Consider the following 47,152-nt stretch of genomic DNA (forward strand, 5'->3'; position numbering starts at 1 on the left):
TGAAACGCTTTCTCTTCATCAGTCCGTCCTTCAATCAAGGGCCGGACTCTAATCTCAGATGGAGGAAAAACTCAGTGGCAGGTCACCGTCAGCAAAGTCGTCGTAGCACTCAGGCTCAATAAGCTGGATCATCAAAGGCCTCCAATGGCGGGAAACATTTCCTAGCCATTGGAGACGATCCTTCGCGAAAGCGCAGCCTGTGCAGTTCCGGAGGTCAAGCCGACTCATCAGGAAGCGAAAAGCCTGAAGCCGCCAGACGCGTAATCGCCTGTCGGGTGGTTGTCACGCCAAGCTTCTTGCGGACGTTTGCCAGATGGAACTCAGCCGTGTGCCGCGAGATCTCCAGGATGCCGCCTGTATCTCGGGCGGATTTGCCGCGCGCCGCCCACTGGAGGCACTCGTATTCACGCGGCGTCAACAACACCCCGCAAACTCTTCGATCCCCCGACAGTCTGCAGCGGACGAACGTATGAAAACAGCTCGCGAAAAACGGAAGACCTTGCTCGTAGCGATCGGCCACGCGAAAGTATGCAGGATCGGGCTTGTCAGCGGCAAAGGTCATAGCCGCAAAATTGCCGCGGCCATCAATGATCGGGATCGTCACGCCGCAGCGGATGCCGAACTGCGCTGCTTCCTCGAAAAACCTAAGCTGAGGCACGGACAGATCAAAACTCTTTAGGTCAAATCCCCATCGAAATGTGGATTCGCCATAGCTTGCACGTAAAATGACCGGGTCGACATTCTGATACCGGTTCTCAAGATAGCGCGCTGTCCAGAGCGCCGGATAATTCGAGATCAGCATGGGCTTGCCATTAGACCACGGCGGTAAGGAGAAGTAGGCAAAGGTGAATAGATCCAGACTTGAGGCGACATCGGCCAAGGCTCCGCGAAAATCACCCTCGTCGACACTTACCGACAACTTTTCCAGGAATGTCTCGAAGACAATTCGCATGTCCTTCCTCATTGTTCTTCCTCATTGTCCTGACTCACTCCCTTCGTCTCTTTGCTGTGCGCCACCCGGCCTGTAGACCCCATCGTAAGCCGACCTCTCAACTGGCCGGCCTGACCTTCTTACAAATGCGGCGACGGTCGCGCATATTATTAGCTCGCCAGCGGTAGCTACGCGGCGATCTCGGACGTTTTTGTTCGAAATGCTACGGCAGCCTCCCAACACAAGAAGGTGCTAATGGAGCAGTTCGAGAGTGCGAAGCGCATTGGTGGAGAGCAGCGGGCGGGCCGAAATTGGGTCACCGAACCCCACAAAAAGACGGGCCGTGCGAGTGTTGGTCTTTGACAATTTCGACCGGTGATCGGCAACGCGACCATTGTATTCCTATTCAGCTATACCGACGTCATCACGTCGGAAATCGTCAGGCGTGTTGGTAGCAGTGCTTGGGCGACTTATGCCAGGTGGGTAGAAGCTGTTGCTCCGGTTTGACAGACCGAGCGGCGATTCCGTCGAGTTCGTAGTTCGTCCAGCCTTTCGAACGGCTCTGACAAAGCGACCACGCCGAAATGGCTGTTCGCTAATCCCTGATCGATCCGCCCGAGGCTGTTACAGATCCGCAGCTCGAATCCGTCAGACCAGACTGCGAGTCCATCATTCAGCGCCAGTGGACGGACGACATCATCCTTATCTTTCGGAAGCATGGGAGATGAACACCTCGTACTGGCGATTCCCGTCTGTGGATTTTCCCGGCGGCAGACGGAACAGAACACAGAGCTTCGCGCAATTCGGGTAGAGGCCCGGGCAATTTCCTGATGCTGAAACAAGTGCTGCCTTCAAGCCCCTGCATATTGACGGCTACATGCCAATGCACCGACTTGGGAACCTGCAGTAGGACTGTCTGCTTCGCAAGCCGGCCATACTGAGGTCGTTCTCCGCGCCCGTAATTGCTGCAGCTCGTCAAATCCAGCAACCTTAGGTTGGCTCCCGACGTGAACGTGATCTCGGCCCTCTGACCGCGAGAACACTGCCCCAAATCGCAATGCGTAAAATTCATCTCCCCCTCATCCTGTGTCGGCCAGAATTTTGATTAAGCTCTTATGATCTCCTCGCCTGTTTCAGAAGAGGGACTCGTGTAGGCTTCGATAGTCGCTTCTCTCTCATCCAGGAATTCAAAGAGAAATAATTTGGTCCGCAGTTGGCAGAACCAAGAGTGCAAAGACCACTCACCCGGTTTGCCGCACATGAGCATCATGACGGGCCTTTGATTTCGCGCCGTTGGGGTTTTTATGATCGTTTTCAGGCATACTCGATCCGTCCAGCTCAGGCGGTTCGAAACGGCATCGGGGTGGGTGTGCCAGTCCCCGAGATACGTGTCCAACCTCCCGGAACGCTCATAGTGCTTCGCAATCTCCGCCTGTTGCCAGCATTGATCAGGGAGAAAGCTGCTTCGCTCGTGAGATGCTCGGGGCCCGGCCGGGATCATTGCTGTTACGACGGCAACGTTGCTTTCGGCCCAGTATCCCATGAAGGTCCCACCCGTTTCCCGATCATACCAGAGGTCGGCATCGATCTGCATGTCCTGCATTATCGCCCGAGGCACCCACACTATGGGTTGCATCCGCATTCTTTCATGGGAGGCAACCCATCCACCCGCCAAGACGGCGGCACCCGCTTGATGCCGTCATGCAATGTGAGGGTGTGAACCAAGGATTCCTTGAAATCGGCTGGCTGCGAGAGAATGTCCACGGTCAACCGGACAGCTTCCAGCGATAATTCATGTAGATCGAATGAAGCCCCAGTGAAGGTCAACTCGGCGCATCCAGCCGGCTGATTTAGCGCGGAGATTTCTCCTGACCCAGGAGCTTTCTCGATCAAACCTTTCGCATAGGCGAATTCGCGGCAGGTTGGACAGCCGGATTTCGGCTGATAGGCAGCAACGACGCCCCCCTTCAATGAGAGCGTCCCGAAAAGAGAGATCATCGGTTTGCCGGCGGACTTGCAGTGATCGGCCAGCAAACGTGAGATTCCGGAAGAGGCCGTTGCATCGATGACGATGTCCGCCTTCCCAAAAATCGGCGGTAGAACTGAATGGTCTCTTCCGTTCCCGTCGGCCGCCGCGGCTATGCCTACGGCGTGATGGATCGCCTCGACCTCGACGCTTGGGTATTCGGATTCCACGTGTTGCTTGACGGCGGTCGCCTTTCGCATTCCCCAGGCCGTCGCACCAAGCGGCCATCGGATCGAGTTTCCTGGTTCGACGATGTCATGGTCGATGACGGTGAGATGGGAACAGCCGTTGCGGGCAAGCTCGATCGCAACTGGGGCACCAATAGCTCCCATCCCGAAGATGGCAATCACCTTATCCTTCAAGATGCCGACCGATGGAACTCGGGCGCCGATGTCTGTGGCCCCGGCGCGGAGCGTGGGAACTATGATCATGGACGGGCCGGTCCCTCTCTGTCCTTGCTTCACAGCCCGGAACGACTTTGCTGGTCCGTAACGCAGTGGAAATAGCCAGGTGTCGCCGTCAACGCAGTGGCTGAGTTCCGTCGACTGGACCGTGACGGACATCGAAATAGCGGGCGAGCCACTATTGATCACGTGGCCTCCAAAGGTAAGCTGGCCCTGCGCTTTCCGCCAACCCTCGGGCGATGGCGGCGCGAAACGACCTACGCGCCTCCACGGAAATATGCCCGTGACCTTCTTCAATTGAAGTCCGGGAGGAAGCGGAAATTTCCGGGCAGCTAGAACGGACCCGTCCTTCGCCTTGATTTCCTCGACCACACCCTGGAATCTAATTTTGTCGTCCATCTTTTGAAGGGAGTAAGACGCCCGCAAGGTGCCCTCTGTTTCAGCTCCTACATTCCAGGCAGTGTCGATCAACATATAGCTGCCGTCGACATAGCCATCGAATGCCGGGGCGAAGGCGTTCCACCAGAATTCCATCGGTTCGCCCTGTGGATCCTCCATGCCCGTACCATTCAGAGCGTTGGCGAGTTGCTTCTCCAGAAGTTTCGCCAACGTCCACTCGATGGACCACAGTCCTGTGTCACGGCCCAACAGGCAAAGGTTGCCGTCGGTCGGTGAGCAATGCTTGTGCGGAAAAGTTTCCGGGTTTCCTCGAAGGGCGACTTGCGGGCGCACGAAGGGATAGCTGTCGGGGAAAACTGCGCGAAGCTGGCAGACTTCCCCGGATGCCAGCGGCCATTCAAACTCGATGCTGAGCACCCCCTGTTTCAGTTGGTCTTCGTCGATTCGCAGCGAGTCTCGGGCGAAGAATGCCAGGTCACGGAGTTCGAAATCCAGTCGTCCAACGCAGGTATGCTCCCAGTGGGGGAGCATACCTGTTTTCAGATGGCCATAGCCTATCCAGGTCATCCTACTGGACGATCCGGCAGCTGAGGTGGGTCCTTGGGGCCAGGCGGAACGCCGGGCGGACGACCCGGAACGCCATCTGGCGGGCCTGGCACCCAGTCGGGGGGGCCCGGCGGGGTGTGGCCTGGATTGCCGGGGATTGGGGGCCGTGCCATGTCGATTCTCCTTTGTGATTGGTCGAAGATACAGATTTTCACATCGCGGCGTTCTCAGCTAAGCTGAGAATACGATTGCTTTATTCCCGTTGAGCATAATCCGCCTCTCCAGATGCAGCTTGACGGCCCGTGCAAGGACCCGGCTTTCGATGTCGCCCCGGTCGCCACGAAATCCTCCGCGCTCATCGCATGCGTTACGCGCTCAGTCTCCTGATCTCTGATTGGACCTTCGTCGAGGTCGGGCGTCACGTAATGCGCGGTCGCTCCGATAAGTTTCACTCCGCGCTCATACGCCTGATGATAGGGCTTTGCGCCCTTGAAGGAGGGCAGAAAGGAATGATGAATGTTGATCATCTTGCCGAAGAGGCGAGTTGACAGGTCATCAGACAGGACTTGCATGTATCGGGCCAGGATTACGAGATCCGCGCCAGTTTCATGTACGAGACCTAGCAGCCTTTGTTTCTGCTCGGTCTTGTTGTCCTTGCATACCGGACAGTAATGATAGGCGAGGCCCTCCCGCTCGGCGACCCCACGGCTGTCTTCGTGGTTAGAGACGATCGCGACCACGTCCGCGTTCAGCCAACCGACCTTGATTTGGTAAAGCAGATGAAGCATTGCATGGTCGAATTTCGACACCATTATGATGATCTTCGGCCTACGGCGCGCATCGACGGTGTGAACACACAAACCGAAGCGGTCGATTGCCCCTTTGAGCGCACGCTCGATTGAAGCGATCGAAAGCGAATCGTCTCCTTCAACGGCCAGACGCATGAAGAAGCGATTGCTGGTGTGGCTGCTCTCAGCAAGGTTGGCACCGAGCACAGCCAGTTCGGTTGCGACGGCCGCGACGATGCCGGGACGGTCTTCGCAGGTTAGAGTGAGAATCTGAAGTTGAGACATTGTACCTTCGGGTCAAATCGATCTGGAGAGCTCGGGCAGGATAACGAAAAGATCGCCGACGAGGCCGTAGTCGGCGACCAGGAAGATCGGCGCTTCCTCATCCTTGTTGATGGCGACAATGACCTTCGAATCCTTCATGCCGGCGAGGTGCTGGATGGCGCCAGAGATGCCGAGGGCAATGTAGAGATCAGGGGCCACGACCTTGCCGGTCTGGCCGACCTGCCAGCCGTTCGGCGCATGCCGGCATCGAACGCTGCACAGGAAGCGCCGACGGCGGCACCGAGCTTGTCGGCGACGGGCTGGATGACCTCCTGGAATTTCTCCGAGGAGCCCAGCGCGCGTCCACCGGAGATGATGATCTTGGCCGAGGTCAACTCCGGAGGGTCAGTTTCGGAGAGCTCATTTTCAATGAAAATGGAGAGACGCGGGTCGGCTGCCGCCGAGATATTCTCGACGGCAGCCGCATTGCCTTGGGAGGCGCTTGGAAACGAAGCGGTGCGCACGGTGATCACCTTCTTGGCGTCGGTCGACTGCACCGTCTGGATGGCGTTGCCGGCATAGTTCGGCCGCTCGAAGGTGTCGGGAGAGATGACTTCGATGATCTCGGAGACCTGCGCGACATCGAGTAGTGCGGCCACGCGCGGCGCGACATTCTTGCCCGACGAGGTCGCCGGCGCAATGACGTGTCATAGGCGCCGGCTATGCTGACGACTAGCGTCGCCAGTGGTTCGGCAAGGCGTTCGGTCAGTTCGTCGGCTTCGGCGAGCAGCACCTTGCTGACGCCCCTGGGCATGGCGGCGGCATAGGCAGCTCCCTTGGCGCCCTTGCCGGCAACCAGCGCATGCACGTCCGAACCGATCTGCAGCGCCGCCGAAAGCGCCTTCGCGGTCTGGTCGGAAAGCGTCGCGTTGTCGTGTTCGGCAATCAGAAGAATAGCCATGTTCTTGTCTCCGTTGCCATCTTCCAGCACGCCGGCTGTTCTCCCGTTGAGATACGGCCCACTCATGGCGTCGCGAAGCGAAGTCAGCCTTCAGAGGACCTATTCGCGTCCCGCGCGCCATTCTCTGAATTTTAGGTTCAATCGTGCGCCCACGTCGGTGAACGGTCGCGGGGGCAATGCTTGGGGCTTCTCAAACGAGCGGAATATTTCGCCGAGTTTGGACCGATGCCCAACCAAGAGTTCGGCCGTCGCGATGCCCGCGGCGGTGGACTTGGTCCCGCCTATGCCGTTGCACGCGCATGCCGCGAAGATGCCGTCTGCCACTTGGCCGAACAGCGGCACCGAATTCCGCGTGAGCGCCATTGCGCCGGCCCAGCGATACTGCATCTTCAAGTGACGATGATCAGGAAAGCGGTCCGCGAACTTGCGGTCATGGAGGTCGCCCGCACTCTTGATCGAGGCGGCGCCGACTTCGATCTTCGGGTGGTAGGTGTAGCGGGAGCGTATAAGAATTCGGTCACCATCGGCCCCATTGATACGCCGTACAGTCGTGCCCATCGGCGCGGCCGGTGTCGCTCCCCATTTGCGGTATCCGCCCAGCGCGGAGGAAGTGAACGGCTCGGTGAGCGACGCGTAAGTGAAGACGTGGAGAAGTTCACCGCTTCCAAACCCGAAGCTCTCCGCGTGGCCGTTTGTCGCCAGGATCACCCGCCCTGCCCTGACTTCCCCCTTGGGAGTCTTCACAGTGCAGCCGCTTGACGAGGCTTGTATGGACAGCGCGGCCGTCCGCTCAAACAGCCTGACGGGCTCCTGAAACAAATCTGCAATGGCCCTCACCAGCGCTGTAGGTTGCACCATGACCGCACCGGGCGTGAAGAGCCCGGACTTGAAGCATCGCGTGCCCGTGACTTCCGCGATGTCCGTAGCACCTAGAACCTGGTTCGGTTCGCCCAACGACTTGAGCGTCAAGGAGTATGCTGCAAGGTGCTCGGTGCCGGCATCGGTCATGGCCACGCTGTATTTGCCGCTCGGATCGAAGACGTCCTCGTCCCAGCCATGCTCTTCCGCCAGGCGGGCGTAATGTTGGATGGCCGTCCGCGCTACCAGGATATCGTTGTGGCTTTTGGCAACAGCGTTCACCCCGAAATTGCCCGACGAGATGTCATGGGGCAAATCAATGAGGAAGCCGGAGTTCCGACCACTGGCCCCGTTTCCGACCACGTCGGCATCAATGACGGCGACGGAAAGGTTCCGGTCGAGATCGGCCAGCCGAACAGCGGCGGCCAACCCTGCGAAGCCCGCGCCGATGACGACGACATCGACGGTGATGGCCTGATCCAGCTCGGGCGTTGGCGTCCTCGAAGGGAGCAACGCCGCCCAGCCGGACTCCACGCCATGGGCGGGAAGGCGACGCGCACGAAAGTTCTTACTGGTCATCATACCGCTTCTTGTTCAACCAGTGCGCCTAGCGCCGTCCGAAGCGCCGCAATGCGGTCCGTCGAAAGGGGACGGAACGGTTTTCTCGCGTTGCCGCAGCCATATCCTATGAGTCCAGCGGCTGCATACACGCTTGGAACATAGTCGCCGTCCCAAAGGAGGGACATGATTGGCTCCAGCAGCAGCCAGAGCGACTGCACATCGTCCCATCTCTTTTCCCGAGCGGCCCTGACGATCGCCACGCTGGTGCGTGGCGCAATGTTCGCGCCGCCCCAGATCAGACCAGAACAACCCGCGAACAGGGAAAACGGAACGAGCGGGTCGGCCCCGTTGATGACATCCAGGCCGGTGCCGATCAGCCTGACCTGCGCGACCAAGTCTCCACTGCTGTCCTTGACGGCGCGGAACTCGGGCAGTTGGCAGAGTCTGCGGAGCAGGTCCGGCGTTATGCGTACACCGACCGCCTGGGGCACATTGTAGCCAATGATGGGCAATCCGACCTTGGCAACTTCGGCGTAGAAGTCGAAGACGCTGTTGTCGTCCGACGGACCTTCGAAGAAGGGCGGAAGGATCATGACACCGTCCGCACCGGAGTCCTTCGCAAACTGCGTCCTTTCGACGACGTCGGCCGTGAGCAATGCCGAGGCCTGGGCGATCACCTTGGCCCGTCCGGCGACGATGCGCGCGCCACGTTCGATGAGGGACCTCGATTCATCAGGCGACAGATAAACATGCATGCCCGTGCCGGAGCTGAACACGATACCGTCGACGCCCGCGGCCAGATACCGCTCGATGAGTTCCTGGAAGCGATCAAAATCAATACGCCCGCTCGAGTCGAACGGAGCCGTGATTGCGAGATTGAGACCGGAGAAAGCAAATGATGACATTTCAGAAACCTTCGTTTGAGCTGCTCAGGTCGATCCAAAGGGTTTTGGTTTGGCAATATTGATCATGCGCGTGGAAAGCCTTGTCCCGCCCGCCGAAGCCCGATTGCTTGTAACCGCCAAACGGAGTGGCGGCGTCCCCCTCCCCGTAGCAGTTCACGGTGACGGTCCCGGCCCGGAGCGCCCGTGCGGCCCGGAGCGCCCGTGTGCCGTCGGCGGAAAAAACGGAAGCCGCCAGGCCATATTCGGTCTCGTTGGCGAGCGAGACCGCTTCCGCGAGGGAGTCCACCCCAATCACAGACACAATCGGCCCGAAAATCTCTTCCCGGACGTGCTTGCTGTCGTGGCGGTCGAATTCCATGATCGTGGGCTCGATCGTGGTCCCGTTGAAGACCTTTCCGCCAGCCACCAACTTGCCATCGCCTTCCAGATAGCTGCTGACCTTCTCGAAATGCGTGGCCGAGATAAGCGGACCGATGCGGGTCTCCGGATCAAGCGGGTCGCCCACGGTCCAGGTCTTGGCCACTTGCGTCAGTTTTTCGAGAAGGCGGTCCTTCACGTCCTTGTGGACCAAGACACGTGAGATGGCCGAGCAGTTCTGGCCCATGTTCCAGAACGCGCCGTTGCCGATGTGGGAGGCCACGGCGTCAAGATCGGGAACGTCGTCCATCACGATGCAAGGATTTTTGCCGCCCATCTCAAGGACCACTTCCTTCAAATTGCTCTCGGAGGAGTACTTCAGGAAGCGACGGCCAGTGTCGGTGGAGCCTGTGAAGGAAATCGCGTCGATGTCGGGATGGCGACCGATCGGTTCGCCGACGTCCGGACCATCACCGGTCACGACGTTGAAAACCCCAGGCGGCAGCCCGGCATCGAGAGCGAGCTCTGCGACCCGCAAGGTGGTGAGCGACGTCTCTTCAGCGGGTTTGACGACGATCGTGCACCCTGCTGCCAGGGCAGGGCCGATCTTCCACGCGAGCATCAGAAGAGGGAAGTTCCAGGGGAGCACGATGCCGACGACGCCGATGGGCTCGCGCACGATCAGGCCGAGAGAGGCGTCGTTCGGAGGTGACACCTGGTCATATATCTTGTCGACTGCTTCGGCATGCCACCTGAGGCTGTTGATAGTCTCGGGCACATCGATGTTGATGCAGTCGCTGATGGTCTTGCCGCTATCCAAGCTCTCCATCAGCGCCAGCTCGAGCGCGTTTTCCTCGATGACTGACGCCAGCCTGAGAAGGACTTTCTTCCGGTTCGCCGGGGCCAGCTTGGACCACCGACCGTCCTCAAACGCCTGCCGGGCGACAGCGACGGCCTTGTCGACATCGGCCGCCGAACCAGCGGGCAGCTCCGCCAGAACCTTACCAGTAGCCGGGTTAAGGGTTGCAAAGGTTCTGCCCGATAGGGCCGCAATCTGCACCCCATCCACGATCATCCTGTTCGGCAGTTTGAGTGCACTCGCCTGCGTTTTGTAGTCGACTTTGTTGAGCATTTCTGTTCTCCTTGGTGTCCCAAGTGACACCGACAACGACTACCCGTCGAGTTCGCCCTGCATGCCGTTGGGCACGGCGTAGAGCGCCACGTCGCTTCGGAAAACTTCGAGATGGGCGCGCACCAGTTCGCCCGCCCGCTCAGCATCGCGGGCTTCGATGGCCTCGATCATCTGATCGTGCTGCCGCGCAGCGGTTTCCTGGTCCTTCTGGATCCGAGGGCCGCCGTTTTGGCGATAGAAGATCTTCCCGATCCGGGCGTGATCGATGAGAAGCTTCTTGAGACTGGGAAGCAGATACTGGTTGTGCGCCATCTTGCCGATGTTCAGATGGAACTGGTGATTGAAGATCACCCTGTTTTCGACGTGGCCGTCGGCAATGGACTGCCGGAACTTCTGTTGAGTCTGCTTGAGGATTTCGAGGTCCCCAGCCTTGTGGTTGACAGCTGCGAGCTTCGTCGTTCCGACATAGATCATCGGAGCGACGATCAGGAAATCGCGAAGCGTCTGGTAGGACATGATGGACACGCGCGCCGCCCGGTTGGTCTCAAGATCGACGTAGCCCTCGCCCGCCATCTGTCGCATGAGTTCGCGGACCGGCGGACGGGACAGGCCGAATTCCTCGCTGAGAGCGACTTCGTCGAGGACCGCCCCCGGCTCAAGCTGCATCGTGAGGATGCGATGCACCAGTGTTTGAGCAAGAATGCCCTTTCGGTCCGTCGACGCAGCAGGTTCATTCAGGATCATTGCGGTTCCTCAATTTACGAGATAGACATATTGTAGACAAACATCATGAGTCAAGATAGGTAAACGATATTACCACGGTGCGGCGGCTTTGGGGACGGCAACTCCCGGGTCTCCACCGGACTGGAGGCATGATCGTGTTTCACTCACCACCACGGCGCAGACAGGCCCGGACGGTTCGGCTGAAGGTCGGGTTCATCCTGGCCCGCTCCTTCACGTTGACCGCCTTCGCCATGTTTATCGACACGCTTAGACTTGCCAGCGATGAAACCGACAGATCGGGACGGATCAACGCTGACTGGGAGGTACTGTCGAACAACCGGCATCTTGTCACGTCGAGCTGCGGCGTCCAGGTCTCGCCGACGTCGTTATTCCTCGACCCGATGGAGTTTGACTACATCGTCGTTGTCGGGGACGGTTAACCAACGGTCAGGCAGTCGACAACGAAACCCTGCGGTATCTTCGGGATGCTGCATTCAAAGGGGCGCGATTGATCGGTATCTGCACCGGGACGTTCATTTTGGCTGAGGCAGGTCTTATGGCGGCGCACGAGACCTGCGTCAGCTGGCTTCACTACGTCGACTTCCGGGAGCGCTTTCCCGATCTGCGGGTTCGGGCGGACAGAATCTATAACCTGGATACCACGCGGGGATCATGCGCGGGCGGCAGCAGCACTGCCGATCTGGCGGCGGAACTGGTGCGACGGCACATCGGGAACGCAGCCGAGCGGAACGCGCTCGAAGTGCTGCAGATCGACAAGGTGCGGAACGCCGAGTGGGTACAACCGCGTCGGCCGCTGACGGTAGAGACGCACGACCCAAGGCTCCGCGCTGCGCTGATCCTGATGGAGCAGAACGTCGAGAACACACTGTCGGTTTGCAGGCTGGCCGCAGCATTGGGGGTTTCCCGACGACAACTCGAGCGCCTGTTTTTCAAGGAGGCGAACAGCTCTCCCGCGCTTGTCTACCGACGCGTGCGGCTTGAGCGCGCAAAGCAACTTCTCAGGAAAGTCGACACTCCTTTGATCGAGGTCGCTATTGGGGTCGGCTTCGAGAACGCCTCTCATTTCGCGAGGGTCTTCCGAAGGACTTACGGTCAATCACCGTCTGCCTGGAGGCGTTCGGAGTTTACTTCGCAAAGTGTCGAGCAATGAGCTTTGCAGCATACGGGCCCTCTCGGGCCGACACGGTTGATGAACTCGGTGAAGACGGCATGACGCTCATCGGCGATTACGGGTTGCGGCGGTGCTAGGGAAGAGACATATTGTAGACAAAACTCTTTGTTAGGCTCTAGGCTGGTGTTGGGCCTGACGAATAGCTTGTCGCGCTTACTTGCGCTTTCGCCATGGGCGTTTACGAAGACGATTTTTCCGAAATACACGGGTGGGTTCGGCCAAACGATCCGGGTGCGCCACTGGTTTTACTTTCTTCTCAGGGCTGGAGTAACGGTGACTCATGTCAAATTATCGACGGCTTCCGTTGAGCGCGCTACGCGCATTTGAAGCTGCCGCACGGCATTTGAGTTTTACCAAGGCTGCCAATGAGCTTTCGGTCACTCAAGCGGCAGTGAGCCGCCATATCTTGACGCTGGAGGACCACCTCGACACCCAGCTCTTCAACCGCGGAAACCAGAAGGTGTCATTGTCTCCCGCCGGCGAGGAGTTATTTGAAGCTGCGACCCTCAGCCTGGCGCATATTGCAGCGGCTTTTGACAGCGTGAAGAGAGGGCAGAAAGCCCGACGGTTGACCGTCGGCATGCCGATGTCGTTCGCAACGCTGTTTATGAGCCATCGGATTGGAGATTTCGTTGCAAACAACCCAGAGGTCGACCTGCACTTGGTCTCCCTCGAACGTAGCCCGGCGCCGGCGACGGACGGTTTTGATGTGTCCGTGGTCATGGGGTATCTGGCGCGCCCAGGGTTCACAGCCACCGAGCTCTTCGGCGAGGAAGTCTTCCCGGTTTGCAGTAAATCATATCAGACACACTCCCCGGGTATTCTCACTCCGGAGGACCTGGTAAACGAGGTCCTCTTGGATATGGACGATCAGCATTGGTCCGCCTATCCTTGGTCACCCTTCAATTGGGCCCACTGGCTTGGACAGTTCGGCGTTTCGTCCGACTTCAAACGCGCCATCACGTTCACTAGTTACCCAACGATGATCCAGTCAGTGATCAAGGGCTACGGCATCGGGCTGGGCTTCCGTCATTTGGTAAGTGATTACCTCAATGAAGGCACCTTGATAAGGCCTATGGGTGAAAGCTATCTAACCGGCCGAAAACATCATTTGGTCATTCCGGATACCGCAATTGAGCGAGACGACGTCCAGATCTTCCGCAATTGGCTGATTACACAGGTCGCAGATCTCAATCCGGTCCCTCCAACGCCAGCTGCGGAAAATATCAAGTCAGCACTAGTTGAACACAGCGAGATATCACCCGCCATCCAGGCCTGACATCCGCCTGATAACATTTAGTCCCGCGCTGCATCACTTTTTATACGGTTGTTTTGCAGCCCCCCCGCCGCTAGCGTTCCTGGACATAAGACGCGGCAGCCTCTCAAGCCGTACTGAAGGCCCCGTCCGACGGAGAGACTAATTCCGTAGGCAGGAGATGTATGCGACGGCAGCTGACCTATGACACACAGTCGGGCTCGCATCAGAGCTCCGTGGTTATCGCTCAATAGGTCCCTGACTGAAAGGAAGTTTTGTGAAGCTCGAAGACGTTTTAGACCCGTTCAAAAGCTGGCACATACCGTTTGATAAATGGGTCGACAATGGGTTGGGTTGGGTTGTCGAACATTACCGCCCGTTGTTTCAGAGCTTGAAATGGCCCATTGACCAGCTCCTGAGGGCATTTGACAGCGCACTCAATGGCATCCCGCCGGTCGTTATAATCTTATGCTTCGGATTGGTAGCTTGGCAGATCGCCGGGTGGCGGCTTGCAGCTCAAGTCGCTGGTCTGCTGCTGATCATTGGCTTTCTTGGCATTTGGGGTGAAACGATGACGACACTGTCTCTCGTTTTTACCGCCGTTCTTTTCTGCACGGTTGTTGGCATTCCCGTGGGGATCATTGCTGCTCGAAGTGACCGAGCGGCTGCCATTTGCCGGCCAATCCTCGACACAATGCAGACCATTCCATCATTCGTCTATCTTGTTCCCGTGGTCATGTTGTTTGGTATCGGCAACGTGCCTGGCGTGATTGTCACGATCGTTTTTGCACTTCCGCCCGTTATCAGGCTGACAACACTAGGTATTCAGCAGGTTTCCGAAGAAGTCGTCGAGGCCATGCGTGCCTTTGGAGCTACCAACAGTCAGATCCTGTTCAAGGCTCAGCTGCCGCTGGCTCTTCCGAGCATAGTGGCAGGTGTCAACCAGACGTTGATGATGTCACTATCAATGGTTGTCGTTGCCTCCATGATCGCGGTTGGGGGACTCGGCCAAATGGTTTTGCGCGGCATCGGTCGCCTCGACATCGGGCTGGCTGCGACTGGCGGAATGGGCATCGTCATTCTCGCAATCATTCTAGATCGCCTGACTCAATCCGCGATGTCTCAGCGCGGACGCTACGCCGACATTGCCTGGCACAAGCGGGGTCCAGCCGCGCTCTTCACCGGTATCGTCAAGACCTTCCAGGCCTCTCCGGCGGAGCGTGGAGGATTGGAAAGTGGCCGGGAACGAACGTCTAGCTAACAAGAATGGGAGCGATTATGAGCGATCGGTTTAGAATAAATGGGCATTTTTGGGGGGTTGCCGCCGCTGTCGCGGTGCTTGGCACTTTGGCCATGTCTCCTGGATACGCCGCAGCGGAGGACCTTCCGGGAAAAGGCGTGACCGTCAGGCCCCTATATCTTGGCCAGGCGGAAGAATTATTCGAAGCCTACGTCGTTAAGCTAGGCCTCGAGGATCTGGGCTATACAGTTAACGAACCTGCCGCAACCCAGGTTCCACTTGCCCATATAGCGGTAGGGAACGGTGACGCGGACTACTATACGCCCCACTGGTACCCCTTGCATATTGCGTTTGCCGAGAAGGCTGGCGGCGATGCCAAGCTTCGTCGGGTTGGGACGCTCGTAAAGAACTCAATCCAGGGATACTCCATCGACAAGGCCACAGCTGATAAGTACGGCATAAAGACGATCGATCAGTTGAAGGACCCGAAGATTGCCAAGCTGTTCGATGTGGATGGGGACGGTAAAGCAGACCTGTATGGCTGTGATCCGGGCTGGGGATGCGAACGCATCATTGAACATAACCTTGATGCATATGGCCTTCGGGATGCCGTCACGCATAAGCAGGGTGAGTATTTTGCTCTGCTTCCCGACGTCATCCAGCGGGTTCAGTCCGGCAGTCCAGCCTTGTATTACAGCTGGACACCCAACTGGCTACAAGGGGTTTTGGTCCATGGAAAAGATGTTGTCTGGCTGACGGTTCCTTTCACGGCGTTGCCCGACGAACAGGCTGGCGCGAACACGACTGTTCCAGGCATTGGGAACCTGGGATTTTCCGTGAACACTCAGCACGTGATTGCCAACACACCCTTCCTCGAGAAAAACCCCGTCGCCAATAAGTGGTTCGAGCAAGTCGAGGTCCCAATTCAAGATATCAACGACGAGAACCTTCTTATTCACAAAGGTGAGAAGTCCAACGAGGACATCCACGGTCATGCCGAGGCCTGGAAGAAGGCCCACCTCGATCAGTGGAATACGTGGATAGCTGAAGCAAAGAAGGCCGCCAAGTAACGCCGGGCTGCGGAAAGCATGCTCGCCCGGTAAGCTTTACGCTGCCGGGCGACACCTCTCAATCGTGGAGCTACCTTTTGAAAGCGCACGCCATAGAATTTAGGGATGTTTGGAAGGTCTTCGGGACGAGTTCGAATTTCGACCTTGCGAGTGTCCAACGCGATGATCTTTCGAAGGCCGCACTCCTGGAGAAACATGGGTGCGTAGCGGCGGTCGCCGGTGTCTCCCTTAAAGTCGAGGCCGGTGAGATCTTCTGTGTCATGGGACTGTCCGGCAGCGGAAAGTCAACGCTGGTCCGACATGTGAATCGTTTGATCAAACCCAGCTCCGGCCAGATCATTGTTGGCGGCGAGGATATCAATCTGAAGTCCGAAAATGAGATGCGGGAGCTGCGTGCCCGATCAATGGGGATGGTTTTCCAGAATGTAGCGCTTCTTCCCCATCGAACGGTCCGCGACAATGTCGCCCTGAGTCTGGAGCTACGAAACGCAAGCGTCCGACAACGCTATGAGGTTGCGGAGGAGAAGTTGGAGCTCGTCCAACTTGCGGGTTGGGGTGATCGGTACCCTGACCAACTTTCTGGTGGAATGAAGCAGAGAGTTGGGCTTGCCCGAGCTCTAGCTGCTGATCCCGCCATTTTGTTGATGGATGAGCCGTTTTCAGCGCTGGATCCGCTCATTCGACGCGAATTACAGGACCAGTTCAAAGAGCTTTCGTCGAAGTTGGGGAAAACTACGCTTTTCATCACCCACGACTTGGATGAGGCAGTTCGGCTGGGACACCAAATCGGTGTCATGAAAGACGGAAGGATGCTTCAGATCGGCACGGCGGATGAAATTCTCGGAAATCCCAAAGACCCGTACGTCGAAAAATTCGTCCAGGGAAGCAGCCGATTGAAGCTTCTGAAAGCCGAGTCGGTGATGTTGCCCCTCGCCGAATTTGCCAGTGCCGGAAAGGGCTTGGCCTTAGCAGACGCCCCGCGACTCAACCTTGATGCTCCGATCAAGGAAATGCTCGATTTGTCAAATCGACACGGGAATATGCCGCTAGTGGTTGTGAATGGAGACGGAGTTGATGTGGGCATCGTGACCGCGTCCTTGCTTTTGCGCGGTGTACATGACAGGCTTTAGGTAACTAAAGCGTTTATAATAAACCACGCTTATAAGCACATGGCTAGTTGTTGTTATTTGTGGACGAGTTTCTCCCCTACACGTTAGTGCGAGATACTCAGCAGACAGTTAAAAGAATTATGAGCCGCGAACTCCGAAATTGGTTGTTGAACAATGAAGCACCCTGAAAAGAAGACCGTAGTCGTAACTGGAGCTGCTGGCGGAATGGGCCAAGCAATCTGTAAAAGGTTCGTGGCTAACGGATATTTTGTAATCGCCGGTGACGCCAACGCGAAGCGCTTGATTGACACGGCTGGCGAGCTCAACCGAACTGGGGAAAATGCTCTGGCCAAGGTTGGAGATCTGAGAAGCAAGGCGTATTGCGAGGATCTCATCGATACCGCTATAAGCCTTACCGGTCGGCTGGACGCCCTCGTTAACAATGCAGGCATCATCACCCGCGGTACAATCCTCGAAACGAGCGACGAGGATTGGGAAATAACCTTCGATATCAATCTGAAAGCAATTTTCTACACCTGCCGACGGGCAATAGCCTTCATGAAGGAGAATGGTGGCGGGTCGATTGTGAACATCTCCTCAACTTGGGGCATCTACCCTGGGCCTAGTCACGCAGCTTACTGCGCGAGTAAAGCCGCCGTAGCCACATTTTCAAAGTGCCTCGGCCGCGACCATGCGGGGGATGGAATAAGGGTCAATGCCGTGTGCCCCGGAGAGATAGATACACCTATGCTTCGCTCAGGCTTTATCCATCGTGGGTTTGATCCCGACACGGCGGTAGTCGAGCTCAGCAAGTCAAATCCTCTCGGCCGACTTGGCGAACCGGAGAATATTGCTGATGCGGTGTATTTCCTGAGCTCGGACGCGGCTCGATTCATCGCCGGGACCACACTCGAAGTCGCTGGAGCCAAGGCCGTCTATTAAGGAGTTCGCTCCTCGCCCCGCCGCACGGTCCCCGACAATGTGGCTTTGAGTCTGGCGCTGGGAGTGAGCGCCCGCATGTTGGGGGGGGTGAGTGGCTATACGCCTTGTCAGGTCGAGATGAAAACAGGTCGCTAACCTGCATCAACAGCGCGGGTCTCGACCTCGGCATTGTCGCGCATCCTTGCTTTGCTCGGCATTCAGGAGCGGCTTTGGGCTGGCTGGAGTTACGGTCATAACCTCAGTTCATAAGTTACATTCCTTTTTATTGTTAGTTGCAGAGTTTGTTTTGCCCTATATTCTCGCTTAAAATCAGGGATTATTAAAATGGCGGCAAGATCTGGAGGCCGAGACGCTCGGCAAAAGCTACGTTCTGACCGAACGGTGACTTACTTGCCGTCGCTGGAACGGGGCTTGCCTTATATGGATTTGCTGAGCCCGGATGAGTTGCTTAGGCTTCACAACATTTCGATGCAAATACTTGAAGAGATAGGCATCGAATTCCGGGATGCGGAGGCTATCGCGCTTTGGCGAGCAGCCGGTACCGACGTAACCGGTCAACGCGTTAGGATCGACAGAAATCAACTAATGGAACTTGTGGCAAAGGCCCCTGAAACCATCACGGTTCACGCTCGGAATCCTGCCAAGACCGTGACTCTCGGCGGTCGAAAGACCATCTTCACCCCAGCGTACGGTTCGCCGAATGTCCTTGACCTTGAGGGCAAGCGGCGGAATGCGACAATTGAGGATTTCGTCAATTTTGCAAAACTCGCCTACCAAGCCCCCGCAATGCATATGACGGGTGGAGTTCTTTGCGAGCCGATGGATATTGCGGTCCCGAAGCGTCACCTGCACATGAACTACAGTTTGATACGGTACTCCGACAAGCCATTTATGGGAGCGGTGACCTCATGCGAGAGGGCAGAAGACACGGTCGCTATGGCCAAGATTGTCTTCGGAGACGAGTTCGTTAACAACAACACTGTGATGGTGTCCCTTGCCAACTGCAACTCGCCACTCGTTTGGGACGAGACCATGCTCGATGCGGTCAAGGTCTACTCCGCAAACAACCAGGCCATGATTTTCGCCCCGTTTGTGCTTGGTGGCGCCAGCACCCCGGCCAGCACTGTGGCTGCAGTCGCGCAGCTTAATGCCGAAGCACTTGCTGGCGTTGCCTTTGCACAGCTGGTCCGGCCGGGCGCGCCTTGCATTTATGGGCAGTGGTTGGCGACCGTCTCAATGAAAAGTGGTGCGCCAATGGCAGGGACACCCGAGATCTGCCACATGAATTTGTTGGTGGGGCAACTGGCCAGACACTACAAACTGCCTTGGCGCTGTAGTGGCAGCAACACAAGTTCAAAGCTCGTCGATGCCCAGGCAGGCTATGAGGCCGCCCGCAATATGTACGGCGCACTTATCGCCGGTGCGAACTTTGTGCTTTCGTCCACCGGTTACCTCGAGGCAGCTCTGACCCAGAGCTACAGCAAGTTCATGCTCGATGCTGAGCAGATGGTGATGTTCTATAAGTTTGGACAAGGCATAGTGATGCGCGAGATGGATGAAACGCTCGATGCGATCCGACAAAGTGAGCCAGGCAGTCACTATCTTGGTACCGAACATACACTGAAGAATTTCGAGCAGGCCTTTTTCGTACCTGACTTGATGAACCACGACAGCTTCGAGCAATGGTCCGTCGCCGGGGCTAAGGACGCCAACGTTCGGGGGCGCGATGCAGCTGTGCGGGCCCTGAAGGAATATGAAGCACCACCCATAGACGAAGCAATCGACGAAGAGCTTCTTGACTTTATGAAACGTCGGGAACTCGTGATCGGTGACGCCGTACTTTAGGCGCTAGGATAACACTGCGGATGAGCGGCGTCCACACAGCGAGCATCAGTGGACGCCACCCTCGCCTAGATCGTCGATCAGGTCGGGAGGGCGGATAAACCTATCCTCGAACGCTCGCCCAGCAATAGCCGAAATCGCCCCCAGGCTTTTCCGGGTTCGACAACAGCTCGGTCAGCCCCTGGCGAAAGGTATGGACGAATCCTGATGAACGCACCTCCCAATATGAATGCCATGAAGTCGTTGTGCACGCCGGACGATCCGGCAAAGGGCGGCCGGCCAATTGAGCTGGTGGTTCTGGTATTGCCAGGATTCTCGCACTTGGCGCTTCACGCCTTCATCGAACCTTTCCGCATCGCCAATACGGTATCCAAGCTGACCCTGTTCCGGTGGCGGATCGCGGGATCCGACGCACGACCTGTCGAGGGGGCGAGCGGCCTTTCAGTTGCCGTTGACGTGACGGTAGACGAACTGAATTCCTGCTTAGGCGGCCGGGGGCCACATCATCTCGCAGTTTTCGCGGGCGAGCCGGTGGGCCGACGGCTGACACCACAATTCAATAATTTCTTGCGCACGATCGCACGCCGCGGGGTTCCGATATCCGCGGTTGGAACAGCGTCCTGGCTTCTCGCGCAGACCGGTCTACTGGCAGGCACACGCTGCACGATTCACTGGTCCCGGCTGGCTGCCTTCTCAGAAGTGTTCCGCCAGCCGCAGATTCGCGACGCTCTCTTTGTCAAGGATGGGCAGTTTTCGACATGCGCGGGGGAACTGGCGGCCTTCGACCTGGCCGTCGATCTGATCGCCGGCCATGTCGGCGGGTCAACCGCACAAGAGGTTTGCCGCTACGCCACCGTTGAGGGTCAGCGCTCAGGTTCCAACCGCCAGACCGGGCCGTCGGGTCTCGCCTTTGCCGGCGCAAGCGATAAACTTCTGATGGCTATGCGGCTCATGGAAGAGCATGTGGAGTACCCGCTGACCATGTCAGAAGTTGCGCAACGGGCCGGCCTGTCGCGGCGCCAACTGGAACGGTTGTTTGCAGCACACGTGCACATGCCGCCGGTCCGCCATTACCTCAGGATCCGCGTCGCCCATGCCAAGCGGCTGATCGAAGGCACGAGTATGCCCATCATCGATATCGCAATGGCCTGCGGGTTTTTATCCCCTTCACACTTCGCAAAGTGCTTCAGAACTTTCAACGGCCTCTCGCCGCAGCAGTGTCGCTCGACGACGCCGGCTTGGGTCGGACCCGGCCTCGGCTAGATCAAAGGCCAAACTAAAGGATTATTGCGGTCAGTTCGTCTACCGTTTTGTTGGGTGCACGGCCAATATCAAAAAGTGAGCCCTAGCTCCCCCGGTCAACCCGAAGAGGGTGTGTGGGAAGACATCGCGAACAGTTTAGTGCGCTTTGCGGCGCAGGTTCGTAAACGTCGCTCTTACGGTCTGAACGCGATACGAACCGTCGGTTCATTGGTCTAGCTAAGCTAGTGGAAGATAAATGGCGGATCCTACTTTGCGTCATTACAATCTCAGCCTGCGCGATCTGGAGAGACGGTGGCCGAGCGCGGTCTGAGCGTGGACCATTCCACCGCGCATCACCAAGATGTGAGCTACGGCGATCGCCGTAGCAAGGTGAGCCGGCGGCGACGCCATTCGACGAACGCGACCGTTAACGGCGGCACGCGAGAATCGGCATCGCATGAGGTTACCGGCGCTGCTTGGGCGGTTGCCCGATAGCGCTGGCCAGGCGGAATCAGGGCGTCCGCCGTAGGCCAACGAGAGTCGAGGAGGCGCCGCATAGCGTGATCACGGAGATTGTCGATCCACGAAAGCAGTGGCTTTAGGTCGCTATTCGCCGTACTGGCGCTCCAGCGCGTTGGCAATTCGCTCGCAAAGCAATTCTGAGGTCACGACTGTGAGGTGGAGACCGGAGGCGAACTCCGTGTGTATCAACTAGGGTAGTGACAATACCGCGGTCAGAGTACTCGGCGTAGGTCAAAAACATCGTTGATGGTGAAGTCTGGTATTTCACGAAGCCTCTTGGGGCGCTCATCCACCGGGTTTTCCTCCCCAAATTAGTGGCTTTCCGGGCAGGCCGAGCCTCATTCGCTGGAGTTCGGCGTAGCTCTCGGCAACGGGTTGAGCGTTGAATAAATGTCGAGCCACTTTGCCATTTTCGACGACCTGGACAATCCACTGGCCGTCGACATTTTTCAATCGCACGTCATTCGGTTCGCCGGCAACCATATCCATCATCCGTTTCAGCCATCAAGAATGAGCAATGACAGTGGAAGTCCCAAGCCGCTGTATCGCTCTGTAGACAAACAATCTTCCCCCGGCGTGATATTCAAACCTAGATTTTCTCACAGCACGTGGTCGCTACTTCGATGGCAATCCATTCGATTCAGTCAGAATGCTCCACGCCCTACGCGACCTATCGTCGTCTTCACCGAAGTCGGCATCGACCACCTTCGGCATATCGTCGACGAGCGCAGGGCTGTGGGTCACGCACCGCCGAAACCACACCGCAGAAAACCGTCGCCCGAAATCATAGCCACCGCGGCCCTGGCCGAATGGTTACGTCTAAACCGCAATCCTTGGCCTTCCCGAGGCGACCGCCACCACATGTGCCTCGATGAATAAGCGCTGGCTTTCGACCATGGAGACGCGGAATTCGGTGGTGACGTCGATCTCGGCGCTGTCGGTGCCTGCATCCCTGGCGCGCTCTGCAACGATGGCGCGGACATCGGCCTCGGCCGCTGCGATCGCCGTAGCCTCATCGAGGAAATCGCGAACCTTTCCGCCAGAAGCAAGCCGGAACAGCCCTTCCTTGGGTTGGCTGACCTGTGCTTCGGCCGACACCCGCACTTGGCCGACAACGGCGCCGAGCGCATTGGCGACGTCGGTATCCTCCGGCACCACGCAGTCATTGCCGACCAGTTCGGCTAGGCCGGCATAGTGCAGCGGCGCCGAGGCGCCGAGGCCGATGACCGGACGGTCGAGCGCGACGCCCAGGCGGGCGACGCCGGGATGGCCGTCGACGGCACGCTGCACCAGCGCGTGGGCCACCGTCGCCGCGCCGTCGAGCCCGTCTTCGGCAAAGGCAGTCTCCAAGATGTATTCGGCCGACCAGCGCGTCAGGGTTACCAGCACCCGTTCCGACAGTGCTTCCGGCGAAGGGGCTATGGGCTGGCCGCGACCGTCACGCTTGCGGGCGAACAGTTCTGCGCCGAGACGAGCCGCGATCGGATCCCAGTTCGCCTGCTTGCCCAGCACATGGGCGGCGTCTGACGGCGTGAACCCGGCGACATGCACCAGCCCGCGCGACACCAGCCGGTCGAGCGTCGCATTCTGGGCATTCGAGGTGAGCAGTTTGTCGAGAGCGACGGCCACAGCACCGATCGCCTCGTAGAGCCGCGCTTCCGGAGCGGTGAGGCCGGCGGCAAGCCTGTCCGGCACGCCGGTGCGCACCGCGAAGCGGCCGTCCATGCGGCCGGGGTTGGGCGCGCGCAGCTGACGTTCCAGTTCGACGGTCACCGCTCCGCCATGCGCCATGCCGGCCAGCGCCAGCGGCACGAGCCGGCGTGGCCCGAGCAAAATATTCGGGATGAGCGCGCCGTCCTCTAGCTTCACTTCCGAATCGCCGCCAAGGCCGAAAGTGCGCATGGCGACGGCCTCGACCATGGTGCGGAAGCCGCCGACGGTGGCCCCTTCCACGTCGAGCCGCGGCCGGCCCTTGTCGAGCACGGCGACATCGGTGGTGGTGCCGCCAATGTCGGAGACGACGGCGTTGTCGAGCCCGGTCATGTGGCGGGCGCCGACCAGGCTGGCGGCCGGGCCGGAGAGGATGGTCTCGATCGGCCGTTGGCGGGCAAACGCCGCCGAGACCAGCGCGCCATCGCCGCGCACCACCATCAGCGGTGCGGCGATGTTGCGCCGCTTGAGAAAGCCTTCGGTCGCCGCCACCAGCCGGTCGATCATCGAGATCAGCCTGGCGTTCAGCAGCGTCGTCAGCGCCCGGCGCGGACCGCCAAGCTTGGCCGACAACTCGTAGCTGGCGGTGACCGGCAGACCGGTCTTCTCGCGGATCAGCTTGAGGGCGGCCACCTCATGCGCCGGATTGCGGGTGGCGAAATAGGAGCAGACGGCAAAACCCGATACCGACGTGCCGAGTTCCGGCAAGGCCGCTTCGAGACCGGACAGGTCGAGCCCAGCGGTGTTGCCGTGGACATCGTGGCCACCGGGGCAGAACACAACCGGATCGGTGCCAAGCGCCGCCTTGAGCCCGTCGCGGGCGAGATCGGCCTCGGAGAAGCCGATCATGACCAGCGCCACCCGACCGCCCTGGCCCTCGACCAGCGCATTTGTGGCCAGCGTCGTTGACATCGACACCAGTTTTATAGCGGCTGGATCGGTGCGGGCCTTCTGCAGCACAGCGTCGACCGCTCCGGAAATGCCTACGGCGAGATCGTGCCTGGTGGTCAGCGCCTTGGCTTTGGCCAGCACCTTGCCCTTGTTCGGCCCGTGCTGCGGGCCTTCGGTTTCAGACCACAGCACGGCATCGGTGTAGGTGCCGCCGGTGTCGATCCCGAGGAACAGCGGCTTTGGCTTAGTCTTGGCTCTCATTGATGGCGGTTCGGCTGACGTCTGTCTGTTTCACGCCACAGCCGATGCGGAGCGACCTGCGCCTGCAAGAGCGCGAGGGTCGACACCATCGTGCGGCTCAAGGGCGGGCCAGGATGATCCTGGCGAGCGAGCGCCCCTGTCGCAACCCGTTCGAAGTCGCCAACGCACCACTATGGCTGCGGCTTCGTCAGCTTGGACCGATACTCCTCGTCCAGGATAGCGGGCAGTGATATCTTCTTGGTTCGCGCGCCGTCGACGGAGATCATTTCACCGCTAACGAAACTGGAATCGTCACTAGCCAACCATAGGACCGCATTGGCTATCTCTTTTGGAGCGCCAATCCTTCCTACCGGGTGAAGTTGTCCCAATTCCCGCTCGATCAAGCTTCGGTCCGGGTGCATCTCGACATAGGCCCGGTTCAGCTCGGTATCGATCCAACCGGGGCAAACGGTATTGCAACGTATACCATCCGGCCCGAGGTCAACTGCCAGTCCCAGCGTAAGACCATGCACGCCGGCCTTGGTGGCCGCGTAGGCAGTATGCCATGGGTTGACCATATAGCCCTCGACCGACCCGATGTTGACGATCGTGCCCGAGCCGATACGTCTCATTTCCGGGACCACATACTTGGCCATCAAAAACGGGCCGCGGAGGTTGACCGCCATAAGGCTGTCCCAATCCTCGGCAGTCTGTTCGTCAATGGACTTATGCATGACTACGCCGGCATTGTTGACCAGGATATCGATCCTGCCGAACTTCTGCAGGACCTCGTCCACGAATGTGCGTATTGAGACCTCTTTTTTGACGTCAAGAGACATAAAGGTCAGCCTCTCGACGCCGCCGGAATCGGCGGAGCGCTTGTCAAGAAAATCGCCGACGACAACCATGGCGTCTTCATCAGCGAGCCTCTCAGCAATTGCACGCCCTATGCCTCGATTGCCACCGGTGACGATGGCAACTTTGCCTGATAGCCGATTACCCAAAAATTCCTCCTATCCTGCCGTGAAGCCGCCATCTATTGGAACAGCAACCCCCGTAATGTGCCTGGCTTCCTCGCTCGCGAGGAAAAGCGTCAGACTTGCGATATCCTTCGGCGTAGCCACGCGACCTTGAGGTATTGAATCGATGTTCCTCTGGAGGACCTCGTCGGCAGTAACCGGCTGGCTGTGGGCCGACACAAGCATGGGCGTATCCACGGCGCCGGGGCAGACGGCATTGATGCTGATTTGCTCTTTGGCGTGATCGAGCGCCATGGCGCGTGTCAACAGAACGACCGCGCCCTTCGATGCGCAATAGGCGACCAGCCCGGGACAGCCAACCAACCCCACATTCGAGGCAATGTTCACAATGCTGCCGCCGCCGCTTTTCCTCATGGCCTTCACCGCGGCGCGGCTAAAGTAGAACACACCGTTGACATTGGCGTCGAAAGTCTGGCGCCAATCGTCATCCGTGGTATCGAGGGCGCTTCCACGCCGGATGATCCCGGCGCTATTTACCAGGACGTCGACCTTTCCGAACCGCTCTACGCTGGAATTAACCACGTGGTCGGCGAAGGCCGAGTCAGCGACATCGCCTAGCATCAATTCGGCCGGACAATCGAGTTTCTGAACCGACTCCAAGGCTCTTTTGCCCCGCTCCCGATCGCGGCCGACCAATACGAGTGACGCCCCTGTCGCGGCGAAGGCCTCTGCGATGGCCTCCCCTATCCCCGACGTCGCGCCAGTCACGATAACAACCTTCTTGGAGTGCGTCATAGTTTCAATTGCCCAGTAAAAGTGATGAGGCTTGGCGGTTAATTCCGGCGGCCTGCTTGGTGATCTATGCCGGCATACGGCCTGTTCGCAAGCGTCCAAAAAGTCATGCGGCGGACAAGCTGAAGTCATGACGCGCGTTGGACGTCGATGGCGATTCCATGGCAGCCAGGCCTCAGGAGAGATCAGAGACAGATATGGCGTTGGGGCCGGCTCCGACCGAGGTGAAACTGATCCGTAAACATGGTCATGACCCTTGGTTATCCGGCCCACTACTAATACTCATTTGAAGTTCGATCAGGCGCCGTCTAGTATTCCTACATCGCAGCTTGGCAGGCATTGCAAGCACGACGTACTAGGGCTCAATAAAGGATAACACATCCGTTTCATCAGGCTCGGATGGCTCAGGATGCCTTGCGCCCGCGGAGAGGAACGAAGTCACGCCGAGCGGAATGTCGCAGTGCCATTGAGCGTTTTTTACTTGGGGGCCGCCGACTTGCCTGAGCCGCCCTTGCCGCGACAACCACGCGAAAGGGTTAAACGGAAAATCCAGCAGGCAATCTCGCACATGGATTGGGTCACGGTTATTGGCTACTTCGCAGCTCTATGCTCGATGACCAGCTTTACCCCGCAAGTCTGGAAGATCATCAAAACCCGGGACACGAGCAGCATTTCAGCACCGATGTACGGCATCTACGTGCTGGGACTTGCGTTCTGGCTGATCTTCGGAATTCTGAAGAACGAATGGCCCCTTATCATCACCAACGGAGTGTGCCTGGTGCTTTCGGCCTTCATTCTCGTCATGACGCTCCTTCCTCGCGCGAAGAAGGATGCCGTCGCGGACGTTCTTGACCCGGCCACCTCAAGCACCGAGCGGTCGGCCGGGCGATCTCGTCTGGCCGATCCAAAGATGAAACGGTCGAAATGAGGCGCATCGCAACCTTCAATGTGAATGGCGTCAATGGCCGGCTTCCCGTGCTCCTGAAGTGGCTCAGTGAAACCGACGACGACATTGTCTGCTTGCAGGCGTTGAAGACGTCGGAGCGGGTATTTCCGGCAGCCGTGCCTAATGATCTGGGCCTTCATACCGCCGGTTTGGAAGCGTCCAAGAAGTTATTCGATGGCAAGCCTGAAGTTATGGCGCGCTGGACATCGATAACGGCCTCGCGCAGCCTTTTACGCCCCTTGGACATGGTTATGACTCCTGGTTATGCGGCCGGCCACTAATACTCATTTGAAGTGCGGTGCGCCGCTGCCTATAGCTCACGACCGTAGCATTTCTGCGGGGCTAATCAGCAGCATAGCTGCAACAAGTACGAGGGCTCTATGACGAATTCCAAATTGGGATCACGAGGTCCGGATGAACTCGTACTCCACGACAACTGGAGCGACTTGCGGCAGTTTCGACCAATGCCGGATATCGACTTTAAAAGGCTCGATGGATACCGGAAAGAGCGGCTAAGAGCGGCAATGCGCCAAGCTGATGTCGCAATGTGTGTCCTGGTGAGCCCCATTACCATTCGCTATGCGGTGGACTACAATGCATACCCTTTGTTTCAGTCGCATATTCCCGTCACATACCTCTTTTTGCCTCTTGATGGGCCAATCACCCTTCATCAGGGTATTGGCAACGCGTGCTCTGCAGACCGTGTAAGGCACGGAAGGCCTATTTCGTTTTTTGAAGGAGGCAACGAACTGGCGGACGGCGCGAGGCTCCTCGCCGACGACATCGTTGGGTTCCTAAGCGAAATCGGTACCGCCAATCGCAAAGTGGCGGTGGAGTATGTGAACCCGAGCATAACCCAGGCTTTGCTGCAGCGCGGTCTAGAGGTAATTGATGCGGTGGACATCGTGGAAGGGGCGCGGGTCATTAAATCGGATGACGAGATAGCGTGTATTCGCTGGGCCTGCGCCGTCGCCGAGCACGGCATTGCGCGCATGCAGGAGAGCATGGGGCCAGGCGTAACGGAAGTGCAGCTTTGGGGACTTCTCAACTACACCAACCTCGCCAACCAGGGCGGCTGGCATGAGGGACGAATGTTAGCTTCCGGGCCGCGAATTAATCCGTGGCTCCAGGAAGCCACCCAACGAGTCATCGAGGAGGGAGACCTGGTGGGATTTGACACCGATATGGTCGGGCCATTTGGGTATTTCTGTGATGTTTCACGGACATTCTACTACGGAAAGAACCCGCCTAGTGCGCGCCAGCGCCAACTGTACCAACTGGCGTATGACGAATTGCAGACCAACATGAAGCTTATCCGACCAGGCGTCAGCATGAAGGATCTGCAAGCTTCAGCTTGGCCGGTGCCCGACGAATTTCGGGAGCAGGCTTACCCCTGCGTTATCCACGGAGTTGGGATGTGCGATGAATATCCGCAAGTCAAACCATCATTCCGTGGTCCGGTAGCGTACGACGCGACACTCGAAGCAGGCATGGTAATATGTGTTGAAAGCTATATTGGCGCCGTCGGCGAACGAGACGGAGTGAAGCTTGAGGAGCAATTGCTCCTTACGTCCGACGGCTACGAGTTGCTTTCAAACTATCCTTTTGACGAACGTCTCCTGAGTTAGAACCTGGTTCGACTCCCAATCGCGTGAATCAACGGCCATGCGGCAAAACTCACGAAGGCAAGGCTACGCCAATGATCTACGACTGCGGCACCACGGACCGACCGAGGAAATGAAGGACAGGATGCGAGCGGTTGCTCGGGATAGCGTGCCGCTTTTCGAAAATACGGAGATTAAACTAATCGGCTTCTGGACCTCGGAGGAACGAGTGGGGGACAAGAGCTCATGTATCGCAAAATCTTGATCGCGGGGGATAACGGCACCGTTGCGTTCCAACTGAGCGACGCTTTTGTCAATGAAGGCGCGAACGTCATGTCCGATGGACACGATCGAGGACGCTCTCGACGTGATCATGATAGAGCGCAATTCGCATCACAGACGGTCAAATCTCGCTTCCACCCGGCCCGGCCTTGGTTTGGAGATCGTCGAGGCAATGTTCTGTTATCAACCTGCTCGGCAGAGAGCAACGAAGGAGCAAGCCATGCCCGTAATCCATATCGAAACGTTCAAGTCTGATGACGATAAGAAGGCACAATTGGTGGCTGAGATCACAAAGCTGTTCTGTGACAAGATGAACTTAAGGCCAGAACAAATCCATGTGGTGTTCGATGAGTATGAGCCTAACAACTGGGCGACCGGCGGCAAGCTTTGGTCCAGGATGTGATGGGGCCGGCTATCTCTGCGACCTGCGGTTAATCTATTTCCGGTGAGGAGATGTTGGGGCAAAGGGCGAATTCGTCTTAAAGTGCGCCCGGGACGCGCGGTAGTGCTGGAAAGGTCGTTCTGAATGCCTCGCGCCCGCGAACGTTCTTGCGCGTGGTGGCCGTGGCTTTACTTAATGGCTGCGGATTTGCCTGAGCCGCTTCTGCCGCGACAACCGCCCGAAAGGTCAGACGGAAGACCAGCAGGCTGGCTCAGTGAAACCGACTGCGACATCGTCTGTTAGCAGAAGCTGAAGACGTCGGAGCGGGTCTCCGGCGGGCCAACGAAAAATGATCTGAGTCTTCATCGATAACCTTGGAGCGCCTTGAGCACCACACATCCATGAAAGGAAGTGCCATGATCCTCATCACCGGAGCCTCGGGCCAGTTGGCATCGCAGATCGTGGCACGGGCGCGGCAGAAGGGCATTGCGATTCTCACCGGCAGCAGAGCAGCCACTGCTGACCGGCACATAGACTTCGACAGACCTGAAGCGCTTGACTTCGCCGGGGTTGAGACCATGTTGCTGACTTCGGCCGGCTCTGCCGAAGACGATAGCGTGATGCGTCGGCATGGTGTCGTTCTGGCTGCTGCCCGCGCGCAGGGGGTGAAGCACGTCGTTTATACGAGTCTCACCTATGCTAGCGATCATCTCGGCTTTGCCCTGGCTCATCGCTGGACCGAGCGCGAGCTTCGGGCAAGCCGCATGTGCTGGACCATCCTTCGCAACGGTCTCTATGCAGAACTGATTGGCGCTCTCGCCGCGCCGCGCGGCGGGGTGATTGCCACGCCATTTGGCGAGGGTCGGATTTCCGCAGTCGCAAGAGCGGATCTGGCCGAAGCGGCGCTTGCTGTGCTGGGCGATCCGGCTAGCCATGCCGGCCGCTGCTACGAGTTGTCGGGAGCTACCGCATTTTCGATCCCGGATCTCGCGCAGAAGATAGCAGCCACTTATGAGCCGAGCAGCTTTGAGGAGGAGCGCGCGCGGCTTTCGTCCCTGCCACTGTTCGCCTTCCAGCCGCCGATGCTGATGTCCATTTCGTCCGCCGCGGCGGCCGGATTCCTGGAAACACATGCAACAGATCTGATGGAGCTGGTGCCTATGCCGCTAGACGCGCTAGAGATTGCCTGCGCCGTCGCTCGACAAGCGGCACAGTAGCTCTGGTGCACCTCGAAAAGTCCAATAAGTCGTCTTTCTTGGCTCGGCTCATAAGAAAGAGGCAGTCTTTTACTAACAGGCGAACTTTAAATGGGTCGCGTCCCGACGTTTCAAGGAGTTAATCGAGTGGGGGTGTAAGCGGGGCATTTTACCGGTAGTCAGGCTTGAGCGGTTTACCTAACGGTCCGGGAGGGGCGATATCGGATAGTTCGATCTCGTAGCCCACGCGACAATTGATTTCAACACTATATGTCCGACGGCTCGGCACTGCTTCGCTGCCCAGGCCGATAAGGAGGATCTTCATTGATTTCAGACAGCCAATTGCTTGCTCATCGCGAGTCTGCACTCGAAGAGACGAGGGTTGGCGCGCCTTCCATCCCATTGAACCCATTCTTTGGCGTGGGACCTATAACCGACGCGACGACCGACGAGGTCGACAGCCGGCTGCGCCGCTACGAGTTTGATCGCTGGATCGAGAGCACCTATCGCAAGTTCGACGACACCGGAAAAGACGTCGGAGCGTTCACCACGGCGGAACTGTCGCGGAGCATGCATCGCGGTTATCCGGCCGACAAGATCCTTCTGGACATGATGCGGGCGATCCATCGCTACTTCGAGTTCCCGAAGTCGAACCGCATCGCCGTGGGCCTTGGTGGCGGCCATAGCGGTTATACGGTCTGCGTCCAGCATCTCCTGAACGCGAATGACCCGAACCAGCGCGTTTACGTCGACACGCCGCGCCCCGAAGGCAGCGATGCGGACACCTCGGGCTTCTTCCGCCAGTCGTGGGCGACCCAGCTCATCGAAATGCACCGCTTTGCCGAGAAGGGCGACGAGAGCCGCATCCATTTCGCTCGGAAGGAAGGCGCGATCCCATCTGCCAAGACTCTTGCCGACCTCGGCATTTCTGTCTTCGTCGGCGTCGGTCACGAGACGACGGGCGCGAACTCCTACACCAACGAGGAAATCCACGAACTCTTGACCTGGCTGGACGGTGATCCGGAAAACCGGCACGCCGTCTTTGACGCCACCTCCATGCTCGGTGCGATGCCATGGTCGCCCGAGACTGTACGGGCAGTCATGGCCAAGTGCTGCCTCTTCATGCCGTTCCAGAAGGCGATCGGCGGCGTCTCCGGCTATTTCGTCGCTGCCTTCACGCCGGCGGCCCTCGCCCTCATCGAGCGCAACCAGAGCAATCCATGCTGGGCCATTCCGCGCCAGCTGAAAATCGCGCCGCCGCTCGATCCCAAACAGCCGCTCAGCAGCAAGCGGTCCGTCGATGCCGGCCCGTTCTACGACGCGCAGGAAGATCGGATGCTCGGCGGCGTCATCAACACCTACAGCGCACTCGCCTTTGCCGAAACGACGTTCGGCCTCTTGCAGACCGAGCGGCGTATCGGTTCCGTTATCGAGCTCAACAAGCGCTCGGCCGCCAATCGCGAGGTCGTCAACGAATGGGTCGACCGCAACCCATTGTTCAGCCTCGTCGTCAGCGAGGAAGAGCGACGCGGCGCCGCCGTCACGCTCCTGAAGGTCAATGACGGTGCCATCTCATCGTCGGACCTGCACGCCCGCATTGTCGCGCGCTCGAAGCAGTTGCTCGGCTACGAGGGCATCACCCATCCGAACGGCGAGCACGAGAGGGGTCTCGATGCCGCCCGCTATGTCAACGCCTTCCCCGGGATGCCCGGCGATTATCGCGCCTGGGTCGGCGGCATTCGTGAGCCGTCCGACATCACGGCGCTGCTCGAAAACCTGAAATACGCCTATCTCCGCGCCAAGATCGTAGTGCTGGAGGAAGAGCTGGAACGGCACGGGAGCAAGGTCGACTATGCCCTGTCCAGCGCCGATGCCGGCGAAGGCGTGCGTGAAGGGACTGTCAAGGTGCTGATTGCCGACGCCATCGGCCTGCGCTTCGGTGCTGATGGGCGCCTCGATCATAGCGAGCTTGCCGCCTATATCGGCGAGAAGGGCGGGGTTTTCCACGAGACCTCGATCAAGGCGGCGAATACGGCCGACGACGGCCGGATTCATTTCTTCTACCAGCCGCACCTCATTACCGCCGATGAAATTCTCGCCGAAGCCGGCGACGGCCGATACGATGCGGTCATCGCCGCCGCCACCTTCATTCCCGCCGGCGCAAAGTTCCGTCTCGGCGGCGTGCGCATCGGCACTGGAACCGGCAACATGGGGTCCACCTCATGGGGCGGGACAAACGGGGAGCACGGAGAAGCACCACTCATGAACACCCCCGGCATCAACAGCCGCGCGACGGCGCAGATGGCTATCAAAGCTCTGCTCAAGGTCATGCCCGACCTTCCGGTCGACGCGCTGCACGACAGGGTCGTGAAAGGCGACTTCGACACCGGCAAGAACCTTGCAGAATATCCGACCGAAAAGCTCGAAGGCAAACGGATAGCGATCCTCGGCTATGGCAATATCGGCCGGGAACTAGGCCGGATCGCCAAAGCCTTCCATATGAATGTTGTGATTTATGCCCGTCCGGCGCATCGCGACAATATCCTTGCCGAAGGTTACGACTATGCGGAAACGCCTGTCGCCGCCGCCAGCGGCGCGGATGTACTCTCCGTGCATCTCGGCCTCGGCCGGCAGGATCTGGCCACGGGCGCCTTCTCAAATGCCGGGCTGATCGATCGCAGCGTCCTCACCGCGCTCAACGATCGAGCCGTGCTTCTCAACTACGATCGCGGCGAACTCGTTGACGTTGCCGCGCTCGACCAAGTGCTCTCGTCCGGCAAGGTCCGGCATGCCGCCATCGATGCGGATATCTTCAAGGGTGCCGAAGGCGTGACCGGCCCGATGAAGCCCTATCTTTCGCTGCTGCCGAAGCATGCCGACAAGCTGGAGCTTCTCCCGCATGCGGCCGCCGATACCGACCATCCGACCCGGGTCGCCGGCACCAAGCAGGCTGTCGACCAGCTGGTCGATGCGATACGCTATCGTTTGGTCACCAACCTCAAGGGTGATCTTCCGGGCGGGTACATCTCCAATGGATCTAAATCGCCGGTCGGAATCGCCCAGGTTACACGTAGCGACGTCGCTCGACTGGCCGAAAATACCGAATTGCTTGCGGAACTTCGGACCGCGAGCGAAGCGATTACCTCTGTGATCGGCGCGCTCAGTGCGATCAATGATGCCGCTCATCGCGAACGCGTTGTCGATCGTTACCGCGCTTTACTGGCCACGAGCATCTTGAAGCAAAAGCTGCTGTTGGATGGTGCCGGGCTCATCGCCCCGCCGGCAAAGCTTTAATCAGCCTACGCAACGTCTGGCTTGATTTATACCAAGCCAGATTTTTCAACATTGGAGGGAATGCTTTCGGAAAGGCGATGGGTTGAAAGGCTGACCTCCTGAGCACCGGCGGCCCCAAGGCGGGAGTCAAGGTGAAGAGCGTCGCCAAACTGGTCGACAAGCTCAAGAACGAGGCCGGAGTATTGTAAGCCCGTGCCCCCGAAAGGTGCAGACTTTCGGGACAGGATCACGGGCACAAGGAATTTGAAGGAAGCGAAGAATGGCAATTCTCCTCATCGCCGAATACGATACCCAGACTCTGTCGGATCAGGCCGCCAAGGCGCTGTCGGCGGCATCGAAGATCGGCGCGGACGTGGACGTGCTGGTCGCCGGTAACGGCGCCAGGGCTGCCGCGGACGCCGCCGCGAAACTCGCGGGCGTGCGCAAGGTGTTGCTCGCGGAAGCCGCCGAGCTGGAATACCGGCTGGCCGAACCGCTGGCGGCAACCATCGTTTCGCTCGCCGGCGGCTACGACACGGCCATCGCGCCGGCGACGACCTTCGGCAAGACGTGATGCCGCGACTCGCGGCCCTGCTCGACGTGATGCAGCTGTCGGCGATCATCGAGGTGGTCACGCCCGACACGTTCAAGCGTCCGATCTATCCCGGCAACGCAATACAGACGGTGCAGTCGACCGACGCCAAGAGGGTGATTACAGGGCACGGACCGCAAGGTGGCGCCCTCTACATCGCCTGCGGCGTATCCGGCGCCATCCAGCATCCTGCCGGCAAGAAGGATCCGAAGGTCATTGTCGCCTTCAACAGGGACGGGAGGCGCCGATCTTCGAGGTCGCCGACTACGTCCTCATCGGCGACTTCTTCCTCATACTCCCAGAACTCGAAAAGGCAATATGATCAGTGACATCAGGCAACAAAAGAGCAAACGATTTGAAGAACGGCATTCGCGGAATCGTATTTTCTTTGGCAATTTGCACAGCTCTATTAGGGATAATTATGGCTATATTATATTAGGTAATTCTACACGGGCAATTCTTATTCGAAGTATACTTATTTAGATCGAGGGCATCCTAAATAAAACAAAGGGAGAAAAAGTGAGATTTGGCTCAAGCGGTGCGACTGATGCCCTCAGATAAACGGTGTCTGCGGCCTCGGCGTCGAGATGCAGATCGCCGATTTCACCGCGCGCTCTATAGACGTTGCCGTGCCAGCGGTACAATTTGATGCGGTCGAACGTGCCGGCCATTCCGATACCGGCCTTGCGGTCATGGTGCTGGAGTGCTCGCTGCCGGGTCCGATCATTTCGGCAAGGCAGTCCACAAAAGCGGCCTGCCTAATGGCGTCAGCGCATGGCTGGTTCTTTGGGGCTCTGAAGCGATCATTGCCGTATCGACCAAACGGCAACTTAATCCGTGCTCGCCGATGCCGGGCGTCGTCTCGGCGCTTTCGGTTGCCGCCGGTCAGGCTGTGAAGGCCGGTGATGTGCTGCTTTCCATCGAAGCGATGAAGATGGAGACGGCGCGCATGCCGAGCGCGACGGGACGGTCGCCGAGGTGCTGGTCAAGGCCGGCGATCATATCGTGCCAAGGATCTGCTCGTTGTTGTTGAGGCTGCACGCCCATTACTTTGGAAGCTCTCGGACTCCCACATAACCTGTCCCAATCTCCGTCCAATCGCTAAGAACCTTACGGCTCCATCCACCGGAAGCAGGGTCCAGCGTTCGAAATAGCTTGGCCAAGGCCAAGTGTCCCTCGGCTATTGTTCGCCATGGGCAGCGCCTGGCATTCCGACGTCACGCAGGCACATCTGTTGGGGCATCGTCCTTTCTCCTGTTCCGCTCAGTATCAGGTGGGCACGACTTGCCCCATAGTTTTTTCTCTCTTAGGGCGACGCCGCGGAACGACGACTGAAATGAGGAGAGCCCGAGGCCAGAACGGCAAGAAGGCTGGCTAGGAAGACACCGAACGCAGGGTCAGGTTTTACAAATGCTTCGGTTAGTCGTGGCACATCTCTCATCAGTACAACCCTACCGCCGAAATAAATAGTCGAAACGATTATCGCCATTTCCCTCGTGCTGCCGCGTTCAACCGCTGCCGCCAAGACCTGCCTTGTCCGCTCCGCGATTCTCGCTCCGAGCTGCCCAAACCTGATCTGTTGTACTGGAATGCTTCGCCGATTAAAGGTGTGGAAACAAACTGCCGTCGAAGATCTGATCGAGGTTCTTTGCGACATAATCGGGAGCGCCGTTCTCGTCTTGACGCAACTCGCCGCGGTTGTTGAGGCCAGTGGTTACCAGAAGTGCATCGAGCCCGGCCGCCTTTGCGCCCTTGATATCAGTATCAACCTGATCGCCGATCATCAAAAGACGGTCGGTACCGGCCCGGGCGACGCACTCTTCGAAAATCGCTCTTCCTGGCTTGCCCATAAACTCTACTGAGATTGGAGGGGCTCCGAATGGCGCTAGTCCTGCCTGAAGCATTGGCCCTATTATGCTTGGTCCAAAGACGAGTGAGCCGTTCTTGCTAGGATAAATGATGTCCGCGTTCACCGCTATGATATCGGGCATTTCGCCCGTCTCGACCAGTTTGCGTTGAAAGGTGGACAGGATGTGATCGGCAGCCCGTTTAAAATCGAAACCTTCGTCATCGAGCACTACGAGTGTGTCGAATGTCTCGGCCGTGTCAGCGCAATGAAGATTTGGATGCTTGCCGAAGATCTCGTGCGCAGCGTGTGCACTGCCCACATACGAAACTAGCCGCCCGGCCGCCAGCTCTTCGAGCACGCGATGTCGCGCAACACCTCCCGCGGACACGATACGGTCGACCGCCGGAATCGGAAGTCCCGCGCAGCGGAGACGTGCGAATATCGTTTCATCCGATCCACTGCTGATATTCGTCACGATGTAGTATGGCTGACCGGACATATTAAGCCGGGCCAAGATATCAGCAGCACCGGGGAGCGCTTCATTTTCGCTGATCAGGACCCCCATCGCGTCGAAAAGTATCGCGTCATAGCACTCTGCCAGTGTCTGAGGAGGACGCTCGAGCGTTGGTGGGCTGTCGAGGGCCGTGGTCAGAGCACAGGCCGACTCCGTCCCTGGCTGAACCGCACGCGTCTTGAACGGCGCAAAGTAGCCTTGATAAGCCTCTTGCAACGGTCTGATGCGCCAGTCGTCGCGTGTGATCTTGCCGCGGCAGTGTCGGGCGCCACACTTACAGCCGGAAAAGCCGCCTGCCGGAGATCCGGTCATTGCGTAATCAGGAGCTCGACGGGCCCCTCCTTGCTCGCAACATTATGTTGCATCGCCACAAGCGTGAGTGCATCAGATAGGCCGACAGTCGGTTCACAGCTATGATTGATTGCTCCGATCCGTGAGATCTCATCAGCGTTTTCGGGGCAAACGTACAAGCGCGGGTGAGCCTGATGGCCGAACCTGCCCACCTTCGCCACATAGGCATCGATAGAATCGGCTGGAACAAGGCGGCCACCGAACCGTCCAATGATTTCGCCCTTGCGGACGGACCTTATCGCGAAAAGGCTATGTCCTGTGGGGTCAACGCTGCGTTGCATCCTGACAACTCCTGGCCCATTTGCGCGCTGGGGCAGAATCTCCTGCCGGCAGTTGGACACGAAAGGACACACTTGCAGTATGTTCTGAGTAGATCAACCGCCTTTGTTGAGTATCATTGCTCATGATATCATCCCTGAACAAGCTCTCTGTCACGCACGACTTATTGCGTCGGGGGTATGCTGGCCTCGCACGTCTCGCTGTAAGCCCAGGCCAGCCACTCGCATAAAATCGACAAGTCATCTGCCTCAACCGTAGGCCCCGCCCATATCCGGAATCCCGGTGGCGCGTCACCGTAGCTCCAGATGTCAAAAGCCGCGTCTTCGGCTTCTAGCAGACGGATCATCCCCGCAACGATTTTACCGTCATCCTCTTTCGCGCCGGCAGCGAGCTGCTCTCGTACAAGCCGAAGAGTAATTGAACAGGTGGAGCGTGCTGCCGGATTGGTGCAAGTCCAATCAATCCAAGGAGTAGAGTTTACCCAGTCGGCCATCACAGCATAGTTATTGGCAACCCTGTTCAGAAGCGCGGGTAGTCCGCCGCACGCTTCGGCCCAGTCGAGCGCAGAGTGGATATCCTCGACGGCGAACATGCTGGGGGTCGAGATCGTCCGGCCGACAAAGAACGCTTTGTTCACAGATCCGTCGGGGTTGTGCAGTCTCATGAGCCTGGCTACAGGCTTACGTCCGCTGGCTTTCAGCCGTGCCTGGGCTCGAGGCGAGAGCGCGATCATGCCGTGGCCGCCTTCGCCGCCAAGCGCCTTCTGCCACGACCAGCACAGAACATCGATCCGATCGAAGTCGATGTGCCTCGTAAATGCTGCCGAGACGGCATCTGCGATCACAAGCCCGGCACGGTCAGGAAGAATCCAGTCAAGATCCGGTGGACAAACGCCGCTGCTGGTGCCGTTTAGCACTAGAACGATGTCGTGATTGGGGTCGATCCCGCTAGTGCTCGGAAAATCTCCGTAAGCACAAATGTGCCGGCTTTGGCGGGCAAGCGCCAACGTATCGATCTCATTTGCCCAATACTGCGAGAAGCTGTCTGACAAGAATGTCTCGACTGGAAAAGGGCCGAGTAGATTTTGCAAGGCCATGCTGCAGGCCCCAGTGCCCGAACCGGGCACGATTCCGCAGAGCCAGCTATCAGGCAGCTCCAGCAAAGAGGCCATGCGCCTGATTACCCCTCCTAGCCTTTCTGCTCCCTCGGAGCTCCGGTGACTTCGTCCAACATGGCGCAGCATAGTTGGGTGCACGCTCCAACCAGGATGTTTACGGCAAGGGCCTGATGCAAACCGCGGATCCGACGGGAGGACCGATGGTTTCACAACCGCATTTGGGAGAGTCATGGCTTCCTCCAAATTGGGAAAAAGGGGCACCTCAACGGAGATATCTGCGATCAGGCGATATCCTGCGCCATCAGCGCCGACAGCTTTTCATTGGCAAAACTCATCCGTTCATCGGCGCGGAGGTCCGAAAGGCGGCTGATAATCGCGGCGTCAGACAATGCCCCGCCTTCACGTAGCTTTTGAACATAGGACGGATGGATAAAGTTTGAGCCCGCGAATTGATATGCTGCGCTGCTACCCCAGCCATACCGTTTGCGAAGCGGACCGAAGTGACGCAGGACGTGCTCGAGGAGTGCCCGTTCCTTGGATGTTTCGAGGCGAGTGAGAATCGGTAGGAGCTGCTCACTAGCCGTATTTCCTGCCCCGCGGCCCATGCCGCCCATGGTGCAGTCTATCCAGGTCGCTCCCGCCATCGCGGCGGCCACTGAATTGACCAGTGCATATCCGCGGTTGTCATGGCCGTGGAATCCAATGTCAGGCTCAATTCGATCCGCAAACCGGCCGATGAATTCCTGAACGCGAGTCGGCTTCATAGAGCCAAAGGAATCGGCAATATAAAGCACGTCGATGGTGTCGATCTGCTTTACCTCCTTTAGGCACATCTCAACTTCTGCAGCATTTGCTGCATCGATCTGCATGAGATTCAAAAACACACGGAAGCCCCTGTGAGACAACTCAGCGCAAATGTTCCGGCAAGCAGCCAAGTCGCTGTAATGCGCCGCCACGCGGACGGTCGTGATATGCCCTGGCACTAGTCCTTCTATCAGGCGGATCACGGCAAGGGGTATAGGCAGTTCGCTCGCAATCACATCCTTGGCATCGATCATCACGCATGCCTTGACCAGGAGACCAGCAGCCACCTGTTCGGCCTTAGAGCTTGTCACACTGGCGAAATATCCCTGGCTCTCAGGCTTTCCGGCGAGCCCCAGTTCGACCATGCGCACTGGGAGAGTGTTGATAGTAGCGACATAGTCCGACACCAGTTCCGGCGCGAAATCCCAATTTGTGTAGTAGCCACCGTCGCGCAAGGTGCAATCTAGGAAGTTCACTTCGTCTGGCATTGTGGTTAACATTGCCTAGCCTCCTCCAAATACCGCCACAACATCGAAGCATCCTGCATCAGCTCGCGGCGTAGCCCCCATCTACATAGAGAATCTCGCCTGTTACGAACGATGCAGCTGGGCTCGCGAGGAAAATATAAGGCCCGAAATATTCGGACAAATTGCCGCGGCGTCGCATCGGAGTGAGTTCCATTGCGCGGCGCTGATAAGGGCTATCGAGATTAGGATGCACCCCATCCATGAAGTTGTTGATGAATCCAGGTGCGACTGCGTTTACACGAATGCCCTTGTTGGCCCATTCTACCGCCATGGTGCGCGTTAGTTGATTGACGCCTCCCTTACTCGCAGCATAGGCAGCTAGGCCCGGTATGCCGAGCGAACTGGCGACCGAAGAAGTCATGATGATGCTGCCGCCGCCCCGATCCAGCATTGCTTGGGCGGCAAACTTCGCACAATAATAATAGCCCCGCAGATTGGTATCGACAATTTCGTCCCATTCCGCCTCTTCGTATGAATGCGCTGGCTTAATGATGTCGATACCTGCGTTGCAGACCATCACATCGATCTGCCCAAACCGGTCGACCGTGCCACTGATCAGTGCCTTGCAATCGTCGTGCGACCGCACATCAGCGCGGATAGCCGTCACGTTGATTCCTTGGTCCACAAGTTTGGCCTCTGCTTCGGTCAACTCTTCAATATTGTACGAGGAAAGGACTATCTTCGCGCCTAATCGTCCAAAGCGGGTGGCGAGCGACTTCCCTAGACCGCGACTCGAGCCTGAAATGCAGACTACCTTGCCATCAATACCGAAGAGCTCTTGGTATCCTTCCGCACCAACTGCAGAATTGGGATTTTTATCCAACATAATATGTAACTCGCTCCAGTATTTTGATTTAGTTCAGGTCAAGGTCGTCGTTCAGCAGGCAAGATCAGCGTGAGGCAAATCGCAAGAGCGGCGATGCCCCGCGACTGGTAAGTAAATACCTTGCATAGCCACAGGCGCGTTGAAACGCAGGAAGCGCGTCGGCGCCCTAGGTGCGTCAAGTACCTCAGAATTCATTTCAAACCAGTAGTCCGACTCGCGCCGTGAAAGATCGACTCCCGTAGATTGATCGCGCACTGTGAGGCGCGGCGTCGGCCTGTTGGCGGAGGAGTTTTCAAGCATCAGAAGACTCAAGGGGAAAGTGAGCTCTTGCTTGGGACGATCGCGAATACACGCATGTGCGATTGTACGGCCGAGATCGTTGACGGTTCTGTTTGCGTTGGTTTCGTTCATGCGACGGCTCCTAGTGCTACGAATTGTTCAGACGGTTGCACTCAGCCCACCATCGATGACGATCAGGGCTCCGCTGACATAGGCCGCGCGGGCGCTGGCCAAGAATGCAGCAACTGCTGCGAATTCCGAGGGATCGCCAAGACGTCGAGCTGGGGTCCTATTCTCGAGCGCACGGATGGCTTCGGCGTGGTCGCCGAGGCGATTGGCTTCGTGAATCGCGGTGCTGTGCGCTCCAGGAGCGAGCACGTTTATCGTGATGCTCTCCCCCGACAATTCCTGGACGAGCGTGTGACAGTAAGGCACTAGCCCTGCTCGTGCGACACCCGACAGCGCGAAATGTACCGGAGTCCGTACAATAGCCTCGGAAGCGAGCATCAATATTCGCCCCGCCCGCGAGCGCAACAGATACGGCAAGGCAGCCGTAACTAGATTTATCGAAGGTAAAAGCACTCGGTCAAACGCGTCGTCGAAATCCTTAGGCCTCATGGCCGAGGGTGGCCCGGCAGCAACGCCGCCGCAATTCGTCACCAAGATGTCGATACACCGAAAATGCTCTGCTGTTTCGGCAACCCAAGCTGCTGTATCTGCGCAGTCAGTTAAATCAGTAGTGCGCGCCAACACTTCGGCGCCTGCGTCGCGCAACCGATCCACTGCTCTTTCTAGCCGCCCCGGATCCCGCCCACAGATGGACAAGCGGCAGCCTTCGTTGGCTAACTCCTCAGCTGTGGCCAAACCTAAGCCGCTTGAGGCCGCCGCGACCATTGCCACCTTACCGTCGAGCCCTAAATCCATCTTTCACCCCCAATTGACATCGCCACGCTTCTTGGCACCGTTGCAGGCAGCCACGCATGTACCGTGCCAACCGAAAAAAACCGCTCAAAATAGTAGGATAGCCCAGCTGACAAAACTTCGGTTTCCTATGGCCGTGCATGATGATGACACAAATGTTCGGAATCCCACGTAACTCCGCCGTGCTTCTGACACGTGACGGGTCGCCTGCCGGTTCTGAAAACAGCGCGCGTACGCACGAGGCGTAGTTGTGAGCCATTTCGAATGGGTGAACAATCTGACCCACAACTCTTCCGACTTGATGGAAAGGCGGCGAAGGGAACGACGAAATCAGACAGTCGGCACTGCGGTCGAGCGGATGATAAGGCCGTCTCCAGCCGACATGCGCGACGAATTTCTTGAAGGGGCGCCGAGAGCGGACTCGTGCGGTTATGAGGACGTCATGCGTAGCGCTTGTCGAGCGACGACGCAGGCAATCTCTAACGCGTCTAACGGCAAAGGCACCGACTCCGTCAGATCTGTTGTATGCGTTTCCAGGAATCCGGCCGCGGCCGCAGACGAAATGGACATCAGCATCGGTGGCTGGAAGGCGAACAGCGGCAGGGCAGAGAGCCGCGCTCGCTCCGCCTCAAAGCTGCTAGGCTCATAGGGGGCAGCCACCCTGTCGACGAGCTTAATTCCCATCTTCATGAAAAGCGGCAAGCTGTTTCATGAAAAGCGGCAAGCTGTCGTGAGCAAACCGCTCTCGCATCTTGTCGTTCATTCCCTCAATCGGTACGTAATGCTTGAGTTCATAAATAATAGGTAAGCCTGTTGGTTTGCTGAGTTATCTTATTGGTCGAATATTAGTGTTGGGACTAGATCAGGACACGTTCGCTAATGGATAGGTTGGTAGAAATTCATACCAGTCGAATGTTACGTGGTAGTGTTCTTCCAATTTTACACGACCTCGTTCACCGACGGCGCCGACGTTTTTCCGTATCCTGCCTAGTCAGGCAAAGGCGGGCAACGGGCGTCTGAGCCATGATTATATTATCCTAGTTCAATGTGTTAGTGGATTCGTGTGAATCTACATCCACACAACCATGTGCTCCAATATTGATCTCGCCGAAGGGGTCGAGCAGCTGGCGCGGTCGTGATTCCAACGGGTTGTCGAAGCCTGATTGGAGAGACCTGATGTGGACGCCAGCTACTCGCCGCCAGCATCACCGCGAAAGCCTGCGTTACGAAACAGACATGACGGACGCAGAGTGGAGTTTGATCGCGCCATACATGCCCACGGCCTGCCCGACGGGGCGACCGCGCAAATGGCCATTGCGCGAGATCGTGAACGCGATCTTCTACGTCATGCGCGGCGGGATCGGGTGGCGTCTTCTGCATCGGATTTTCCGCCGAGGAGCACGGTGTTTCGCTGGTTTTGCCTGTTCCGCGACACATGCCTGTTCGAGAAGATCAACCACAAGCTCCTGATGCTGGATCGCGAACGTTGCGGCCGAGAGGCTTCACCCACGGCCTCCATCATCGACAGCCAGACCGTGAAGACCTGCGAGAGTGGCGGGCCGCGTGGCTATGACGCCGGCAAGAAGATCAAAGGCCGCAAGCGCCATGCGCTGGTCGACACCGACGGTCGGCTCTCGTCCTATATCCGCATCCCGCTAGCATCCAGGATCGCGACGGCGCCGGCCCGGTCCTGAACGCCTCGCGACGACCATTCCCCATCATCCGAAAGGTGTTCGCCGATTCTGGATATCAGGGACCGCGTGTGGCCGAGGCCACCTCGATCGCTGTCGAGATCGTCAAAAGAAAACCTGATCAGGTCGGCTTCGCCGTGCAACCGAGACGTTGGGTCGTGGAACGCTTCTTTGCCTGGATCAGCCGCAACAGGCGGCTATGGAAGGACGCCGAGGCAACCATCGAATCCGCAACAGCTTTCCTCTACGCAGCAGCCGTCATGATCCTTGTGCGACGCATCGCGCGACATCAATGAGTTTCGGCACGGACTCTAACCCCTGGCCGAATAAGCTTCATGTTGGTCTACAATTCGTCATACGCCAGTTGTCGTAGTAAAAGGTCCGCGAAACGTCACCGAAATACCCGAATGGTTCCTCCATATCGGTTTCGAATCCAACCAGGTCCCCCGATTCGATGACCCGCTGGGTAGCTTTCGGGATGAGCTTGATGCGTTGTCTCGGCTGCCAGTTTGTCGTCAGCACGATTTGCGGTAGCGAGGTTATGGCTGCTCCTCCGTCGGTTCGCTGATCTTCTCGGGGACACGGAAGACCCAATAGTGCGCGTCTTCCTCGGCGACGTATTTGCCGTTCCTTAGACATTGTGCTTGTATAAGGACGCCCTCATCCAGCAGACGCCGCACCTGGTCTTCAAAGGATGTCGCCTCCACATAGCTTTTGCGGGTGCTTGCAATGACGAAGCCGTTTGGGCGGGTGACGCGAGCCAGCTCGCGCAAACCATCCGGTCGGACGTGTCCGAGCGTGAGGACGCCGCAGCAGACGGTCAGGTCATAACTCGCACTGGAGTAGTCAGAGAGGTGCCCGTTAAGGTCGACGTCGCCTCGGGCATGGCGGTAGACACCGGTTTGCCGGGCCTTTTCGGCCATCTCTTCGGAGAGATCGAACCCATCAATCAACCGGAAGCCGAGGCGTTCCAGTTCCACGCCGACGAGCCCTGTTCCGCAGCCAGCGTCCAGAATTGCGATGTCATTTCGCTCTCCGGCCAAGTAGGCCGTCTGCATGGCGCCCGCCATTTCAGCCACGATCGTCGGCCCGCAGTACCCGACGCGGCCCTGATCCAGATCGAAAGCACTCGCCCATCCGCGATATAAGTCGGCCAAGCGACCGGCGTCGCCATCGAGGGCATGGGACGCCTTCATTCGCTCCCGTGCGGATTGCTCCAGTGGTGTCGGCTGATCCGGGGTCTTCATTGACAGTTCCTCCGTGTAAGGGCAGATGGGTGCGGGATTGCATTCATGGGCGCGCAAAGAGCCACTACATGCGGAGAATGTCGGCCCTGCGTCGATGCTCTCCGCGCAAAGCCATCGACACTTCCAATGGGCAGCAAAAATAGACGATTTGGCATTCTCAAGCGACTGTACCATCGGCATGCAGGATCAAAAACGCAATTTTTGAGAATTTTATATGACAATCATTTAAACTTCGAGATATACGCTATATTATAATTTGTATTTTCGAGATAGATTGACGTGCGACGGCAACAAAAATACGCGCGCATCCGCGTGATGATATTGTATTTGGAAGGCAGCCCGCAGTGGAGCCTCACCTGGAGACTAGATTTAACCTCGGTGCCGGGCCGGTACGCGTTGGTGGGCGCAAGTTAGTATCCTTGCGCGTCAATCTCAGAGGCTCCTTTTCGAGCTCTGCGCGAACTGGAAGAGATGTCCAATGCCATTACGGCGACGTAGAACCTGCATTGTCACATCACGACGCTGTCAGGGGGCATCCTAATAAATTGTTGCCGCAGATCAGGGTTCCAACAGCGAGTTCTGTCTTGACCATCCTTTACGCAGAACCCGCCAGCCGCTTGCCCACAGCGAGATTTGCGGCCGCGCATACCGCCCGAAATCTTTCGCGTTACGATGGGCAGCAGCGTTGCTTGCGAATGCCGACAATACGGGCAGCATCGTCGCCCGAAGGTTCCTGGGCCATCATCAATCTGAACTCACGGCGAATCCCTAACCCCGGTGCGGCGATAGTCGCGCGAACTTCGGAAATCATGTGGTCGACTTTAATATTATCGTGCTGGACCCCAAAGCGCGACATGCGCGGGATCAGCCAGATCGACGAGAACGCTTCGGTGGAGTCAATCGCGACATACGGGAATGACCGCCGCGTTTAATAGTCGTGACGACATCGGAGGCTTTCAAAATGCTTACCAACTCGGTGTAGAGATCCTTGCCAGCGCTGGTAAGCACCACGTCGGTTCCTGACCTCACAAACAGCGGAACACCAAGCTCGTCCTCAATGACTTTGATCTGTCGAGTGATCTCTCTCGATGTCACGTTCAGCTCGGAAGCTGCAAGCTCGAGCGAAAGATGGCGTGCCGATGCCTCGAATACCTCGAGGGAAGTAAGGACAGCGAGGGACGGAAGATCACCATAAGGATGGGCCATAGAACACTCCAATCAGATCGACAGTCGCGAACCGAACGACCGGGTATCCACGTTGTCCTCCGCCCCATAAAGGACTGCCGCCAATCTACACATGCGTTAAGTTGAGAGACCGAATAGTCGTCACCGGGCGGCGTGACATACCTGCGACTGTCTTGCCGTGCTCACGCAAGTTGCGTGCCGGTTGGCGCACTGCTGTGAGTTAGACTATTCGGTCATACGGACAGGCCCGACTGACCGACCGTTTCGTCGGTTTTCCGACACTCGGGCCACCTCGTCCCCTGACATTGATCCGGATGGCATCGAAGAAGACGAGTGGATAGACCGCATCGAGCGGTCGGTTCCGCCATTCGGCCATGACGGCCGAGATCAACTCTGGCGACACCTCGATTGCTCCTCCAGATGGCCGCGGACCTCGCGCATGCTCGTGCGTGCGCAAACATCGATGCGATTTGGCCTCAAGTCAGGAAAGCGGCGCAGATCTCAGGCGACAACCTGCTGCGCGACCACCCTGTCTGGAGCGCGGCTAGAGCACGTCCTGTTTAATCCGGTTCATATCCTGCGGCTTTGAAGTAGTTGGCACATTCGGCTGGGGTGAAGAGGTCGACGACCGCGCCGACCGCGTCCCATAGAGCCTTGATGGTTCTTTCGGCCTTTGCTCGCAGCGGCGCCTTGAGTTTGGCGAGGGCGTTCTCAATCGGACTAAAGTCGGGACTGTAGGGCGGCAGGTAGAGCAGGCTCGCGCCTGCGGCCTCAATCCCGTCGCGCACGCCGGCGGCCTTGTGGGCGGGCAGGTTGTCCATGACGACTACGTCGCCCTCCGACAATGTAGGGACCAGCACCTGCTCGACATAGGCCAGGAACACGTTGCCGTTTATGGCGCCGTCGTAGACGAAGGGCGCAGTCATGCCCGTCAGCCGCAGCGCTCCGGTGAAGGTCGTGATCTTCCAGTGGCCATGCGGCACGCCGGCCCGGCAGCGCTCGCCGCGCTGACCTGCCGGCCTCTCGCAGAAGGGTGCGTGAACCTCTCGATTCACACCGCTCCCATCAGGCAAACGTATTCGTTCCGAACGCCTTCCAGTACACAAACAGTCCTGGATGTTCCCGCGCCAGCTTTCTCACGAAGAGGCTGGCACGCGTCTTATGGGACTGAAAGCGCTTGAACTTACGCATGATCCACGCCCTGAGCTTCCGGTTGACGTAATCAGCCAGAGTGGACAGGGCCGAACGGCTGTAGCGGCCATAATAGGCTATCCATCCGCGAAGGAGTGGATTGAGCTGTTGGGCGATTTCAGCCAGCGTCGTCTGCCGCGGGATGTTCAAGCTTTTGATCGTGGCCCGCATCGACTTCATTGCCGTTGGGCTGGCCGCAGGCGTGTAACCACAG

At 58.1% G+C, this 47,152-nt stretch carries 36 protein-coding genes and 8 pseudogenes; 18 read left to right on the forward strand and 26 right to left on the reverse strand.

Features of this window, described 5'->3' with window-relative positions; translation table 11 throughout:
• Positions 1-214: 214 nt before the first annotated feature.
• The 10 genes and pseudogenes from NKI20_RS25830 to NKI20_RS25875 form a co-directional block, all read right to left on the reverse strand.
• Positions 215-952, reverse strand: coding sequence for a helix-turn-helix transcriptional regulator (locus tag NKI20_RS25830; RefSeq protein ID WP_502898162.1), 738 nt, complete (start codon positions 950-952; stop codon positions 215-217).
• 652 nt (positions 953-1,604) lie between these two features.
• Positions 1,605-2,003, reverse strand: a complete 399-nt coding sequence (locus NKI20_RS25835) for a DUF1883 domain-containing protein (RefSeq protein WP_352835670.1) — start codon at positions 2,001-2,003, stop codon at positions 1,605-1,607.
• A 33-nt stretch (positions 2,004-2,036) separates the two neighbouring features.
• The gene (locus NKI20_RS25840; RefSeq protein WP_352835673.1) at positions 2,037-2,525 is read right to left on the reverse strand and encodes a Mov34/MPN/PAD-1 family protein; all 489 of its coding nucleotides are present in this window, start codon (positions 2,523-2,525) and stop codon (positions 2,037-2,039) included.
• A 29-nt stretch (positions 2,526-2,554) separates the two neighbouring features.
• Complete coding sequence (locus tag NKI20_RS25845) at positions 2,555-4,327, reverse strand: ThiF family adenylyltransferase (RefSeq protein WP_352835676.1); 1,773 nt, start codon at positions 4,325-4,327, stop codon at positions 2,555-2,557.
• Between the two features lie 210 nt (positions 4,328-4,537).
• Positions 4,538-5,379: pseudogene (purU, locus tag NKI20_RS25850) on the reverse strand (formyltetrahydrofolate deformylase).
• Positions 5,380-5,391: 12 nt separating this feature from the next.
• A pseudogene (locus tag NKI20_RS25855) lies at positions 5,392-6,319 on the reverse strand (electron transfer flavoprotein subunit alpha/FixB family protein).
• Between the two features lie 99 nt (positions 6,320-6,418).
• Positions 6,419-7,756, reverse strand: coding sequence for an NAD(P)/FAD-dependent oxidoreductase (locus tag NKI20_RS25860; protein WP_352835679.1), 1,338 nt, complete (start codon positions 7,754-7,756; stop codon positions 6,419-6,421).
• Complete coding sequence (locus tag NKI20_RS25865) at positions 7,756-8,643, reverse strand: dihydrodipicolinate synthase family protein (RefSeq protein WP_352835681.1); 888 nt, start codon at positions 8,641-8,643, stop codon at positions 7,756-7,758. The genes NKI20_RS25860 and NKI20_RS25865 overlap by 1 nt, the downstream gene beginning before the upstream one ends.
• Before the next feature lies 1 nt (position 8,644).
• Positions 8,645-10,132, reverse strand: coding sequence for an aldehyde dehydrogenase (locus tag NKI20_RS25870; protein ID WP_352835684.1), 1,488 nt, complete (start codon positions 10,130-10,132; stop codon positions 8,645-8,647).
• A 39-nt stretch (positions 10,133-10,171) separates the two neighbouring features.
• On the reverse strand, positions 10,172-10,876 hold the full coding sequence (locus NKI20_RS25875) for a GntR family transcriptional regulator (protein ID WP_352594516.1): 705 nt from the start codon (positions 10,874-10,876) through the stop codon (positions 10,172-10,174).
• Between the two features lie 128 nt (positions 10,877-11,004).
• Here NKI20_RS25875 and NKI20_RS25880 point away from each other — a divergent pair.
• From NKI20_RS25880 to NKI20_RS25915, 8 genes and pseudogenes are all read left to right on the forward strand, one after another.
• A pseudogene (locus NKI20_RS25880) lies at positions 11,005-12,026 on the forward strand (GlxA family transcriptional regulator).
• 301 nt (positions 12,027-12,327) lie between these two features.
• Positions 12,328-13,326, forward strand: a complete 999-nt coding sequence (locus tag NKI20_RS25885; protein ID WP_352559053.1) for a LysR substrate-binding domain-containing protein — start codon at positions 12,328-12,330, stop codon at positions 13,324-13,326.
• A 253-nt stretch (positions 13,327-13,579) separates the two neighbouring features.
• A complete protein-coding gene (locus NKI20_RS25890; protein WP_352559055.1) occupies positions 13,580-14,563 on the forward strand; it encodes an ABC transporter permease in 984 nt (327 codons plus the stop codon).
• Between the two features lie 17 nt (positions 14,564-14,580).
• On the forward strand, positions 14,581-15,612 hold the full coding sequence (gene proX, locus NKI20_RS25895; RefSeq protein ID WP_352594512.1) for a glycine betaine/L-proline ABC transporter substrate-binding protein ProX: 1,032 nt from the start codon (positions 14,581-14,583) through the stop codon (positions 15,610-15,612).
• Positions 15,613-15,689: 77 nt separating this feature from the next.
• Complete coding sequence (locus tag NKI20_RS25900; protein WP_352594511.1) at positions 15,690-16,742, forward strand: quaternary amine ABC transporter ATP-binding protein; 1,053 nt, start codon at positions 15,690-15,692, stop codon at positions 16,740-16,742.
• A 153-nt stretch (positions 16,743-16,895) separates the two neighbouring features.
• Positions 16,896-17,663 (forward strand): SDR family NAD(P)-dependent oxidoreductase, encoded by a 768-nt coding sequence (locus NKI20_RS25905; protein ID WP_352678833.1) that lies wholly within the window; start codon positions 16,896-16,898, stop codon positions 17,661-17,663.
• Positions 17,664-17,987: 324 nt separating this feature from the next.
• Positions 17,988-19,508, forward strand: a complete 1,521-nt coding sequence (locus NKI20_RS25910) for a trimethylamine methyltransferase family protein (protein ID WP_352835691.1) — start codon at positions 17,988-17,990, stop codon at positions 19,506-19,508.
• Positions 19,509-19,712: 204 nt separating this feature from the next.
• On the forward strand, positions 19,713-20,768 hold the full coding sequence (locus tag NKI20_RS25915; protein WP_352835694.1) for a GlxA family transcriptional regulator: 1,056 nt from the start codon (positions 19,713-19,715) through the stop codon (positions 20,766-20,768).
• Between the two features lie 786 nt (positions 20,769-21,554).
• Here NKI20_RS25915 and NKI20_RS25920 read toward each other — a convergent pair.
• The 4 genes from NKI20_RS25920 to NKI20_RS25935 form a co-directional block, all read right to left on the reverse strand.
• Positions 21,555-21,761 (reverse strand): hypothetical protein, encoded by a 207-nt coding sequence (locus NKI20_RS25920; RefSeq protein WP_352835697.1) that lies wholly within the window; start codon positions 21,759-21,761, stop codon positions 21,555-21,557.
• Between the two features lie 327 nt (positions 21,762-22,088).
• On the reverse strand, positions 22,089-24,131 hold the full coding sequence (locus NKI20_RS25925) for a hydantoinase/oxoprolinase N-terminal domain-containing protein (RefSeq protein ID WP_352835700.1): 2,043 nt from the start codon (positions 24,129-24,131) through the stop codon (positions 22,089-22,091).
• 170 nt (positions 24,132-24,301) lie between these two features.
• On the reverse strand, positions 24,302-25,114 hold the full coding sequence (locus NKI20_RS25930; RefSeq protein WP_352835703.1) for an SDR family NAD(P)-dependent oxidoreductase: 813 nt from the start codon (positions 25,112-25,114) through the stop codon (positions 24,302-24,304).
• Positions 25,115-25,123: 9 nt separating this feature from the next.
• On the reverse strand, positions 25,124-25,885 hold the full coding sequence (locus tag NKI20_RS25935; RefSeq protein ID WP_352835706.1) for an SDR family NAD(P)-dependent oxidoreductase: 762 nt from the start codon (positions 25,883-25,885) through the stop codon (positions 25,124-25,126).
• A 565-nt stretch (positions 25,886-26,450) separates the two neighbouring features.
• Here NKI20_RS25935 and NKI20_RS25940 point away from each other — a divergent pair.
• The 8 genes and pseudogenes from NKI20_RS25940 (at position 26,451) to NKI20_RS25975 (ending at position 34,479) form a co-directional block, all read left to right on the forward strand.
• The gene (locus NKI20_RS25940; protein ID WP_352835708.1) at positions 26,451-26,810 is read left to right on the forward strand and encodes a SemiSWEET family sugar transporter; all 360 of its coding nucleotides are present in this window, start codon (positions 26,451-26,453) and stop codon (positions 26,808-26,810) included.
• A complete protein-coding gene (locus tag NKI20_RS33810; RefSeq protein ID WP_502898161.1) occupies positions 26,807-27,109 on the forward strand; it encodes a hypothetical protein in 303 nt (100 codons plus the stop codon). The genes NKI20_RS25940 and NKI20_RS33810 overlap by 4 nt, the downstream gene beginning before the upstream one ends.
• A 183-nt stretch (positions 27,110-27,292) precedes the next feature.
• Positions 27,293-28,456, forward strand: a complete 1,164-nt coding sequence (locus NKI20_RS25950) for a M24 family metallopeptidase (RefSeq protein ID WP_352835711.1) — start codon at positions 27,293-27,295, stop codon at positions 28,454-28,456.
• Positions 28,457-28,772: 316 nt separating this feature from the next.
• The gene (locus tag NKI20_RS25955) at positions 28,773-29,117 is read left to right on the forward strand and encodes a tautomerase family protein (RefSeq protein WP_352835714.1); all 345 of its coding nucleotides are present in this window, start codon (positions 28,773-28,775) and stop codon (positions 29,115-29,117) included.
• A gap of 353 nt (positions 29,118-29,470) precedes the next feature.
• Positions 29,471-30,313, forward strand: a complete 843-nt coding sequence (locus tag NKI20_RS25960; protein WP_352835717.1) for an NAD(P)H-binding protein — start codon at positions 29,471-29,473, stop codon at positions 30,311-30,313.
• 303 nt (positions 30,314-30,616) lie between these two features.
• On the forward strand, positions 30,617-33,586 hold the full coding sequence (locus NKI20_RS25965) for an NAD(P)-dependent oxidoreductase (RefSeq protein ID WP_352835720.1): 2,970 nt from the start codon (positions 30,617-30,619) through the stop codon (positions 33,584-33,586).
• A gap of 110 nt (positions 33,587-33,696) precedes the next feature.
• Positions 33,697-33,774 (forward strand): annotated as a pseudogene (locus tag NKI20_RS25970) (electron transfer flavoprotein subunit beta/FixA family protein); the annotation flags it as partial.
• Between the two features lie 71 nt (positions 33,775-33,845).
• Positions 33,846-34,479 (forward strand): annotated as a pseudogene (locus NKI20_RS25975) (electron transfer flavoprotein subunit alpha).
• A gap of 157 nt (positions 34,480-34,636) precedes the next feature.
• Here the strand turns inward: NKI20_RS25975 and NKI20_RS25980 are convergent.
• Entirely contained in the window at positions 34,637-34,828 is a 192-nt protein-coding gene (locus tag NKI20_RS25980; RefSeq protein WP_352678858.1) for a hypothetical protein, read from the reverse strand.
• A 170-nt stretch (positions 34,829-34,998) separates the two neighbouring features.
• Here NKI20_RS25980 and NKI20_RS25985 point away from each other — a divergent pair.
• Positions 34,999-35,185: pseudogene (locus tag NKI20_RS25985) on the forward strand (biotin/lipoyl-containing protein); the annotation flags it as partial.
• Positions 35,186-35,758: 573 nt separating this feature from the next.
• On the opposite strand, the gene NKI20_RS25990 reads toward NKI20_RS25985, so the two are convergent.
• The 6 genes from NKI20_RS25990 to NKI20_RS26015 all read right to left on the reverse strand — a co-directional run bounded on the left by NKI20_RS25990 (position 35,759) and on the right by NKI20_RS26015 (position 41,627).
• A complete protein-coding gene (locus NKI20_RS25990) occupies positions 35,759-36,832 on the reverse strand; it encodes an HAD-IIA family hydrolase (protein ID WP_352835723.1) in 1,074 nt (357 codons plus the stop codon).
• 481 nt (positions 36,833-37,313) lie between these two features.
• Entirely contained in the window at positions 37,314-38,321 is a 1,008-nt protein-coding gene (locus NKI20_RS25995; RefSeq protein ID WP_352835726.1) for a PLP-dependent aminotransferase family protein, read from the reverse strand.
• 227 nt (positions 38,322-38,548) lie between these two features.
• The gene (locus NKI20_RS26000; RefSeq protein WP_352835729.1) at positions 38,549-39,571 is read right to left on the reverse strand and encodes a hydroxymethylglutaryl-CoA lyase-like TIM-barrel protein; all 1,023 of its coding nucleotides are present in this window, start codon (positions 39,569-39,571) and stop codon (positions 38,549-38,551) included.
• Between the two features lie 46 nt (positions 39,572-39,617).
• Positions 39,618-40,424 (reverse strand): SDR family NAD(P)-dependent oxidoreductase, encoded by an 807-nt coding sequence (locus NKI20_RS26005; RefSeq protein WP_352835732.1) that lies wholly within the window; start codon positions 40,422-40,424, stop codon positions 39,618-39,620.
• A 51-nt stretch (positions 40,425-40,475) separates the two neighbouring features.
• The gene (locus NKI20_RS26010; protein ID WP_352835734.1) at positions 40,476-40,835 is read right to left on the reverse strand and encodes a hypothetical protein; all 360 of its coding nucleotides are present in this window, start codon (positions 40,833-40,835) and stop codon (positions 40,476-40,478) included.
• A gap of 27 nt (positions 40,836-40,862) precedes the next feature.
• Positions 40,863-41,627 (reverse strand): SDR family oxidoreductase, encoded by a 765-nt coding sequence (locus tag NKI20_RS26015; RefSeq protein WP_352835737.1) that lies wholly within the window; start codon positions 41,625-41,627, stop codon positions 40,863-40,865.
• Positions 41,628-42,800: 1,173 nt separating this feature from the next.
• On the opposite strand from NKI20_RS26015, the pseudogene NKI20_RS26025 reads away from it, so the two are divergent.
• Positions 42,801-43,611, forward strand: a pseudogene (locus tag NKI20_RS26025) (IS5 family transposase).
• A gap of 243 nt (positions 43,612-43,854) precedes the next feature.
• On the opposite strand, the gene NKI20_RS26030 reads toward NKI20_RS26025, so the two are convergent.
• The 5 genes and pseudogenes from NKI20_RS26030 to NKI20_RS26050 all read right to left on the reverse strand — a co-directional run.
• Positions 43,855-44,562: a class I SAM-dependent DNA methyltransferase gene (locus NKI20_RS26030; protein ID WP_352835740.1), complete on the reverse strand. Its 708-nt coding sequence runs from the start codon at positions 44,560-44,562 to the stop codon at positions 43,855-43,857.
• Between the two features lie 864 nt (positions 44,563-45,426).
• Positions 45,427-45,768 (reverse strand): LysR family transcriptional regulator, encoded by a 342-nt coding sequence (locus NKI20_RS26035; RefSeq protein WP_352835743.1) that lies wholly within the window; start codon positions 45,766-45,768, stop codon positions 45,427-45,429.
• 199 nt (positions 45,769-45,967) lie between these two features.
• Entirely contained in the window at positions 45,968-46,123 is a 156-nt protein-coding gene (locus tag NKI20_RS33815) for a transposase (RefSeq protein ID WP_502898163.1), read from the reverse strand.
• Positions 46,124-46,307: 184 nt separating this feature from the next.
• Positions 46,308-46,754: pseudogene (locus NKI20_RS26045) on the reverse strand (IS630 family transposase); the annotation flags it as partial.
• A gap of 58 nt (positions 46,755-46,812) precedes the next feature.
• Positions 46,813-47,152 (reverse strand): group II intron maturase-specific domain-containing protein (locus NKI20_RS26050; RefSeq protein WP_352835746.1); only part of this gene is annotated, 340 nt, incomplete at its 5' end.

It is taken from the genome of Mesorhizobium sp. M0830 (assembly GCF_040319965.1).
Taxonomy (GTDB): Bacteria; Pseudomonadota; Alphaproteobacteria; order Rhizobiales; family Rhizobiaceae; genus Mesorhizobium.

What these genes read in the sequence shown, in the direction of transcription:
- NKI20_RS25840 (WP_352835673.1), bottom strand. Translation starts at nt 2,525, where the DNA reads ATGCAGATCGATGCCGACCTCTGGTATGATCGGGAAACGGGTGGGACC.
- NKI20_RS25885 (WP_352559053.1), top strand. Translation starts at nt 12,328, where the DNA reads ATGTCAAATTATCGACGGCTTCCGTTGAGCGCGCTACGCGCATTTGAA.
- NKI20_RS25955 (WP_352835714.1), top strand. Translation starts at nt 28,773, where the DNA reads ATGGACACGATCGAGGACGCTCTCGACGTGATCATGATAGAGCGCAAT.
- NKI20_RS33810 (WP_502898161.1), top strand. Translation starts at nt 26,807, where the DNA reads ATGAGGCGCATCGCAACCTTCAATGTGAATGGCGTCAATGGCCGGCTT.
- NKI20_RS25915 (WP_352835694.1), top strand. Translation starts at nt 19,713, where the DNA reads ATGAACGCACCTCCCAATATGAATGCCATGAAGTCGTTGTGCACGCCG.
- NKI20_RS25925 (WP_352835700.1), bottom strand. Translation starts at nt 24,131, where the DNA reads ATGAGAGCCAAGACTAAGCCAAAGCCGCTGTTCCTCGGGATCGACACC.
- proX (WP_352594512.1), top strand. Translation starts at nt 14,581, where the DNA reads ATGAGCGATCGGTTTAGAATAAATGGGCATTTTTGGGGGGTTGCCGCC.
- NKI20_RS25905 (WP_352678833.1), top strand. Translation starts at nt 16,896, where the DNA reads ATGAAGCACCCTGAAAAGAAGACCGTAGTCGTAACTGGAGCTGCTGGC.
- NKI20_RS25865 (WP_352835681.1), bottom strand. Translation starts at nt 8,643, where the DNA reads ATGTCATCATTTGCTTTCTCCGGTCTCAATCTCGCAATCACGGCTCCG.
- NKI20_RS25860 (WP_352835679.1), bottom strand. Translation starts at nt 7,756, where the DNA reads ATGACCAGTAAGAACTTTCGTGCGCGTCGCCTTCCCGCCCATGGCGTG.
- NKI20_RS25995 (WP_352835726.1), bottom strand. Translation starts at nt 38,321, where the DNA reads ATGGCCTCTTTGCTGGAGCTGCCTGATAGCTGGCTCTGCGGAATCGTG.
- NKI20_RS26035 (WP_352835743.1), bottom strand. Translation starts at nt 45,768, where the DNA reads ATGGCCCATCCTTATGGTGATCTTCCGTCCCTCGCTGTCCTTACTTCC.
- NKI20_RS25935 (WP_352835706.1), bottom strand. Translation starts at nt 25,885, where the DNA reads ATGACGCACTCCAAGAAGGTTGTTATCGTGACTGGCGCGACGTCGGGG.
- NKI20_RS26005 (WP_352835732.1), bottom strand. Translation starts at nt 40,424, where the DNA reads ATGTTGGATAAAAATCCCAATTCTGCAGTTGGTGCGGAAGGATACCAA.
- NKI20_RS25870 (WP_352835684.1), bottom strand. Translation starts at nt 10,132, where the DNA reads ATGCTCAACAAAGTCGACTACAAAACGCAGGCGAGTGCACTCAAACTG.
- NKI20_RS25980 (WP_352678858.1), bottom strand. Translation starts at nt 34,828, where the DNA reads ATGGCCGGCACGTTCGACCGCATCAAATTGTACCGCTGGCACGGCAAC.
- NKI20_RS26015 (WP_352835737.1), bottom strand. Translation starts at nt 41,627, where the DNA reads ATGGATTTAGGGCTCGACGGTAAGGTGGCAATGGTCGCGGCGGCCTCA.
- NKI20_RS25845 (WP_352835676.1), bottom strand. Translation starts at nt 4,327, where the DNA reads ATGACCTGGATAGGCTATGGCCATCTGAAAACAGGTATGCTCCCCCAC.
- NKI20_RS26030 (WP_352835740.1), bottom strand. Translation starts at nt 44,562, where the DNA reads ATGAAGACCCCGGATCAGCCGACACCACTGGAGCAATCCGCACGGGAG.
- NKI20_RS25990 (WP_352835723.1), bottom strand. Translation starts at nt 36,832, where the DNA reads ATGACCGGATCTCCGGCAGGCGGCTTTTCCGGCTGTAAGTGTGGCGCC.
- NKI20_RS33815 (WP_502898163.1), bottom strand. Translation starts at nt 46,123, where the DNA reads ATGGCCGAATGGCGGAACCGACCGCTCGATGCGGTCTATCCACTCGTC.
- NKI20_RS25940 (WP_352835708.1), top strand. Translation starts at nt 26,451, where the DNA reads ATGGATTGGGTCACGGTTATTGGCTACTTCGCAGCTCTATGCTCGATG.
- NKI20_RS25920 (WP_352835697.1), bottom strand. Translation starts at nt 21,761, where the DNA reads ATGATGGATATGGTTGCCGGCGAACCGAATGACGTGCGATTGAAAAAT.
- NKI20_RS25835 (WP_352835670.1), bottom strand. Translation starts at nt 2,003, where the DNA reads ATGAATTTTACGCATTGCGATTTGGGGCAGTGTTCTCGCGGTCAGAGG.
- NKI20_RS25830 (WP_502898162.1), bottom strand. Translation starts at nt 952, where the DNA reads ATGCGAATTGTCTTCGAGACATTCCTGGAAAAGTTGTCGGTAAGTGTC.
- NKI20_RS25875 (WP_352594516.1), bottom strand. Translation starts at nt 10,876, where the DNA reads ATGATCCTGAATGAACCTGCTGCGTCGACGGACCGAAAGGGCATTCTT.
- NKI20_RS25910 (WP_352835691.1), top strand. Translation starts at nt 17,988, where the DNA reads ATGGCGGCAAGATCTGGAGGCCGAGACGCTCGGCAAAAGCTACGTTCT.
- NKI20_RS26000 (WP_352835729.1), bottom strand. Translation starts at nt 39,571, where the DNA reads ATGTTAACCACAATGCCAGACGAAGTGAACTTCCTAGATTGCACCTTG.
- NKI20_RS25950 (WP_352835711.1), top strand. Translation starts at nt 27,293, where the DNA reads ATGCCGGATATCGACTTTAAAAGGCTCGATGGATACCGGAAAGAGCGG.
- NKI20_RS26010 (WP_352835734.1), bottom strand. Translation starts at nt 40,835, where the DNA reads ATGAACGAAACCAACGCAAACAGAACCGTCAACGATCTCGGCCGTACA.